Raw genomic sequence first — 57,671 nt, forward strand, 5'->3', positions numbered from 1 at the left:
AACTTCAACGAGTATTTTTGTTAATAATTTTGAAGCTTTAATTCCTATGTTGTGGAGATTCCAATCTTCGTCAGGGAATTCTGATGAGAAGAGATTTAACATTGCAGATTGTTCAGAATCCTCTGCGTCATCTATAAATTCCTTTAAGCTATCTTCGTCTTTATATCTAAGAATTTCTAAGGCCACTTCTTTAGAAATTTCATCTGAACCATATGCATATTTTTTAATTGTAGAATCGGAACGTTTTATATCGGCATTTTTATCTTCATCTACATAAGGCGTATATATTTCAATAATTCTGTTAGTAAAATATTCGATTCGCTCTTTATTTTGTTGAAGAGGGCGAATGCATTTTATAAATCTAGAAAAATCAGTTCGACTCATTAAAATCCTCCTTTCTGTGGTCGGTTAAGTCTCCGAACTTTTCCGACCTATTCTGACCATTAATAAAATCGACTACTACTATAATTGAAGTAGATAAAGATACTTCTTTATCTATATTATATCACAAAAAAATTCGTTTTCTCGAACTCAAGTTTCTCGAAAACAAAAATTTTGATGTGAAGTAAAACAATAATATATTCTCAAGTCTGAGATGCGCATTAGGACGTAGGGGATTTCAAATAAAGCATGATTAATCAATTTTAGATTATTAAAGCTTTTGATCTCTACGTTTATTTCTAATGCGCATTTTTATGTGTCAATAAGCCTAAGGTCATATTTGTTTCCCCTGAGAATTAGCAAAGTCAAGCGGGAGAAAAAATATGGCAAAGAAAAGATATTTAGAAATCAATGGCAAAGAAATCCAAGTAAGTGAAGAAGTATACAAGGCATATATGAAACCGATTTGGAGAGAAAAAAAGAGAATCCAAAGAGCCTACAAAAATTTAGAAGAGCTACAGGATAAAGAAAGAATTAAAACAGCGACTGAGAAAAATGGAAACTACGTCCAAGCAAGAAGCTTAGAAACAGGCTTTGTCGAAACAAAAGAATATGGTCTTCCCTTATCTCTTGATGTTGCTGAAGAAGAATACGACTTTGAAGTAACTAGCGTTCAAAACATAGAGGACATAGTGACGTACAAACTTCTTGAAGAAGCATTCTTAGAAGTCATTAGTGAATTTTCTGAAAGAGATAAAAGCGTCCTTAAGCTTATTTTCCTCTACGAAATGAAAGAAAGAGAAGTTGCAGAAGTAGTTGGAATATCTCAAAAAACTGTTAATAACATCAAAAACAAGCATTTACCAAAGATTCAAGAAAAATTAAGACCATGGAAAAATAATTACTCAAAAACTAATTAGATGTCCTAAAGAATATGAGGGAAAGATTTCTTTTCAAAATCTTACTCAAAATCGAAATGATTGTCCTAAGGAATATGAGAGAAGAAATCTTACTCAAAAATTTAATGTATGTCCCAAGGAGTATGAAAGGAGGAACAAAGTGGACTTAGTAAAAAACCAACAGATGGCAGAAAGTTTAATAGCCATCTCAATTGTTGCCAAGAAGATAGCTAAGGAATTAATGCAACCAGAGAAAGGAGAAAAAGATGTCAAGAATAAAGCTACTGATGGAAATCAAAGAAGATGCAGAGAATCTTGCATCTAGTATAGGTGTCCTTCTCACAGCACTAGAAAGTGATGAGGGACTGCCTAAAGAAGAAAAGGTAAAACAAGAAGAAAAGATATACGAGATTGAAGATGTTAGAAAGATACTAGCTGATAAATCAAGATTAGGCCATACGGCTAAGATAAGAGAACTATTAGAAAAGTATGGGGCTAAAAAACTATCTGAGATTGATCCAGGTAACTATAAAGACTTGGTAGCAGATGTGGAGAAACTCTGATGGCTGATCACGCAATATTATCGGCGTCTTCATCAAGTAGGTGGTTGAATTGCCAAAAGTCAGTACGATTATGCGAAAAATATGAGGATGAAGTAAGCCCTTATGCACTTGAAGGCACGTGTGCCCACTCACTCGCAGAATTTAAAATCAAATCTTTGTTAGGTTTAGATACTCAAAATCCTACTGAAGACTTAGATTACTACAACGAAGAAATGGAAGAGTTAACTGAAGGCTATGCATCCTATGTAATGGAGATTGTAAGTAAGTATCATAGCCCAGCTGTGTTTGTAGAAGAAAGACTTGACCTATCAGACTATGTTAAAGAGTCATTTGGAACAGCGGACTGTGTAGTTGTTGGAGGAAAAGACCTTCATGTAATTGACTTAAAGTATGGTCAGGGAGTTTTAGTAGATGCTAAAGAGAATTCACAACTCATGTTATATGGACTTGGTGCTCTGACTCTCTTTGACGGAATTTATGATATCGAGAAAGTTATTCTTCACATTTATCAACCAAGAAGATGCAATATCTCAACTTATGAAATTAAAAAGATAGAACTATATAAGTGGGGAGAGTCTGTACGAGAGATTGCTGAGAAAGCATATAGAGGCGAGGGAGAATTCTCATGTGGAGAATGGTGTATCTTCTGCAAAGCTAAAAATAAATGCAGAAAAAGAGCAGAAGAGAATCTAAAACTAGCACAAGATGAATTTACCCTACCCCCAGAACTATCTGACGAAGAAATTGAAGAGATTTTACCAAAACTAGACGAACTGGAACAATGGGTCAAAGATATAAAGACCTATGCTTTGGAAAGAGCGATGAAAGGTCATAAGTGGAAAGACCTAAAACTTGTCGAAGGTAGGTCTAATAGGAAATACCGAGATGAAGATGAAGTTATAAACAAAGTAAAAGAACTGGGATTCAATCCCTTTGAAGAAAAGTTACTTGGCATCACAGCTATGACTAAGTTATTAGGTAAGAAAGTCTTTGATGAAAATATCGTAGACTTATTAGAAAAACCAAAAGGAAAGTTAACCTTAGTAAGCATTGATGACAAGCGAGAAGAAGTAAAAATTGACAATGTTAAAGAAGAATTCGGAGGTAAATAATATGTCAAATATGAATAAAACAAAAGTAATTACAGGTGAAGTTAGATTATCTTATGCAAATGTGTGGGAACCAAAGTCAATCAATGGTGGTAAAGAAAGGTACTCAGTATCTGTCATTATCCCAAAGAGCGACCAAAAGACAATCGAGAAGATTGAAAAAGCAGTAGATGCTGCTATTGATGAAGGACTTTCTAAATTCAATGGAAAGAAACCTAATAAGAAAGCTATCAAACTTCCATTAAGAGATGGCGACACAGAGAAAGATGATGAGGCTTATGCTGATGCATACTTCTTAAATGCCAACTCTATGACAGCACCTCAAATTGTGGACAGAAATGTAGAACCAATTCTTGATAGAAGTGAAGTTTACTCAGGAGTATATGCAAGAGTATCACTTAACTTCTATGCCTACAATGTAAATGGCAATAAAGGCGTGGCCGTTGGCCTAGGAAATATTCAAAAACTAAGAGATGGTCAACCTTTAGGAAATAGATCTAATGCATCAGATGACTTTGATGCTATGGACGAAGATGAAGAAGATTTCTTAGCATAGGAGGATTTTATATGAAAGAAACAATTTTAGCTATTTTGATGGGATTATGGTCTTACTACTGGTATAAGTTAGGCTATGTTCAGGCTCAAATTAATGAAACACAAAAGAGAATCAGGGAAATTTATAGAGATATAGAGAAACGATTGGATGAAACGCAAAGAACTGTTGATAAATGCATCCAATCATTGGACGAAATTAAATATAAATGAAAAAGATATCAATAGATCTTGAGACCTATTCTTCAGTTGATTTAGGCAAAAGTGGTGTATACAAATATGCCGAGAGTGAGGATTTTGAAATCCTCCTCTTTGCCTATTCTATTGATGATGGAGAAGTTAAGGTAATAGATTTGGCAAGTGGAGAGATTATTCCTGAAGAAATATTATCAGCACTTAGTGATGAAAGTATAGAAAAGTGGGCTTTTAATGCAAACTTTGAAAGGGTGTGTCTGTCAAGATTTCTTGAAGAGAGATTAAAACCTCAAGGTTGGTACTGTACTATGATTTGGTCAGCTTATCTTGGTCTACCTTTATCGCTTGAAAAAGTAGGAGAGGTTTTAAAACTCGACAAGCAAAAGATGAATGAAGGCAAGGCTCTTATAAGATATTTTTCTATTCCATGTAAACCAACTAAGACCAATGGTATGAGGACAAGAAATTTACCACATCACGATTTGGGGAAATGGTATATTTTTAAGGAATATAACCAAAGAGATGTGGAAACAGAAATGGAAATAAAGAAAAAACTATCAGTATTTCCTATGCCTCAATCAGAATGGGAAAACTACTGGGTAGACCAAAACATAAATGACAGAGGAATTTTAATAGATGAAATTTTAGTTGATTCGGCTATTAAATTTGATGAAATCTTACGAGAAGAAAATATGGATAGAGCCATAGAATTAACTGGTCTTGAGAATCCAAATTCTCCCTTACAGCTAAAAGAATGGCTTAATAAAAAAGGCTTAGAGATAGATTCCTTAGCTAAAAAAGATGTAGAGTCTGCTATTAAAAATGCCGAAGGAGATATTAAAGAAGTCTTGGAACTTCGACAAGAACTATCTAAGTCTTCAGTTAGAAAATATGATGCTATGAAAAATGTAAAAGGAAAAGAAAATCGAGCAAGGGGCCTGATCCAATTTTATGGTGCAAATAGAACTGGAAGGTATTCAGGAAGGCTTATTCAAGTTCAAAACTTAAGAAGAAACAATCTAAAAGATTTAGACCTAGCTAGAAGTCTTGTAAAAAATAGAGATTATGAAACTATGGAATTTCTATATGAATCACCGTCTGATATTTTATCCCAATTAATAAGGACAGCCTTCATACCAAAAGAAGGCACCAGATTTATTATTTCAGATTTTTCAGCAATTGAGGCTCGTGTCCTTGCATGGATTGCAGAAGAACAATGGGTGCTGGATGCCTTTGAAAATGGAGAAGATATCTATTGTAGAACGGCATCGAGGATGTTTGGAGTGCCAGTTGAAAAGCACGGAATAAACGGTCACCTTAGACAAAAAGGAAAGATAGCGACTTTAGCTTGTGGTTATCAAGGGGCCTTAGGTGCTCTTAAGGCAATGGGTGGAATTGAGATGGGTTTATCTGAAGATGAACTTCAATCAATAGTCGATTCTTGGAGAGAGGCTAATCCTAACATCGTAAGCTTGTGGTGGGATATAGATTCTGTCGTAAAAAGAGTTGTAAAGACTAGAAGTAAAGAAGAATATAAGAACCTAGTTATTAGCTATGAAAAGGGGATTCTCTTTATAGAACTGCCTTCAAAAAGAAGACTTGCTTATCCAAAAGCAAAAATCGGGATGAATCGATTTGGTGGAGAGTCAGTAGTCTATGAAGGAATCGTAGTAGGTAATAAGTGGGACAAGATAGAATCCTACGGCGGTAAATTTGTAGAAAATATAGTTCAAGCCATCGCAAGAGATATTTTAGCTGAGGCTATGATGAGACTTGAGAAAAAAGGATTTAATATCGTCATGCATATTCATGACGAGGTTGTTATAGAAAGCGATTCATCTAGTATCGAGGAAGTAAATCAAATTATGTCCATAGTTCCAGGTTGGGCATCTGGACTTATCTTAGATGCAGATGGATTTGAAAGTGAATTTTATAAGAAAGACTAAGGAGGTCTTTATGAACATAGAAATTTTTAGAAATAGCGAATTTAAAGATATAAGAACAATGGTAATGAATGGAGAGCCATGGTTTGTTGGAAAAGATATAGCTGAAAATCTTGGTTACAGTAACTCAAGCAAAGCAGTTATAAATCATGTTGAGACAGAGGATAAACAATTTATAATGTTAGACTTAGCAGATTCCCAAAATGGGAATGTGCCTAAAGGTCAAACTAAAACAGCTGTTATAAATGAATCTGGTCTATATAGCCTAATTCTATCTAGCAAATTACCTCAAGCAAAAAAATTTAAAAGATGGGTTACAAGCGAAGTTTTGCCAAGTATTAGAAGACATGGGATGTATGCTACAGATGAACTTTTAGACAACCCAGATCTATTCATCTTAGTACTTGAAGAATTAAAAAGAGAAAGACAAGAAAAGCTAATTCTAAAGCAACAGAATTTAGAGATGAAACCAAAGGCGTCCTATTACGATATTGTCTTATCCTGTAAAGAGGCTGTAGCAATAACAGTAATTTCCAAAGACTATGGTTGGTCTGCCAGAAAAATGAATAAGAAACTTCATGAGTTGGGGGTTCAGTTCAAGCAAGGCAATATATGGCTTTTATATCAAGATTATGCTGAAGAAGGATATACTTGTACAAAAACTTATTCATTCAATAAAGGAAATGGAGAGGTTGGTACAAAAATTCACACTTACTGGACTCAAAAAGGCAGACTGTTTATTTACAATCTTTTAAAATCCGAAGGCTATGTTCCTTTAATTGAAATTAAGGAGGCAGCCTAATGAATAAAGAACTATACAACAGGAGTGGGTGCAAGGATCTCACTCCTTATCAAGCAATTAAAAATGCAGAGAAGAGATACTATCCCTTGGTATATATCTGCAGTCCATTTTCTGGAGATGTTGAAAATAATGTCATCATGGCACAGAAGTATTCTCGATATGCCTTAGATAAAGGAAATATTCCCTTAGCACCACATCTTTTATTTCCTCAGTTTATGAGTGATGAAAGTGAGAGAAGACTTGCTATGCATTTTAATTATGTCCTTCTTGGAAAATGTGAAGAAGTCTGGGTCTTTGGTGACAACATAAGTCCTGGAATGGCAGAAGAAATAAAGGTTGCTGAGAAGAGAAAAATGAAGATTCGATATATAAAGGAGGTAGCCTAATTGAAAATATACATCTCAAATTTAATAGGAGTGGAGTCAAACTGTGTTTATCCAAATGAGGTTAATGCAGTAGATGTTAGGTCATTTGAGAAAGCCGCGAGTTTTGACCATGTAATGGCTAAGTATAAAAACTCCTACAGGTCCAATGATAATTTTATAGAGTCAGAATGTATTCCCATGGATATAGATAACGACCATTCAGAAAATCCAGATGATTGGATTTCAGCTAATGATTTAAAGAGAATATTTGACGGAGTTAAGTTTGCCATTGTTTATAGCAGAAACCATAGAAAAGAAAAAAATGGAAAAGCTGCAAGACCAAGAATGCATATTTATTTTCCAATTCCTAAGATTACAAATTTAGCCGAATATGTAGGAATAAAAGCAAGTTTGGCACAGATTTATACTTTCTTTGATGGAAATGCCTTAGATGGAGCGAGGTTTTTCTTTGGAGTTAAGAATCCTGCTGTTGAAATAGTTAGGGGGAAAAAATATGTAACAGAAATCCTAAAAGATGACTTTGAAGATTTCGATAACTCTCAAGACTTGATTCAGCAAGGCTCTAGAAATTCAACCATGAACCATTTTGCTGGTAGGGTTTTAATTCGATATGGAAAGACAGATGAGGCGAGGGAATTATTCGATAAAAAAGCCAGCCTTTGTTCTCCACCACTAGAAGATGAGGAGTTAGAACAAATATGGAAGTCAGCTTGTAAGTTTTATAAAAAAGTAGCAGCAAGTGAAGATTATGTACCACCTGAAGAATATACTGAAGGCATAAATTTGAGACCCTCTGAATTTTCAGACATAGGTCAAGCGGAAGTTTTTGTTAGAGAATACCAAGACAGGATTCGTTTTTCTCCTTCTACAGGTTTTCTTGTTTACAACGATTCCTATTGGGAGGAATCTGAATTAAAAGCACAAGGATGTTCTCAAGAATTGGTTCTAAAGCAACTAGAAGAAATAGACAACGGGTTTGTAAAAATGGAAGAAGATATAAAGAAATCTGGTGTTAGAGAAACAATCTCTTCTATGAGTGAGAAGAAAGCCTTGGCATCTTTTAATGACAATCAGAAATCTCTATACTATAAACTTATTTCTTTAGAGGCATATAAGAAATATGCTGTAAAACGAGGTGACACTAGAGCCATTCATGCAACTTTAAAGGAATCGAAACCAATGTTAGAAATAGACCAAAGAGAACTTGATACGGATGAGTTCTTATTAAATACTCCTTCTTATACAGTTGACTTAAAAACTGGAGAGTGTAGAGACCATAAGGCAGAAGACTATCTAACCAAAGAAACATCTGTAGATCCAAGTGATGAAAATATAGATATATGGATTGATGCCTTGAATACATTTTTTGTAAAAGACAGTGAACTTATAGAATACGTTCAGAAAGTAGCAGGGATATCTTTAATCGGAAAGGTCTATATTGAGGCTCTCATTATAGCTTATGGTGATGGAAGAAATGGAAAGTCCACATTTTGGAATACTATCTCAAGAGTGCTAAACCTATATAGTGGGTCAATCTCGGCAGATATTCTTACAGTTAATTCTAAGAGAAATGCCAAGCCAGAACTTGCTGAAACAAGAGGTAAAAGGCTTTTAATTGCAGCTGAACTTCAAGAAGGATTAAGGTTAAATACTTCAAATGTTAAACAGCTTTGTTCTACAGATGAGATTGTAGCAGAGAAAAAATATCGAGATCCATTCAAGTTCATACCTTCTCATACCCTTGTCCTATATACTAACCACCTACCAAAGGTGGGTGCCTTAGATGAAGGAACCTGGAGAAGACTCATTGTAATTCCATTTGAGGCAAAGATAGAGGGCAGTAGTGATATTAAAAACTACACTGATTATTTAGTAGATAAGGCTGGGGGAGCAGTTCTCAAGTGGTTAATCGAGGGTGCTAAAAAGGCTATTGATGAAGATTTTAAATTCAGCTTACCTAAAAAAGTAGCAGATGCCATCAATGAATATAAAGAATCAAATAACTGGTTCAAGCATTTCTTAAATGAGTGCTGTGAGATTGATTCATCCTATGAAGAAAAGTCTGGAGAAGTCTATCAAGAATATAGGGCCTACTGCCTAAGGATTGGTGACTATGTAAGGTCCACTACTGATTTTTACTCTGCATTATCATCCAATGGATTTAATAGGGTGAAACTCCGTGATGGAATTAAGATTCAAGGACTAAAACTAAAAAGTGACTTTGTGTAATTTTAGCTATTGTGCAAGTCTCGAAGGTCATATATATAACTTTTATATAGTAATTAAATTAATTTAGTCTATATATAAAGGTTATAGAAGAGACCTTCGAGACCTTCACACAATCAATAGAAAGGTTGAAATATCAATGCTAGAAAACGAAATAGAAAAAGCCTTAGTCGACAAGGTAAAACTCCATGGTGGTCTTTGTCTTAAATTTACATCTCTATCAATGACGGGAATACCAGATAGGATAATACTTTTACCTAAAGGAAAGGTTGGATTTGTAGAAACAAAAAGACCTGGAGGAGAGCCAAGACCAATTCAGAAAAAGAGAATAAGGCAATTTAAAAACTTAGGTTTTAAGGTTTATGTTCTTGACTCAAAAGAAAACATTGATGAAATAATAAAGAGGATTGGAGGTGACTAATTGGAATACACTCCACATAAATATCAAAACTATGCTACTGAATTTATAAAAGAAAACAAAGAATCAGCACTTCTACTGGACATGGGTCTCGGTAAGACGGTTATAAGCCTAACAGCTATAAAAGATTTACTATTTGATTCCTTTGAGATTTCTAAGGTTTTAATAATAGCACCACTAAGGGTTGCCAGGGACACTTGGAAGGAAGAGATAGAAAAGTGGTCTCACCTTGATATCTTAAAATATTCAGTAGCCATAGGAAGTGAAAAAGAAAGAATAAAAGCATTAAATGAGCAGGCAGATATTTATTTAATCAATAGGGAAAATGTAGACTGGCTAATAAATAAAAGCAAACAACCATTTAACTATGATATGATCGTAATTGATGAACTATCATCTTTTAAATCTCATAGGTCAAAGAGATTTAAAGCCTTGATGAAAGTTAGACCAAAGGTAAAAAGAATAGTTGGTCTTACTGGAACTCCATCATCTAACGGACTAATGGATTTATGGGCTGAGTTTAGACTCCTTGATATGGGTCAAAGGCTTGGAAGATTTATTGGTCAGTACAGGGAAATCTACTTCAAACCAGATAAGAGAAATGGACCAATCATTTATTCCTATAAGCCACTGCCTTTTGCTGAAGATGCAATCTATAAAAAGATATCAGATATAACAGTTTCTATGAAAGCTGAAGATTACCTAAAAATGCCAGAGAAGATAAACAATGAAGTCTTTGTAAATCTATCAGATAAAGAAAGAGGAATCTACGAAACCTTAAAAAAAGACTTAGTCGTTAATATTAAAGATAAAGATATAGATGCAGTTAATGCTGCTGCACTTTCTAATAAGTTACTGCAAATGGCATCAGGTTCTGTTTATGATGAATATAAAAATATGATCCATATCCACAATAGAAAACTTGATGCCTTAGAAGATTTAATAGAAGGAGCAAATGGAAAACCTGTTCTGATAGCCTATTGGTATAAGTCCGACTTGAAAAGAATAAAAGATAGGTTTGATGTAAGAGAACTTAAAACAAGTGAGGACTTTAAAGAATGGAATCAAAGTAAGATTCCTGTAGCTGTTATTCATCCAGCATCTGCTGGACATGGACTTAACTTACAAGCAGGAGGATCAACACTTATTTGGTTTTCTCTTACTTGGTCCTTAGAACTTTATGAGCAAACCAATGCCAGACTTTATAGGCAAGGTCAGAAAGAAACAGTTGTAATCCATCACATCCTAGCTAAAGGAACTATTGATGAAGATGTGATGAAAGCATTAGAAAATAAGAATAAAACACAAGCTGCACTTATAGAGGCAGTAAAAGCAAATCTGGAGAGTTAATGTCATAGAATGTCACTAAGAACATTTTATAAGCTTAATATACGAGCAGGAGTTCTATGGAGAACTTACCTCAAAAAATTATGGAGGTAAGAAATGAACGCAAAAGAATATTTAAAACAAGCTTTTTATTTAGACAAAAGAATTAACAGTAAGCTGGAGCAAGTTGAAAGTTTAAATGCACTAGCAACAAAAGCTACATCGACCTTATCGGATATGCCTAAGAGTCCTAATCAAGGCTCATCTAAACTTGAAGATACTATCGTAAAGATTGTAGATCTCCAAGAAGAGATTAATAGAGATATAGATAAACTTGTAGATTTGAAAGCAGAGATGGTTGGAACAATCAAACAGATTCAAAATAAAGAACTTCAAGTTATCCTTGAAAAAAGATATCTTTGCTTTGAGACTTGGGAGAAGATAGCAGTTGATATGAATTACGATATTAGACATATTCATAGACTTCACAATCTGGGGTTAAAAGAAACTTCAAAGCTAATCAAACCTTGTCATGAAATGTCATAGAATGTCACTATGGAGTTGTAGTATTATTAAAATAGCAAAAGAATAATTAAAAGAGCCTTGGAGATTTAATCTTCGAGGCTTTCTTTATGGAGTGATAAAGTGCCAAGAAAACCTAAGAGACCATGTTCTTATCCAGGTTGTCCAGAGTTAGTTGATGGACGATTCTGCAAAGAACATGAGAAAGAATACAACAGAAACTATGAAAAATATAAACGAGATCCTAAAACTCATAAGCGATATGGAAAAGCATGGAGAGTTATTAGAAAAAGATATGTAGCAGAGCACCCACTCTGTGAGATGTGTTTAAAAGAAAATAAAATGACGAAGGTAGAGGAAGTACATCACATACTTCCTCTTTCTCGTGGTGGAACTAATGATGAAGACAATCTTATGAGTCTTTGTAAGTCTTGTCACTCAAAGATTCATGCAAAGAGTGGAGATAGATTCAATAATAAAAACGAGAGATAGGATTTTCTATCTCTCGTTTAATGGAATTAATAGCTAAGAGTACCACAGTCATGGTTACCCCATCCCTCCTTGATAGCTTTTCCAATAAGAAAATTAATATCAGCAATGGATGGAATTCTAGCTTGACCCCTTGCAGCTTGAAGAGTACCATCTGGGCGTTTCCAAATAAACCTGTATCCGTTTTCTTCGTTTCCATCCCCATATTCATATCGAACATATTGGAAACAAAGATTCCAACTGTCAGCTTCACCAATTTGTGTCTCATTTAAAACAACCACTCTTGTTTGACTCATAATGACCTCCTTATAAGTATCTAATTAGTATCTGATAAGAATAGTATAATATATTTTTATAAAGAGTCAATAAAAATTTTATATTTTTTTTCGTGGGGAGGGGGAGTCTTATTCTCTACGACTGAATCCCATACCAACGGTGCCGCCCTCTCACGCACAAAAAAACGGGTTCAAAGGACCTATTAAAGAAAATAATAAACTAGGAGGTGATACTATCGCTAAGGACGGAACATATAGAGGTGGAAGAAGAGTAAAAGCAGGAGGGAAACCACAGCCTGCTGCTGAAAAAATAGAAAAAGGTAAAAAAGTAGAAATACTAATGAATGATATTCCAACATTCACTCCAGAAGAAATAGATGCAGTTGACTTGCCAGACGGTGCAGTTCTTGATGGGACAGATATGCCAGCACCTAGTGACTATCTATCTGCAAAGCAAAAGAATGGAATACCACTTGGTGCTGATGAAATATATAAAGAGACTTGGGGTTGGTTAAAACAAAGAAACTGTGAAAATTTAGTAAATCCAAGACTATTAGAGTCTTACTCCCAGGCTTTTGCAAGATATATTCAATGTGAAGAGGCAATCAGTCAATTTGGACTACTGGGAAAGCATCCTACTACAGGAGGAGTTATTGCATCTCCTTTTGTACAGATGTCTAGTCAGTTTCAAAAGACAGCCAACCTTTTATGGTATGAGATTTATGACATAGTTAAAGAAAACTGCACAGAAGTTTATGAAGACTATGGGGAAGATATGATGGAAAAATTACTAAGGCAAAGGAGGTAATTGTATTGTTTGAAAAAGTAAATCCAAGGCATCCAGATAAAATAGCAGATTGTATCGCTGGTGCAATTGTAGATTTAGCATATAAAGAAAATGAAAATCCTAAAATAGCAGTTGAAGTTTTGCTGGGGCATGGAAATTGTCATGTAATTATTGAAACAGATTGTAATCTAAATAAAAAAGAAATTGCAACATCAATAAAGAGGATAGCTGGAGATGTCATAGCAGATATTAAAATAGTAGAACAGGATATTCACCTATCAAATAATCAAAAAGAAAAGATAAGATGTGGTGACAATGGAATCTTTAAGGGAGTACCTACTTCAGATGAAGAAAAGAAACTATCTTTAATTGCTCGTGAAATCTATTCTAATTATCCTTACGATGGAAAATACATTCTTGATGGAGATAAACTCATAATCTGCCAGTCAAATATATCTACAGAAATCTTAAAAGCAATTTATCCAAAAGCTATCGTAAATCCACTTGGAGATTGGACTGGAGGATTTAATGTTGATACTGGAGCGACAAATAGAAAACTCGGCTCAGACATGGGAAGAGCAGTAACGGGTGGAGGTCTTCATGGTAAAGACCTATCCAAAGCTGATGTATCAGTTAATATTTATGCCCACCTAAAGGCACAAGAGGAAAATAGAGAGATTGAATTATCCTGTGCAATCGGAGATGAAACTGTTGATGGTAGACCATATTCTGAAATTGTAGAAATTGCTAGAAACTATATTAACTCTATTGGTGGTTTTGAAGAATTTGCAAAGTGGGGCTAATATGATTACAACCAAAGAAATGAAATTAGTTGATATTGAAAAACTTGTACCCTATGTAAATAATGCAAGGACTCATTCAGCAGACCAGATTAACAAACTACGATCATCAATTCGAGAATTTGGCTTCATCAATCCTGTGATTATTGATAAAGACTATGGAGTTATTGCAGGCCATGGAAGAATTATGGCGGCAAAGGAAGAAGGGATAAAAGAAGTACCTTGTGTCTTTGCAGACCACCTAAACGAGGCACAAAAGAAAGCCTATATCTTAGCTGATAACAGAATGGCTCTTGATGCTGGTTGGGATGAAGAACTATTAAGGGTAGAAATTGAATCCCTAGAAGATTATGGTTTTAATGTAGAACTTACTGGGTTTTCACCAGATGAACTATCTAATATTTTTGACCTTGGAAATGATACAGAAGATGACGGTTTTGATGTAGACAAGGAATTAGAAAAACCTACTTTTTCAAAAGCTGGAGATATATGGACATTAGGCAAGCACAAACTTATTTGTGGAGATTCTACAGATGAGATTACTTACGAAAAATTGATGGGAGAATCAAAAGCAAATCTTATCATCACAGACCCTCCATACAATGTAAACTATGAAGGATCAGCTGGAAAAATTAAAAATGACAATATGGAGCAAGGTAAATTTTACGAATTTTTACTAAGCTCCTTTTTAAATATGGAAAAGTTTCTCGCAGATGATGGTTCGATATATGTTTTTCATGCTGATACAGAAGGACTTAATTTCAGAAAAGCATTTCAAGATGCTGGATTTTATTTATCTGGTACTTGTATTTGGAAGAAACAATCTCTTGTACTTGGAAGAAGTCCCTATCAATGGCAACATGAACCAATCCTTTATGGTTGGAAGAAAAAAGGAAAACACAACTGGTATACAGGAAGAAAAGAGTCTACCATTTGGGAATTTGATAAACCAAGAAAAAATGGTGACCACCCTACTATGAAACCTATCCCACTTTTATCTTATCCAATTAAAAATTCATCAATGACAAACTCCATTGTACTTGATCCATTTGGTGGAAGTGGAAGTACATTAATAGCTTGTGAGCAAACTGATAGGATTTGTAGGATGATAGAACTTGATGAAAAATTTGTAGATGTCATTGTAAATAGGTTTATTGAATTAGTTGGTAGTGATAAAGATGTAAGCCTATTAAGAGACGGAAAAGAGTATAAGTATGAAGATGTTATTAATCTGACTTGATATAAATCAGTATTTGAGTGATATATGTATGTGAGGTGATTAGATGATTTCAAGGGAAATTATACAAAAATTAAAAGAGACGTATCCAGTAGGTACAAGAGTAAAACTAATCCAAATGGAAGATGACGGGGCACCTTCAGTTGGAACCTTAGGTACAGTTTATGGAGTGGATGCCATTGGATCAATCCTAGTAAAATGGGATAATGGTTCGATGTTAAATGTAATTTTTAGGGAGGATATTATTGAAAAATCTAATTAAATAACCATACATTGCTTGACTATTCCTCTATTGTACGGGAATATGTGTACAACAAAAGAGGAGGAACGAAAAATGAAAAAGATTGAATTGTTAGAAAACATTAAAGAAAAAGAAGATTTCGAAGAAAATAAAATTAGCTACAGATTTTACTGGGCATACAGAGAATCCAGAAGAATAGGTAGAGACATCTTAAACTTTGATGATGTTGGATTTGAAGAAAACCACCAAGAAATCATAGAGAATCTTGAAAGATTTGAGATACAAGAATTTACAATTTCAGACCAGTCAACAGGTCTTATGAAAGGGTTAAAAAGTTTTAAAAGAAAAGGGTACTTTCCTATAGACTTAATTGAAATAGATACAGGAAGGACTAATTGGAATTTCAAAGAAAACAAAGAAGAAAAAGAATATACACCAGCCCTCCTTTTCAAGAGAAACTAAGAGAAAAAATAGAGAGTTAAGCAAGATATTTGCTTGACTTATCTCTCGTTGTACGGGAATATGTGTACAACAAAAGTAAAGGAGAGTAAAACCATGAAAAAAGACCTTTTAGAAAGATTAGAAACAGAAGTCAAAGCCTGCAAAAGATACGCAGGAAGCTCAATAAAAAAATCAAAAGAGGGCAAGATTGGAGCAGCCATTAACCTTCTAGACATAGCGGGAACTGCAAAGAAATGTGCAGACCAAATTCATGAAGAACTTTGGGAGGTATCAAAAGGAAATTTAACAGATGAAGAATTTCAACTTTTTGCAGACTCAGAAACACTAGATAGAGAACTTAAGAAAGCTTACAAAGAATTAAATATAGCAAGAAAAAGATAAAAATAAAGAAAAATTAGCCAAGGCTCTTTTTCTCGTAGTGAACTAGCTAAGGCTAGTATTTTTATGCTCATTTTTAGAGGAAGGAGGTCAAATGAAATATAAACCAACAAAATTTATGCTACCTACATCTCACTATGATAAAAACAAAGCAGACTATGCCGTCACCTTTATAGAATGCCTAAAACACACAAAAGGTAGATGGGCAGGTAAAGATTTCAAGCTTATTGACTGGCAAGAAGAAATTATTAGAGACTTGTTCGGCATTGTAAAAGATACGGGATACCGACAATTTAACACTGCCTATATTGAGATTCCAAAGAAGATGGGAAAATCTGAACTTGCAGCTGCTGTAGCACTTCTCCTTACTTGTGGTGATGGAGAAGAAAGAGCAGAAGTTTATGGATGTGCTGCCGATAGACAACAAGCAACTATAGTTTTTGATGTTGCAGCTGATATGGTAAGAATGTCTCCAGCCTTATCTAAAAGAGTAAAGATTCTAGCATCTCAAAAGAGGATGATATATAAGCCGACCAATTCTTTTTACCAAGTTTTATCTGCAGAAGCCTATTCTAAACACGGATTTAATATTCATGGTGTGGTCTTTGATGAACTTCATACCCAGCCTAATAGAAAACTTTTTGATGTCATGACAAAAGGTTCTGGAGATGCAAGAACTCAACCATTATATTTCCTTATAACAACTGCAGGAACTGATACCAAATCAATCTGCTACGAAACTCACCAAAAGGCAGTCGACATACTTGAAGGCAGAAAAACTGATCCAACTTTCTATCCTGTGATTTATGGAGCAGATAGAGAAGATGATTGGACAGATGAAAAAGTATGGCATAAGGCAAATCCGTCTCTTGGAATTACAGTTCCAATAGAAAAAGTAAGACAAGCTTGTGAATCGGCTAAGCAAAATCCAACTGAAGAAAATGCCTTTAGACAACTAAGACTTAATCAGTGGGTCAAACAAGCAATTAGATGGATGCCTATGGAAAAATGGGATTTATGTAACTTTGCTGTTAATGAAGAAGAACTAAAGGGCAGAGTTTGTTATGGTGGACTTGATCTATCATCAACAACAGATATTACAGCCTTTGTTTTAGTCTTTCCTTCAATAGATGAAGATGATAAATATCAAATATTACCCTACTTCTGGTTGCCAGAAGATAATCTCGACCTAAGAGTAAAAAGAGACCATGTGAACTACGACCTATGGAAAAAACAAGGCTACATTCAAACTACAGAAGGTAATGTAGTCCATTATGGTTTTATTGAAAAATTTATAGAAGACTTAGGTGAGATTTATAACATTAGAGAAATTGCATTCGACAGGTGGGGAGCAGTGCAGATGGTTCAAAACTTAGAAGGCATGGGTTTTACAGTAGTTCCCTTTGGCCAAGGATTTAAAGATATGTCTCCACCAACAAAAGAATTAATGAAACTAACTCTCGAAAGAAAAATAGCCCATGGAGGTCATCCTGTTCTAAGGTGGATGATGGACAATATCTTTATACGAACAGACCCTGCTGGAAACATTAAGGCAGATAAAGAAAAATCTACAGAAAAGATAGATGGAGTTATTGCTACAATAATGGCACTTGATAGGGCTATAAGATGTGGTAATGACACAAGTGAATCTGTTTATGATGATAGGGGGTTAATTGTATTTTAGGAGGTGGTAGTATAAACATCTTAAATTTAATATTCAAGTCGAGAGACAAACCTAAAGACGGGGAGAGAATATCTTCATCGTCTTTTTTATTTGGAAGGACAACAGCAGGAAGAAATGTCAACGAATTTACTGCTATGCAAATGACAGCAGTTTATTCATGCGTGAGGGTTCTTGCTGAAACCTTAGCAGGACTTCCTCTACATTTATATAAAAGAGGGAATTCAAACTCAAAGGAAAAAGCAGAAGACCACACCATATATTTTCTCTTACATGATGAACCAAATAATGAGATGACATCATTTGTATTTAGAGAAACATTAATGACTCATCTTTTATTGTGGGGCAATGCTTACGCTCAGGTAATTCGTAATGGAAGAAATGAGGTCATTGGACTTTACCCTCTAATGCCAAACAAGATGACTGTAATGAGAAGTGAGGAAGGAGAAATTTTCTATAAATACAATCACAAATCAGAAGAGGTTTATCTTTTAAAAGAAGATGTTCTTCACATACCTGGACTTGGTTTTGACGGTCTTATTGGATACTCACCAATTACAATGGCCAAGAATGCTATTGGCATGGCTATGGCTTGTGAAGATTACGGAGCGTCATTCTTCCAAAATGGAGCACAGCCAGGTGGAGTTTTAGAACATCCAGGTATTATTAAAGACCCAGAAAGAGTTAGAGCGTCGTGGAATGCAGCCTTTCAGGGGCCTAAGAACGCCAACAAAGTGGCTGTACTTGAAGAAGGGATGAAATACCAACCGATAGCCATTGCGCCAAGTGAAGCCCAATTTTTGGAAACAAGAAAGTTTCAGTTAAATGAGATAGCAAGAATATTCAGAATACCACCTCATATGATTGGTGACTTGGAGAAGTCATCATTTTCAAATATAGAACAGCAGTCGCTTGAATTTGTTAAATACACTCTTGACCCTTGGATTGTTCGTTGGGAGCAATCCTTGGAAAGAGCACTACTAACAAAAAAAGAAAAAGAATCCTACTTTATTAAATTTAACCTTGATGGACTTCTAAGGGGAGACTATGAATCAAGAATGAATGGATATGCTGTAGGAAGACAAAATGGCTGGATGAGTGCAAATGACATAAGAGAATTAGAAAACCTAGATAGGATATCAGCTGAAGAAGGTGGTGACTTATACCTTGTAAATGGAAATATGCTACCGCTTGATAAAGCAGGTAGTTTTTATCAGCAGAAAGGAGAAGAGATAAGTCCAAATGAAGAACAATAAAATATTTTGGAATTGGAAAAAGGATTCGAATGAACTATATATAGATGGAGTTATTGCGGAAGAGTCTTGGTTTGATAGAGAAAAAACACCAAGGCTCTTTTTTATGACCTAACCCGATGAGTGCAAAGCACGAATCGTAGGTAGGTCAGATGTCACGAAGTCCAATTTTCATCGACCAAAGGGAGATAAGAAAATTGTGACGAAGCTGACTTGAAGAATTGGGGTGAAAATATATTGAATAAAAAAGTATTTTGGAATTGGGCAAGTAATGAAAATGTCCTATACATTGATGGAGTTATAGCTGAAGATTCATGGTTTGATGACGATGTGACTCCTAAGTTATTTGCCAGTGAATTAAAAAATAAAAGTGGAGACATAACTGTATGGATCAACTCCCCTGGTGGAGATTGTATTGCAGCATCAAGAATTTACACCATGCTTTTAGAACACAAGGGAAATGTAACCATTAAGATTGACGGACTTGCAGCATCAGCAGCATCGGTCATTGCTATGGCAGGAACTGAAGTATTGATGAGTCCAACATCATTAATTATGATTCACAACCCTTTAACTGTAGCTATTGGTGACTCAAAAGAAATGCAAAAAGCCATAGATATGTTAAAGGAAGTTAAGGAATCAATCATTAATGCCTATGAGATTAAGACAGGTTTATCCAGGGAAGAGATTTCTAATCTAATGGATGGAGAGACTTGGTTTGATAAGAACAAGGCTATTGAGATGGGGTTTTGTGATGGAACACTAATAGATAAGAGGACAAGTGATGTAGCAACTAACATGGTTTTTTCAAGACGAGCAGTTACAAACTCACTTTTAACAAAGATAAATAAAGAAGTAAAGACTCACTCAATGAGTGAGGTAGAAGAAAGATTAAACAAAATTAAAAACACTTGGAGGTAATTATGAATTTAAAAGAACTTTTAGAAAAGAGAACTAAGGCTTGGGATGAGGCAAAGGCATTTGCTGAATCCAAGAAAGATGAAAAGGGCCTAATGTCTGATGAAGACTTTAAAACATATGAAGAGATGGAGAGAACAATCGAGAATTATACTCGTGAAATTGAAAGAAAGAAGAGGGAAGAAGAAATGGATAAAACTTTAGAAAAACCTACTACTCAAGCATTAACAAATGAACCTGCTACTTTTAATGAAGAAGAAAAATCAATGAGAGCAAGAAATGTCTATAAGAAATCTATGATGAAAGCATTAAGAACAAACTTTAGAGATATCTCCAATGAATTAAAAGTCGGTACAGATGAAAGTGGTGGATATTTAGTTCCAGAAGAAATGGAAACAGATATCGTAAGTGGTCTTGAAGATGAAAATATCGTAAGAAAACTCGCTACAAAAGTTCAAACTTCTGGACTCCATAAAATTAATATTGCAGCTACTAAACCAGCAGCCCTATGGGTTGAAGAAGGTGGCCAACTTACCTTTGGAGATGGCACATTTGATCAAGTATCTCTTGATGCACATAAACTCCATGTTGGTATTAAAGTTACTGAAGAACTTTTGTATGATGCAGCCTTTAATTTAGAAAAATACATCACTGAAGAATTTACTAGAGCGTTAGCAAATGCTGAAGAGGACGCTTTCTTAAATGGCGATGGAGTAAATAAGCCTACAGGAATTTTTGACCCTAAAAAGGGTGGAGAACTTGGGCTAACAACAAAGGCTCAAACAATTACTGCAGATGAACTAATTGATTTAGTTTACTCTCTAGATAGACCATATAGAAAGAAAGCAGCCTTTATTTTAAATGATGCAACAGTTGCTCAGATTAGAAAACTTAAGGATGTTAATGGTGCATATATTTGGCAACCTTCACTTAAAGATGGAGAACCAGATAGACTTTTAGGATATCCTGCTTACACATCTGCCTTTGCTCCAAAAGCTGAAAAAGGGAAACTTGCAATAGCCTTTGGCGATTTTTCTTATTACAAGATTGGAGATAGAGGAAATAGATCTTTCCAAGACTTAAAGGAACTATTTGCTGGCAATGGCATGGTTGGTTTCTTAGGTAAAGAAAGAGTTGATGGAATTTTAGTTTTAAGGGAAGCAGTTAAACTTTTAAAAATTGGTGCTACTGCCTAAGGAGTAAATTATGATTACTCTTGAAGAGGCAAAGTCCTATTTAAGGGTGGATTTTGATGATGAGGATGAGATGATTGAATCTCTCATCCAATCATCAATAAAGCACTCCATGGATGTAGCCAGGGTTAATAGTGAAGAAGAACTTTCTAAAAATCCAAATGGAAAGATAGCTGTCTTATATATGACTGCTTATCTTTATGAACATAGAGAAGAGGCAGATTACTCTGAATTAAACTTAACTCTAAGGGCTTTATTATTTGGAATGAGAAAGGCTGAGTTTTAATGAAGGTATCCGATTTAAATAGAAAAATAACCTTTCAAAATAAAAATGTTAAGGTAGATGACATTGGTAACCATAAATCAGTATGGACAGATTATCTAGAAACGTCAGCCTATATTTCCTTTCAAGGTAAAGGCGAAGAAGTTTTTCTAGGAATGGAAGTGGATAGGTCAGATATTTCTTTTACTGTAAGATTTCAAAATAGTCTGAAGAACATTAATACTTCAGATTACAGAATTCTATTTGAAGATGAAAAGTACAATATCATCTCAATTGACTTTATGAACTACAAAAACAGATTTATAAAGTTTAGATGTAGGAAGGTGAGTAGATGAATGTAAAAATTGAAAACCTAGCCAGTGAAATAATGAAAGGCTTAGAAGAATACTCTGATATGGCAACAGATGAAGTAAAAAAAGAAGTCAAAAAAGCTGGTAGCAATATTAGAAAAGACATACAAGAAAATGCACCTGTAGGAGAAACAAAGAAATATTCTAAATCTTGGTCAGTAAAAACTATGAAAGAAACTTCAAACTCAATAGAACTTGTAGTCCATTCAAGAAATAGATACCAGCTGGCTCATCTACTTGAGAAAGGCCATGTTCTTAGGCAAGGAGGAAGAGTGTCTGCTAAGCCTCATATTGGACCAGCTGAGGAGAAAGGAATCAGAGAATTGGAAGAAAATATAATGAGGAAATTACAAGATGGATAGGCTATTAAAAATAATTGAAGATATAGGACTTCCATTTGCATACTCCCACTTTGCTGAAGGAGAAAGTCCAGATCCACCATTTATGGTCTATCTATTTCCAAAGAATAAACACTTTGGTGCAGATGGAGTAGTTTTCTATAAAAATACTCAGATAGACTTAGAACTTTATACCGATAAGAAAGATTTAAAATTAGAGGAAAAAATAGAAGAGATACTTGATAGAGAAAAAATCTATTATGAAAAATCTGAAGTTTGGATTGAATCAGAAAGACTCTATGAAGTTCTCTATGAATTTACGATGGAGGTAAAAAATGGCTAATAAAGTTAAATTTAATATTTGTAACGTACATTACGCTCTCTTTGATAAAACCGAAGAGGGCGTTATTAAATATAAGACACCAGTGCCAATGCCTGGTGCTGTTTCAATTTCATTAGATCCAAATGGAGAGCCTGAAAGCTTTTATGCAGATGGGATTGAATACTACACAATTTCAAACAATATGGGCTATGACGGAGATTTAGAAATCGCCCTTATTCCAGAATCCTTTAGGACTGATGTTTTGATGGAAAAATCAGATTCTAATAAAGTATTAATTGAGTCGTCAAATTCTGAAACTGCAAACTTTGCACTTCTATTTGAGTTTGATGGTGACCAAAAGAAAATCCGTCATGTCATGTATAACTGCTCAGCAGCAAGACCTACTCTTGAAGGAGAAACCAATGAAGAATCAAGAGAAGTTCAACCAGAAACCTTATCTATCCAAGCAAGACCACTTCCAAATGGAAATGTAAAGGCTAGAACAGGTGAAGAGACTACAAAGGAAACTTATGATGGTTGGTACAAGTCAGTCTATATGCCAACAGAAACTACAGTAACACCTTCAAGAGCAAGTGTTGGAGGTAAATAAATATGGCACTAACAAAGAAAATTCAAATTGACGGACAAGATGTTGTTTTTCGTGCCTCAGCTGCAATTCCACGAATTTATAGATTGAAATTTGGAAGGGACATCTTTAAAGACTTGATGGAATTAGAAAAGTCCATGAAGAAAAATGATGAAGATAAATCTAATCTTGACATAGGCTCATTAGAACTATTTGAAAATATAGCCTATGTAATGGCAAAGCATGGAGATAAATCTGTGCCAGATAGTCCAGAGGAATGGTTAGATAATTTCTCAACCTTTTCAATTTACCAAATTCTACCTCAGCTAATTGAGTTGTGGGGACTTAATATAAAATCGGAAGAAGTTCCTAAAAAAAAGTAAGACCAACAGAAAGACCAATGACCACACCCTTGTTTTTACTAAGGGCAGTGGAACTTGGTCTTTCTGTTTCTGATTTATCTCTACTAACAATTGGACTTGTAAATGATATGTTTACAGAAAAGAATAACGATGAATATAAATACAAAGAAGTAGCTACACAAGATGACTTTGATAAATTTTAGATGCTATAATATTTGTATTAGCATTATCGGGTATAATTTAATAAATCCTTGTACAATTTAAATGAAAGGTGGTGGGAATATGGATATAATGAGATCTTTTAACTTAGCAATAGACTATATTGAAGAAAACTTAACTGATGAACTTGATGAAAAGGAAATAACACGGATAACAGGATATTCATTTCCAATGTTTTCAAGAATATTTTCAATCATATCAGGATATTCATTATCTGAATATATAAGGTTAAGAAAGATGACAAATGCTGCAATTGATTTAAAAAATTCAGATAAAAGAATTATAGATATCGCAATAAAATATGGCTATAATTCTCAAGATTCTTTTGCCTTAGCTTTTAAAAATTTTCATAAGCTAACTCCAGGACAAGTAAAAAGAGGACAAAAGTATCAATATTTCCCAAGAATCTACTTTTCAATTTCAGTTCAAGGAGGAAATCAAATGGATATTAAGATTGAGAAAAAGAAAGCGTTTAAAGTAGCTGGCATTAAATCAGATGTAACTAAAAGTTCAAATTTCCAAAAAGTTTGGGATAGACTGGTTGAAAAAGTACCAAGAGAAAAATTTGAAGAGTTTGGTAATGGTCAAATCTTTGGCGTAGGATATGACTATATAATGGATGAAGAAGATTCATTTATATACTTAGCTGGTTTTGATTTAACGGATGAAGTAAAAGCCGAGGAGTTAGGTTTAGATATACTCAGCATTCCTGAAAAAGAGTATGCTATTGTAAGCTTACAAGGACCTATACCTAAGTGCATTCACGAAGGATGGAAGTATATTATTTCATATTTCTTCCCAAAAGAAGGATATAGACATGATGAAAGTCCTGATTTTGAAGTATATGGAGATGGAGACCCTAATTCAGCAGATTATCAAATGGAATTATGGGTTCCTATAGTAAAAGAATAATTTAAATTTGTTTAACGGCATCTATCAAATGGTAGGTGCTTTTTTGATGTCTAAAATTAAGGAGGTGAGATATTGGCAAATAGAATAAAAGGGATAACTGTTGAGATTGATGGGGACACTACCAAATTACAGACTGCACTAAAACAAGTTAATACGGAGATAAAACATACCCAATCAGAACTTCGTGATGTCAACAAACTTCTTAAACTTGATCCTGGCAACACTGAACTCATCTCACAAAAGCATAAACTGTTAGGACAGACCTTAGAAGAAACAAAGAACAAATTAACATCATTAAAAGAGGCACAGAAACAAGCTGAACAGGCTCTTGCAGAAGGTAAGATTTCCCAAGAACAATATGATGCCCTTAAACGTGAAATTATTGAAACAGAACAAGCCTTAAAGTCTCTAGAAAGACAAGGTGCAACAACAAATCAAACCCTTCAAAACATAGCTATTACTGGAGAAAAATGGCAAAACACAGGGCAAAACATAGAAAATGTAGGAAGAAAAATGATGCCAGTATCTCTTGCAGTAGCAGGTCTTGGGGTAGCAGCTGTAAAGACTGCATCAGATTTTGACTCAGGTATGTCAAAGGTAAAAGCAGTATCAGGTGCAACAGGGTCCGACTTTGATGCTCTGAGGGAAAAGGCTCGTGAAATGGGGGCCAAGACAAAGTTCTCAGCATCTGAAGCGGCAGAGGCTATGAACTACATGGCCATGGCTGGTTGGAAAAGTAAAGACATGATTGGTGGTATTGAAGGAGTCATGAACCTTGCTGCAGCTAGTGGTGAGGACTTAGCCACTACTTCAGATATCGTAACAGATGCCCTTACAGCCTTTGGTTTAAAAGCTGAAGACTCTTCTCACTTTGCTGATGTTCTTGCTGCTGCATCATCTAATGCCAATACCAATGTTTCATTAATGGGTGAAACTTTTAAATATGCTGCACCTATTGCTGGTACACTTGGATATTCAGTTGAAGATACAGCTGTAGCTATAGGTTTAATGGCTAACGCAGGAATAAAGGGCTCACAAGCAGGTACAGCTTTAAGGTCTGGACTAACTAGACTCGCATCACCAACTAAAGAAGTTATTAATGGAATGTCCATGTTGGGCTTATCTATTGAAGATGTACAGGGGCTTTCACTTGATGAGACTCTAAGCACCTTTAGAGTTGCCTTTGCTAATTTAGATGGAACTCAAAAAGCACAAGCAGCATCCATGATATTTGGTAAAAATGCCATGTCTGGAATGCTGGCAATTATAAATGCCAGTGAAAAAGACTATAACAGTTTAAGTGATGCCATATATAACGCAGATGGAACAGCTGAAAAGATGGCTGCTACTATGCAGGACAACCTAGCTGGTCAATTAAAGATATTACAATCTGCCTTAGAAGAATTAGCCATATCTTTTGGAGACCTTTTGATGCCTGCTGTTAGAAAAGCAGTAGATATATTAACAAAACTGGTAAATGGACTTAATGCACTTCCAGGACCAGTAAAAGGTATTATTGCAGGTATCGGTCTTTTTATAGCTGCTCTTGGACCTGTACTTATGATAGTAGGAAAACTTATCTGGTCAATAGGAACTATTATGACTAAAGGACCTCTAATAGTAGGAGGAATAACTAAGATAGTTGGAATATTTACAGGTACACTTATACCAGCAATCACTGCAGTAGTATCAGCCATTGGTATTGTTCCTATTGCTATTGGTGCAATAATAGCGGGTCTAGTTCTTTTATGGAAGAAGTGCGACTGGTTTAGAGAAGGTGTCATCTCTATTTGGGATACTATCAAAGAATCAACTGTTGCTATTTGGAATGGAATAAAAGAATTCTTTGTAAACCTATGGCAAGGGATATCTGATTCATGGACAAGTACATGGACTGAAATAACAAGTTTTCTATCAGAATTTTGGTCTGGATTTATTGAAGGGGTTAAGACTACTTGGAAAGGAATCAAGGATTTCTTCGCCAACTTATGGAATGGACTTTCTGAAGGCTGGAATAGTATCTGGACATCTATAACAACTTTTCTAACTGAATCTTGGAATACCTTTATTGAAGGGGCCAAGAGTTTGTGGCAAAGTTTAGGAGAATTTTTTACAAGCCTCTGGACGGGAATTCAAACTACTTTTACCAATATATGGACAGCTATTTCAACTACAACTACAGAAGTATTTACAGCAGTTGGAGAATTTATTAAGACGACATGGGAAGGGATTAAGACTTTAATTTCAACAGTTCTTGATGCAATTAAAGTAAAAGTAGAGACTATTTGGAATGGACTAAAAGAGTTCTTAACAACAGTCATCACTGCCATTGGAGAATTTATTTCTACCTCCTGGACCAATATAAAAACGACTATTGAGACAATCTTGACTTCTATTAAGACAGTTCTTGAATCAGTCTGGAATGGGATAAAGACCTTTATCTCATCAACAATGAATAATATTAAGACCTTTGTTTCATCTGCTTGGAACTCCATAAAGTCGACTATTTCCTCTGCAGTGAATAGTGCAAAGTCAGCAGTATCATCTGCATTTAATTCCATGAGATCAAGTATTTCATCTACTATGTCGAATATTCAGTTCACTATTAGAAATGGATTTAATAATGCAGTTAATCACATTAAGAATTTGGCATCTCAAGCTTATACATGGGGAGCCGATATGATTAACGGAATTGCTAGAGGGATTAGAAGTGCGATTAGCAATGTGACATCGGCTGTATCCAATGTAGCATCAACTATTAGGTCTTACCTGCACTTTTCTGTTCCAGATGTTGGCCCACTTACCGACTATGAATCTTGGATGCCTGATTTTATGGAAGGCTTGTCTAAGGGTATAGAAAAGAGTAGAAGATTAGTACAATCTTCAATGAAAAATGTCGCAAGTGACATGGTTTTAAGCCCAAGCATATCAGCTGTTGGCATAGGTGGACATGATAAAGAATCAGCTATAAATGGAATTGATATAGGAAGACAAATATCCGATGCACTTGCAAACATCAATTTAAAATCTGAAAATACTGGAGATATAGTCATACCAGTTTATCTTGGAGGCACACTCCTTGATGAAGTTATTGTCAATGCATCCATGCGTAAGAATTTAAGAAGTGGAGGTAGATAATGACCTAACCCAAAATCTATGATTTTGTTGGTAGGTCAGATGCAGTCTCACCCCATGAACAAGGAGCAAAGCGACGCAGTGAATGGAGGTGTAGTCGTATAATGAAATATCAATCATATTTAATTATTGAAGGAGTAGACCTACCTCTACCAAATTCTTATGATTTGGAGTTTAGAGACATAGAGGCAGATACTGGAGGAGAGACAGAGGCAGGTACAATTCAGAGGGATATTGTTAGAAATAAAGTAGCGAGTATTTCTGTAAGTTTTTCTTGTAGTCCTAAACTTGTAAAGAGATTGAGTAGTCTTACTAACAAGTCTAACCTTAAAGTTAAATTCTTAGATACAGAAACATTGGAACTTAAAGAGACACAAATGTATATAGATAAATTTCAAGTCAAACTAATAAAAGATACTTCTTATAAAGGATTGTGGGAAGTATCTTTTTCATTGGAGGAGTACTGATGTATCCAACAAGCAATGAATATAAAACAGCAATTAAAAAGAATTCTCGTAAATTTTACTGGACGGGAAATCTCATCTTAAAAGATGAAACGACTATTCCCTTTACAAATAAGGATATTTTAAAAGGGTCTGGATATATCCATCGTTCTTGCTCTGGGTCTTCTGAACTTGAAATAGGGACAGTCTATGCTGGAGAATTTGGAATTAGTCTTTTTTCAAATATAGATAGGTATTCTCTAGAAGATTCTAAGCTAGAGCTTTTTTACCATCAAGAATTAGAAAATAAAAAGATAGAAACCATACCAATGGGAATCTTTGATGTTACTGAGGCAAATAGGTCAAAGAAGATTTTAGAGCTAAAAGGCTATGATTATATGCTTAGGTTTGATAAGAACTTCCCAGTAACAGATACCTTTGGCACAGCCTTTGAACTACTAAGTCTTTCATGTGAGAAGTGCAAGGTAGAACTAGGTATGACAGAAGATGAGGTAAAAGCTTTTGTAAATGGTGAGGAAGTTTTGGCAATTTATCAAGACCACGATATAGAAACTTACAGGGACTTTATTCACTATATAGCATCAACCCTTGGTGCTTTTGCACAGGTCTCTCGTGATGGGAAATTGGTTTTTAAAAAGTATGCAGAAAGCATATCAACTGAAATTAAAACGAGAGAAAGATTTTCTTCATCAATATCAGATTTCAAGACAAGATATACGGCTATCAACTCAACAAATGCAAAGACTAAAATAGCTGAATACTACTCTTTAGAAAATGATGATGGTCTAACTATGAATCTTGGAATAAATCCGCTGATGCAGTTAGGACTTCCAGAAAAAAGAAAAAGAATGTGTGTGGCACTTCTTACTGAAATTTGTAAGATTCATCACACACCTTTTGACATGGTGACTATAGGAGACCCAAGCCTTGATGTTGGAGATAGGATAGCTATCTCTTACGAAGAAGAAAAAATTGAAGGGCTTATTACTGACATTGAATACAAGATAAATGGTAAGCACAGAATTTTAGGAGTTGGGAAGAATCCATATTTATCAAAGGCGAAAAGTAAGAATGATAAAAATATAGTCGGACTTTTAAATCAGATTGAATCTGAAAAATTAGTTGTTCATGCCTATTCTAATTACTCTGCCTTTAATCTTTCTACCACAGATACACCAATAATTCGTATAGAATTTGCCTCCAACAAAGAAACGGAGGCAATTTTTAATGCCACTATCTTGTTAAATATAATTTGTGATACTGAAGAAAAAACTAGAAAGATATCAAGAAAGGTCAAGAAACAAGTAGAGGTTTTAAATAATGATGGAAAATCCTATGATCCTCCAAAATTTGAAGAAAAAGAAGAAGTAGAGGAGTTGGACTTTATTGAAAATATAGAAATACCAACAAGGCTTGTTATTACTTACATTTTTAATGATACAAAAATAGAACATCACATTCCAAAAGAAACCTACCTAAGTGGTGACCATATTCTAAATCTTTTTTATCCATTAACTAAACTACAAGAAAAGACGATGAACAACTTCTCAGTATTAATTAGGCTTGAATCAGGGCAAGCTATGATAGGTAAAGATAATGCTATTGCAGCTATATCTGGTCAATCCCTAGGTTCTACAGAGACTTGGGATGGAAAGCTTAAAATTGATGAATCTTGGAAGAAGATAGAACTTAGCCATTCATTTCTTTTTAGGAAACTTAAAGCAGACTACAAAGTAGAAAGACAAATACCAACACCGATTATATTAAATGAAAAGGTAGGAAGATTTAAATATCAAGGATTAATGATTGGGAAATATAAAGAAGAAATTACTACAGAATTTAAAGATAAGGAGGAAGGAAATGCTCAAGGGTAAATCAGTCATCGAACTAACTGATGTGAGGACAAATACAAAGGAGATTTATGAAGATGAAAACCTAATAACTAATGCAGTCCCAGATTTATTAAGGCTCAATCCATCAGGACTTATGTATCCATTAGATAATGGAACAGTTCAGTTTAAAGATGAAATATTTCCCATAGCTAATAAATGTTATGGTGGAATATTATTATTTGAAAATCCCTTGGAGGAGGATCCAAATAAAATAATTGCACCTTCAGACAATCCAATTATTGGTTATGCATCAAATGATGTTAATGATACTGACAATTCCAAAAGAGGATCTGCTAACTTGACGGAATCCAAACCAATAGATAGAGGATATAAGTTTGTATGGGACTTTTCAACCTCACAAGGAAATGGAAGGATTTCGTCCTTAGCTTTAACTCATTATAGAGGAGGCAAAAGCTTTTATGGAAACTCTTATGACAGGGAATCAGGAATTCTTATGTTAAACAAGGTTAGTACAAAAACAGACAAAGCTGTTCTATCTTATTATGCAGGTCTTGTTGAAGTAAACTTAAAAGACCAAAGTTTTTATTCTATTTGGCCTATGCCTGATAGACAAATTCAAATAGCTAGAATTAAGGAGTCATTTTTCAATATCGGACTTAATGATACGATTTTAGGTATGCCTACACAAGATGTTGAAGTAAATTACATTAAACCTGAAAAATTTTTCCCTAGTAGATATAGCATTAACTGTTCCTTCCATGATGGGGAAGATGGATATTGGTATGGATTTTCAACGGAGGGGGAAACGAACAGCAGGGGAAATGCTGAAATATACACGATAAAAATAAAGAAAGATGATTTTTCATTTACGGAGGATAAATGGACTTTGGAAAATGTACAACTAATGTATATAGGACGGTATCCTAGTTCAGAAAATGAAAGCCACTATCGAACGATAGCTAGCGTTGTTAGAGGCAAATATTTGTATTGTTTAAATTACAAAAAAAATGGTGTTTATAAAATAAATATTAATAATCCAGTTGATATTACATTAATTAATCTGGAAAGCGAAGTCGATATTTTAAGAGGAGAGTATACAAATCAGTATTTTTACAAATATGGAGATTATGTAGCAACCAGGCAGTTTTTAATTGATAAAAATGACAATGTTATTTATACAGCTAATGTTGATATGAAGTTTTTAACTACGCCTTTAATTAATATTGGTCCATTTATGATTGGTTTTGATACCGATGCAGGTTATGGAAATTATACTCTTTATAAACTTCTATTCCTTCACACGCAATATCTTGGAACAATTAACAACCTATCAAGTCCAATATTAAAAACGGCAGATAAGACAATGAAAATAACTTATACATTAACTGAGGAGGAATGAAATGAACAAATTCTTTGAAATACTAAAAGTATGTTTTACAGCTATCGGAGGATGGTTGGGATTTTATCTTGGAAGTGTAGATGCTTTTATCTACACACTACTTGCTTTTGTAATAGCTGACTATTTGACAGGAGTTTTAAGAGCAGGGGTCGAAAGAAAACTATCCTCATCCATAGGGTTTAAAGGGATAGCTAAAAAGATTATGATTTTTATAGTTGTGGGAATCGCAAATCTATGTGACGTAAATTTAATTAAAGGTGATGGAACAATGATAAGAACAGCCATCATCTTTTTTTATATAGCTAATGAAGGGCTTTCTATTTTGGAAAATTCTGTGGCTCTAGGTTTGCCAGTACCAGAAAAGTTAAAGACGTTATTAGAACAATTTAAGGAGGAAAAATAAATGAGTAATAGTCCATTAGCACAAGCAACAATTCTCTCGCCTAACCATAGTGGAAGAAGAAATCAAAAGATAACAAAAATTGCGATACACCATGCTGCTGGAGTTATAAATGGTAGAAATCTTGCTGGAATATTTGTGCCAAGGTCAAGACGAGCATCAGCTAACTATAATTTAGGATCTGATGGAGTAATTGTTTTAGGAGTTGATGAATCTAACAGAGCGTGGACAACCTCATCTTCCTGGTGTGACAATAGAGCAGTAACAATTGAAGTAGGAAACTCTACTAGAGGACCTCAGTGGTTGGTGTCTGATTATGTTTTAAATAGACTGATTGATTTAGTGACAGACATCTGCAGAAGAAATGGAATCTATCCTTGTACCTATACTGGAGGCAAAGATGGCGTCCTTCAAAAACACGAGTGGTATAAAAACACAAATTGTCCTGGTCCATATCTAGGCAGCAAGTTTCCATATATTGCAAGCGAGGTTAATAAAAAGCTTAGAGGCGATAAGACAGTTAGTAAACCAGTAGGTGGACTATATAGAGTTAGAAAATCCTGGTCTGATCCTAAAAGTCAGAAAGGGGCATTTAAGAATTTAGAAAATGCCAAAAGATGTGCCGATAGATTTGGATTAAAGATATTTGATGCAAATGGCAAAATAGTTTATCCAGTTGGCAAGACAATCGACCAATTAGCAAGGGAAGTTATAAGTGGAAAATGGGGTAATGGAGAAGAGAGAAAAAGAAGGTTAACTAATGCTGGATATGATTATTATGTTATCCAGAGAAGAGTGAATCAATTAGTTTAATACAATAATTAAAGCCTGATAGATTTCTAATTTAGAAGTTTATCAGGCTTTTGTTTTTTTAAAACTATAATACTCTATTTTTAGGACGAGGCATTGAAATTAATTATCAAATGAGTTAAAATAAAACTGACGGTAGCGTCGGAATTATTTATTGACGGGAGATAAAGTTTTGAATGATAAAAAATTGAAAGTAGGAGAAAAAAGGAAGTTAGAAATTCTGGAAGCGGCAAAGAAATGTTTCTTAGATAAGGGTTTCCAAAATACAACTATGGAAGATGTTATAGAAAAAGTAAGTTTAAGTAAAGGTGGTGTTTACTATCATTATGGATCAACCTATGAAATGATTTATGATTTTATGAAATCAGGTATCAAATATAGAGGAGAAAAAAACAAAACTATCGACACATCTAAGTTAACGAGTTTAGACGCAATTACTGAGATGATGATGGAAAGAATTTATGATGAAAATGAATTTAAAAGCATCTATGCAATTTTTTTGAAACTACAAAATGAAGATAAAAGATTGTGTGAAATGTTTAAAAATTTAAAAGAAACAAACACAGAAATTTTATCGGCTGCATTTCCTCCAAACGATAAACTCTCATCTATTTTTGAAGATGAGTTTTTAGTGACCTTTGTAAATACTTTGATTTTAGGATATGAAAGTTTAAATCAAAAAGAAATATTTATTGAAAATAAAGAAACAATCAAAAAGATGTTAGAAGAATATTTGAAAAATAAATTTCCTGAATTATTAGGCTGATTTTAAATTATGGTATAAAAATGAATATTAAAAAGACATTTTTAAAAAAATTTTATGAGCTAATAATGACATTATTAATTGTTAGCGTATTGTCATTTGTTTTAATGAAATTATCTCCCGTAGATCCAGCTACTGCATATGCTAAAAGACATATCGGAAGTCCATCACCTGAGCAAATTGAAGAAGTAAGAATAAGATTTGGTTTTGACAAACCTGTATATAAGCAATATTTTAACTGGATTAAAAATCTTTTTTCTTTAGACTTAGGACAGTCTTTAAGCAATGGCAAACCAGTCTGGGATAATATAATGTTGGCTTTGCCAAAAACTTTATCTGTTGTTTTCTTTTCCGCAATATTGCAGGTAATTTTAGTATTATCTTTGGGATGTATTACTTTCTTATGGAAGAGCAAGATAATCAATAAGCTTATAAATCTTTTATGCCTTATTGGTGTTTCAATTCCTAGCTTTTATATTGCTATTATCTTACTTGATATATTTGCAGTAAAGTGGAATTTGCTATCAGTAGCAGGTAATATTGGCATTACAAACTATCTACTTCCTGCAATAACTTTAGGGATATTTGGGGCATCTTTTTATTATCCACTATTTAAAGATGCTTTAGACAAAGAGAATGGTGAATATTATATTATGTTTTTTAGAGCAAATGGTCTAAAGGAATTTACTTTGTTCGTGAAACATATATTGCCAAACTCGATAGTAAAGTTAATCCCAAATTTCTTTCAGAGTATTGGACTTATGATTGCAAATGTTGCAATAGTTGAGGGAGTTTTTTCTATTCCAGGATTTGGATATTTGATTGTAAATTCTGTAATAAATCGTGATGCAACGATGATTCATGGGTTGGTTTTCTTTTTAGCATTATTTATTGCACTTGCTAATATAATATCAGATTTGATAAACGATCTTTTGATAAAGGAAAGGGGAGATTAATGAAAATAAACAAAAGGACATTATTTCCTTTCCTAGTGATTTTATTTATATTTTTTGGAAGTTTTTTTGCCCCTAATGATCCCTTAGAAGTTAATCTTCCCCTTAGATTTGCAAATCCAAGTTCTAAGTATCTTTTGGGAAATGATAGCATGGGCAGGTGCGTTTTATCGAGAATACTTTACGGGGGGAAAACTACATTATTTATGGTTATGACGGCATCAATTATTGTTTTTACTTTAGGTTTGCTTTTAGGTACACTAACGTCAAAAGTTACCATGAAAAAGAATGTAATAGTAGATTCGATTATTAATGCTGTAACGGCTATACCACCAATTGCTTATTTAATCATATTTATAGCATCTTGGGGAAATGGAATAAAAACTACATTAATCGCTTTGGTTGTTTCATATATATTGAGATTTTTAAGACTTGTTAGAACTCAAATAAATATTGAATATGATAAAGCTTATTGCACTTGTATGATTTCACTTGGTGCTTCAAAGACTAGGTTGGTTCTAGTTCATATACTACCAAATATATTATTAGATTTAGTTCATTATATTTGTTTGTCCTGTGCGGATATGATTTTAGCAATTACTGGTTTTTCATTTATAGGAATTGGACTTGGAGAAAATGTTGTGGAGTGGGGTTCTATGATTTTAGAAGCGAGAGATTCAATATTTATTAAGCCAGAACTCATAATTTACCCGATTTTTGCAGTTTTTATTACTACAATGTCTTTTAATATTATTGCAAAAGAAGCGAATAGAAGGTGAAGATATGATTTTGGTTAATCAATTACAAGTTACAGATAAAAAAGGAAACAATCTTTTAAATAATATTTCTCTTAGAATCCCTATGGGAAAAATTATTGGTCTCACTGGACCCAGTGGTGCTGGGAAGACTACATTAGTAAACACAATACTTGGGATTTTATCAGAGGATTTAAAAGTAAGTTCTGGGAATATTACTATAGATGATTTCGATATATTTGAAAAAGATAGTATCAATATCAAAAATAGAAATATCGCATTTATTCCTCAACTTCCCATGATTTCTTTTGACAAAAGGAAAAAAATAAAAAGTCAAATGATTGAAATTTATATTGCTAATCTTAATATAAATAAATCAGAAGCATTAAGTATAGCAAAAGATAAGCTCAAAAGCGTAAATCTTGAATATGAAAGAGTTTTAGATTCATATCCAACTGAACTTTCAGGAGGCATGATTCAGCGTGTGATATTAGCAATTTCTATGGGACTAAATACTGATTATATAATTGCTGATGAACCAACATCAGCATTAGATAATTATAACTCATCATTATTTTTTGAATTGATTAAAGCAAATTTCAAAGGCAAAGGAATTTTATTGATAACACACGATGCCGAAATTCTTAAAAAATATAGCGACTGCATCTATGTGATAGAAAATGGGTGTGTTATAGAAAAGGGGAGTAGTGAAGATATATTTGAAAATCCTAAAGAGGAATGGACAAGAAAATTTGTTAAATGTAGTCAGAAGATATTAGATTCTGGAGGTGAATGGGAGTGGACGAAATAGCTATGAGTAATGTTAGTCTTTCTTTTGAAACAGTAAAGGGGACATTTAAAGCTCTAGATCAAATTTCCTTTTCACTTAAAAGGGGAGATAACTTAAGTTTAATTGGTGAAAGCGGATCTGGTAAAAGCACCATTGCAAAAGCATTAATAGGATTAGAAAGAATAGATGAAGGATCTATACTCTATGATTCTGTAGATATCTCAAAATTAAAATTAAAAAAAATAAGAAAATATAGAAAAAATATCCAATCTGTTTTCCAGGATACATCTGGTACTTTAAATCCTGGTATAAGCACTTTTAAAAATTTGGAAGAAGGGCTTATCAATTTAACAAACTTGTCGAAAAAGGAAAGAAAGGAAAAGGTGTTATTATTTTGCGAGGATTTACATTTAAAAAAGGAAATATTAGATGTGCCCGTTCACCAACTATCTGGAGGTGAGCAAAGAAGATTGTCGCTCATAAGAGCCCTTATGGTTAATCCTGATTTTTTAATACTAGATGAGGTTACGGCTGGGCTTGACTTACTGACGATTGAAAAAGTATTAAACTTACTTTTTTATTATCAATCTAAACATAGTATTTCTTATATTTTTATCACTCATGATATAAATCAAGCAAAACAGATTTCAAATTATATCATAGAGATAAAGAAAGGAAAAATATTGAGAGAAGGAAAATTGCAAAGGAGATAGAAATGATCAAACTTAGAAAAAATATGATGGTTTTATTGGCACTTGTATTTAGTTTTTCAATTTTACTAGGAGGTTGCCAAAAGAATCAAGAAAAAGCACAAGAAAATTCAAATGTAGCAAGTGAAAACACAAAAGATGAAAGCAAGAAGGTTTTAACCTTATGTACTGCTAAAGAACTTACAAACCTTACGACTTTAACAATGAATAAGGAAAATAATATGGCTTGTGGTTTGATTTATGAAACCCTAGTAGCTTATGAAAACGGTGAAATTGTACCAAAACTTGCTGAAAGCTTTGAATATAAAGATGGTGGCAAAACTTTAGTCTTTAAATTAAAGGATGGGGTAAAGTTTTCAGATGGTGAAGATTTTAATGCTGATGCAGTAAAAAAGATATTAGATTTTGATAAGTCTAACCCTAATTTTGCAGGCATTAGGGCTGTTGCAGAGATAAAATCAACAGAAGTTATTGATGATAATACGATTGCTGTTCACTATGAAAATCCGTCTAAATTTTATATAAATGGCTTTTGTTTCCAAAATGTATTGGGGATGCCATCTCCAAAGTCATTTACTGAGGGAAACTTTGAGACATTTAACGAAAATATAGGAACAGGTCCTTATGTATATGAAGAATTTAAATCTGGAGAATATACAAAATTTGTTAGAAATGAAAATTATCATGGGGAAAAACCTTATTATGATGAAGTTATTGTCAAATATATTCCTGATGCTTCCTCAAGACTTCAAGCCTTAAATAAGGGGGAAATAGATTTAATTTATGGAGCAGATTTAATAAATTATGATGACTTCAAAAAAGGTTCTGAAATTAAGGATGTTACTGGAGAAGTCAATAAAAATAGGACTTTGACTAAGAATCTAATTTTGAATCCAAGTAAAAAAGAATTAGAAGATTTAAAAGTTCGCCAAGCAATTAATTATGCAATTAACAAAAAAGACATTGTCGACAGTTTAACATACTCATATGAAGATGTAGCTGAAACTTTATTCCCTAAAGATGTAGCTTATTGTGATGCAAATTATCCAACTATTTATAGTTATGCTCCTGAAAAGGCAAATAGCTTGCTAGATGAAGCGGGTTGGAAACTCAATAAAGATACAGGAATTAGAGAAAAGGACGGAAGTCCATTAAAGCTTCAATATGTTTACTGGTCAGATTTAGTACTTGCTAAGGAAACTGCACTTGCAATAAAGACGCAATTAAAAGAAGTAGGTATAGATGTTGACCTAGTTGAAAAAGATCAAATGTCATGGTGGACAGATGGTATAAAGGGAGAATTCCATTTGACAACCTGGAATACAGAGGGTTCTTATACTGAACCTCATAAGTTCTTACAAGAATCAATCACTGAAATGGATCCACATTTGATGCCGTTAAAAGCACTTTCTGATTCAAACATATATATTGATGCAATAAAGAAGGCTTCCACTTCTACAAACGAAGGGGAGATTAAAGATAATATACAAAAAGCTATAGTATATTCAAACGAAAACGCTATGGATTTGCCTCTTTCTTATTCAAAAGAAATGATTTTGTATAGAAATGACAAAATTGGTGGATATGAATTTACAAGTACACCACAATTTTTCAATATTTATAGTGTAAAAGCTAAATGAGAATAGGTTAATAAATTGAATTTAAGGCAGGTCTATCTATAAAGTAGTGAATGGATAGACCTATCTTATTATTACGAAGTTTTATTAAGGAGGGGATTTGATGGATCTAATAAAACAATATGTAAAAAAGAGAAAAGGCTCATATTTTATGTCAATCTTACTGGCAATAATTGGAGTGGTGGCAGGGGTTTTTTCCTATATATACATGGCGAAAATTATTGTGAATTTGATTAATGGCATAAGGGATATGAGCTTATACACTCCACTTTGCATAAGTATTTTAATAACATTTGTTATTAAAGAAGTGGCAGCTGGAATATCAACAAGTATTTCCCATACCGCAACTTTTAACTCATTAGGAGAAATTAGAAATGATATTTCCAAAAAATTATTTAAGATGCCGCTGGGAGATGTACTATCAAGATCATCTGGAGAATTAAAAAATATTATAGTTGAGCAAGTTGATTCTATGGAAACATCCCTTGCCCACTTAGTCCCAGAATTTACTGCAAATTTAGTAGGACCTGTCTTATTATTTATTTATATGTTTACCTTAGATTGGCGATTGACCTTGCTATCACTAATTCCATTTGTGGTGGGAATGGCTACTATGATGTCTGTTATGAATGCTCATTATAAGGAAATGTTTGGAAAGTCAGTTTCCATTGGTCAACATATGAATAATTCCATTGTTGAGTATATAAATGGGATAGAAGTAATAAAGACATTTAATCAAAGCGAATCATCTTATAAAAAATATGCTGATGCAGTTTATGACAATGCAAGCTTTTATTATAACTGGATGGGTGAATCTATGAATAGGGTTGCCATAGGTAGATTACTTTCTCCTATGGGAATTATTACAATCATACCCTTTGGGATTTTATTTTATATAAATGGAAGTATTGATTTAGGAAATTTAATTACCTTAATCGTCTTATCCTTCGCTACGGTTTCTAGCATTTTAAAGATCATGAACTATATGGACGATATGTCAAGAATATCAACTATAACTTCTGAAATAGGAAAAATTTTAGATTCAAGAGAGTTAGAAAATATTGACAAGGGAGAAAAAATAGAATCCTATAATATAGAACTTCAAGACGTAGACTTTTCCTACGATGGAAAAAATAAGGTTATAGATAATCTTTCTATGGAAATAAAAGAATCTAATGTTTCAGCCCTCGTTGGTCCTTCTGGGTCAGGTAAGTCCACAATAGCAAAACTCATTGCGGGATTTTGGAATGTAGATAAGGGATCTATTAAAATTGGCGGAGTAGAAACAAAAGATGTGTCGCTCGAAAACTTGTCTTCACTTATTTCTTTTGTATCCCAAGACAATTTCCTCTTTGATATGACTATAAAGGAAAATATAAGGCTTGGAAATAAGAATGCCTCTGACGAAGAAATTATAGATGTATGTAAAAAATCTGCCTGCCATGATTTTATTATGAATCTATCTAATGGTTATGATACAAGAGTTGGTGAAGGTGGAGGTCATCTGTCTGGAGGAGAAAGACAAAGAATATCTATTGCTCGTGCCATGCTAAAGAATGCACCAATCGTAATTTTAGATGAAGCAACTTCTTATATAGATCCTGAAAATGAAGCTCTCATACAAAACGCCTTGGCAAATCTAGTTAAGGGTAAAACTTTAATCATAATCGCTCATAGGTTAAAGACAATTGTTGATGCAGATAGGATATTTGTTATTAAAGATGGCAAATTAAATTCTTATGGTACTCATGAAGAACTATTAAAGTCATCAGAACTTTATAAGGAAATGTATGCTGCAAATTTAAGGGGTGATGAAAATGCTTAATGTGTTTAAAAAGATATGGAATTTTTCAAAAGAAGAACAGCTAAATATTAAGAAATCTATTCTCGCTGGATTTTTGCACGCAGTATTTAATGCCCTTGAGTTTGGTGCAATTTACTATATGCTAGTAAATATATTTTCTAAAACTTTAGACTATAAGGCAATCTTTATTTGTCTCGGCATATTAGTCATATCTCTTGTTGGCAAAATTATGACACTAAAAATTTCACAGATGGCACAGACTCATGCAGGATATTTTATGGCAGCTCACAAGAGAATAGAAATAGGAGAAAAGATAAAAAGAGTTCCTATGGGTTTCTTTTCAAGCTTTTCACTAGGAAGATTAACTACTATTGCTACATCTTCACTTTCCCAAGCAGAAATGTGGGTGCCTATGCTTTTGGTTCTTGTACTTGGTGGAGTTTTAAATACTTTAGTCTTTGTCCTTGGAACTTTAATTTTTAACGTAAAGGTAGGACTGGTTGCTGTAGCAGGTGTGGTAGTATTTTTCATCGTTACATCAATGATGGAGAAAAAATCATCAGCTAATGCAGATAAAATGACAGAAACACAAACAAGACTTACAAAAGAAGTATTAGCAACTTTACAAGGTATGCAGGTTATAAAATCCTATAATCTTGGTGGAGAAAATAACAGGGCTTTGAGAAAGTCTATAAAAGACACATCAAGAATACTTTTAGACCTGGAGAAATCTGTAGCACCATACACAGTTATTCAAAGAATTGTAATGGGAATAACAACAGTAGCTATGGTCTATGTATCATTAAAATTAAATTTATCTGGTGAACTTCCACTTGCTGAAACAATTCTTATGATTATGGCATCCTTTATTATCTTTGAAGGCTTAATCGGGGCAGGATCAAACATGGCAATCCTAAGAGCTTGCGAAAATGCCATAGATTCAGTTGGTTTTATAGACTCAATGCCTGATATGAGAGAAGGAAGTATTACAGAGCCTATAAAAAATCATGATATATTCTTTAAAAATGTTTCTTTCTCTTATGATGATAGACCAATTTTAAAAAATGTATCAGCAGAGATAAAAGAAAATACTATGACTGCCATTGTCGGCCCATCTGGATCAGGTAAGACAACATTTTGTAATCTCATAGCGAGATTTTGGGATGTAAATTCTTGCGAAATTTTAATAGGTGGAAAAAATATTAAGGATTATAATATAGAAAATCTTATGAATTCAATTTCCATGGTATTTCAAGACGTCTATCTCTTTGAAGACACTATTGAAAACAATATAAAATTTGGAAAACAAAATGCAAGCCATGAAGAAGTAGTTCAAGCTGCAAAAAAAGCAAGATGTCATGAATTTATAGAAGCTTTACCAGAAGGATATGACACTATCATTGGGGAAGGTGGAGCAAGCCTATCTGGTGGAGAAAAACAAAGAATCTCCATAGCCAGAGCCATGCTAAAAGACGCGGACATCATAATATTTGATGAAGCAACAGCAAATATAGACCCAGAAAATGAAGATAAACTTAAAGAAGCAATAGAATCATTAACAAAAAATAAGACAGTAATAATGATTGCTCATAGGTTAAAGACAATTAGAAATGCTGACCAGATTTTAGTATTAAAAGATGGAGAAATAGTAGAACGTGGAAATCATGAAGAACTGATTAAGAATGATGGACTTTATTCTGACCTTATAAATGCAAAAGCTAAGGCGGAATCTTGGAAATTAAATAATTGATTAAACGATAGATAACGAGACTGGTATTAGGCTAGTCTCTTTTTTTGCCCTATTAACAGGAGTGTGCACTTACATAAAATACTAAGTAAAACTTATATTTATTGGTATTCGTACAGGAATACTGATAGGTCTTTTTTCATCTAAATTTTTTAATTATTTAAATTTTACTCAAAACTACTTCCTTTGTCCTAAGGAATATAGAGGAAAGAAAATTAAGGTTAAAAATAGACCTGATTTCTTTGCCTGTGATATAGGAGGTGGAGTATGAAAGTAAAAAAGCTTGAAGGTGAAAAAGAAGTTGTAAAATCTGAATACACAGAAAGGGATTTAAAGGCAGAGCTTAACTTTTATCTATCGGATAAGTTCATCCAAGATCTATTTTTGTTAGACGAAATCAGCCTTGAAGAATATAGAAAAATCAGGAGAGAAAACATTAAAAAATTCAGACCTATTCTTTCAGAATTACTGCTATAAGACTTGATAAATACTCACTTGTACGGGAATATAGCACTAGCAGAAAGGAGGTTGAATGGATGAAAAAGATAACAAAAATAGAAGCTAATCAAAAAGAAGAATCTACATTAAGAGTTGCTGCCTATGCAAGAGTATCGACTGATGAAGACGCTCAGCTTGTAAGCCTTAAAACGCAAAAGGCACACTACGAAAAGATTATATCTGAGAACAAGTCATACACTTTTGCAGGCCTATACTTTGATGAAGGCATAACTGGAACAAAGAAAGAATGCAGAGACGGTCTTTTAAAAATGCTAAAAGATTGTGAAGACGGAAAAATAGACTTTATCCTAACCAAATCAATTTCAAGGCTTGCAAGAAACACAACAGATTGTTTGGAAATAGTAAGAAGACTCCTTGACCTAAATATTGGCATCTATTTTGAAAAAGAAAATATTGATACCAGAACTATGGAAAGTGAGTTGATGTTATCCATACTTTCATCCCTTGCAGAAAGTGAATCCAGGTCTATTTCTGAAAATAATAAGTGGTCCATAAAGAAAAGATTTCAAAATGGAACTTTCATTATTTCAAGCCCACCTTATGGCTATGAGAACATAGACGGGAAGATGGTAGTGAACGATGAGGAAGGAAAAATAATAAAAGAAATATTTGAAGAGTATCTTTCAGGTAAGGGAACACATAAAATTGCAGAAGACTTAAATAAGAGAAAGATTAAAGGACAAAGAGGAGCAAGCTGGCACGGATCAACTATAAACGGAATCTTAAAAAATGAAAAATATACAGGTGATGTCATCTACCAAAAGACCTATACAGACGATAGTTACAAGAGACACAAGAATGATGGAGAAGAAGACCAGTATAAGATAATAGATAACCATGAAGCCATTGTAAGTAGAGAGGAATTTGAGAAAGTACAAGAATTAATAAGACTTAGAGCCATAGCAAAAGGAAATGGAGAAGACACTAAAAGATATCAAAATAGATATAGCCTATCAGGGAAAATCAAGTGTGGCGAGTGTGGTTCAACCTTTAAAAGAAGACATCACTATAATGGCAAAGATAAATATATAGCCTGGACTTGTAGTGAACACCTAAAAGATATCAATAAGTGCTCCATGAAGTTTATTAAAGACAAGGACATTAGACTAGCTTTTGTAACTTTAGTCAATAAGCTAATCTTTGGAAAAGATAGCATCCTTACACCACTCTTAGAATCCTTAAAGAGAGTGGACAGCACGGAAGAAGTTGAGAAGATAAATAAAATAGAAGAAAGTCTAGAACAACTAAAGGAAAGAAAAGAGGTCCTAAACAAACTAATAACTTCGGGAGTTTTAGATGCAAGTATTTACGCAAAAGAAAGCAGTGAGATTTCAGGCGAAGAAAATTATCTACTCAAAGAAAAGGAAAGAAGTAAAAAAGCTATCCTTGGAAATGATGAAGAAATAAGAGAACTTGAAAAGTTAATAGGAATCTTAGGAAAAAGTGAAATGATAGATCACTTTGAAGATGACTTGCTTGAAGAAATCATTGATCACATACAGGTTGTCAATAGAGAGACTCTTGATTTTCATTTAAAGTGTGGACTTGTACTAAGAGAGGAAGTGAAAGAAGATGTCTAGGTTATGCTATGGCTATACCATAAGAGACGGAAGATTAGAAGTTCAAGAAAAAGAAGCGGAGAATATAAGAAAAATCTTTAAAAATTATCTTGCTGGCAATGCCCTTATAAAGTCGGCAGAACTTGTAGGTCTAAAGAAAAACAGCTCAAGCGTAAAAAGAATCCTAACCAATAAAAAGTATTTAGGAAATGACACCTATCCCAAGATAATAGATAGAGAAAGTTATGAAAAGGCAGGTCAAATGTTAAAAGAAAGGGCAGTGGCCATGGGACGAGTTTGGGAAAAAGAAGAAGAGATTATTAAAGTTCCTTGTAAGTTTAGATATAAGGAAGGAGAGACTTTGCCTCTATATCCTTTTGAGAGAGCAAGTTATAAGTATAGGTTAATCGAGGTGATAGATGATGAATAGCAAGGTTATAGTCATACCAGCGAAGAAGAAAAAAGGAAATTCCATCAAGGAATCAGAAAAGAAGAAGCTTAGAGTCGCAGCCTATGCAAGGGTATCAACAGATAGCGATGAACAAGCAACTTCCTATGACACTCAAGTAGACCACTACACAAATTATATTAAGAAAAAACCAGATTGGGAATTTGTAGGAGTTTTTTCTGACGAGGGAATCAGTGGAACTTATACTAAGAAAAGAGCTGGCTTTAATAAAATGATTGAAGAAGCCATGAAAGGAAACATCGACTACATCATCACAAAGTCCATATCGAGGTTTGCCAGAAATACGCTAGACTGCTTAAAGTACATTCGTAAGCTAAAAGAAAACAACATCCCAGTTTACTTTGAAAAAGAAAACATCAACACTATGGATGCCAAGGGGGAAGTTCTCCTAACTATTATGGCATCTCTTGCTCAACAGGAAAGTCAGTCCTTATCACAAAATGTGAAGTTAGGCTTTCAATATAGATTTCAACAAGGTCAAGTCCAGGTAAACCATAATAGGTTCTTAGGCTACACAAAAGACGAAGACGGAAAACTTGTCATAGTTCCTGAAGAAGCAAAAATAGTAAAAAGGATCTACAGAGAATACTTGGAAGGAGCAAGCCTAAGAGACATAAAGGTAGGACTTGAAAAAGATAAGATAATAAATGGAGCAGGAAATAAGAAGTGGCATGTATCAAACCTCAATCAAATATTAACCAATGAGAAATATATGGGAGATGCTCTCCTGCAGAAAACATACACAGTAGATTTTCTGAATAAGAAAAGAGTAAAAAATGATGGCATTGCGCCTCAGTATTATGTAGAAAATAGCCACGAAGCCATCATTCCAAAAGAAATCTTCATGCGAGTTGGAGAAGAAATGTACAGACGAGCTAATATGGTAAGTGGCAAAGGGAAGAGAAGAATTTATTCAAGCAAATATGCCCTTTCAAGTATTGTCTATTGCTCTAAATGTGGGGATATTTACAGGAGAATTGCTTGGAACAACAGAGGAAAAAAATACATCGTCTGGAGGTGTTGTACAAGAGTAACCCATGGACCAGATGCCTGTCATGCAAGAACTGTAAAAGAAGAAGACCTACAAGAATCAGTTGTAGAAGCCATAAATCAACTTATATCTGAAAGCAGTGAATTAAAAGAAATAATAAAAGAGAATATTGAAAAAGCCATCACAGGTGATGGAAGTAGCAGGATAGAAACAATAGACAAAGAAATGCTGGAGGTTCAAGAAAAACTTTTAAAAGTTGCTAATGCCAAGAAAGACTACACAGACCTTGCAGACAGGGTGGAAGAGTTAAGGAATGAGAAAGAAAAGTTACTCCTAAATATGGCAGAAGAGAAGAATGAACAAAGCAGGCTAAAGGAATTAGAAGAGTTTTTAGAAAATCAAAAATTAGAAATAGAAAGCTATGATGAAGAATTGGTAAGGAGACTGATAGAGAAGATAGTGGTTTATGATGAGAAATTAAAAGTAGTATTTAAATCTGGACTTGAAGTTGAGATTAATTAGTAAACAGCTCATATTATAGGGCTGTTTTTGCTTTGCTTACAAATGGTATAATATAAATAATAAATATTAGTGGAGAAGGTATATGGTTGAACTAGAAGAAATATTAGAATTGATGAATCTTAGGCAGGAAGGTGGGTACTGGGATTTTAAAAAAGAATGGTATAAATCTGATAGTAAAGGGAAGCAAAATTTGCTTCATGATATTATTTGCATGTCTAATAATTTAGATAGTAGAGACGCTTTTATAATAATAGGTGTCGACGAAGAAGATAATTATAATGTTAGAGATATAAGTGAAGACGATGGAAGGAAAAACACTCAAAACATAGTTGATTTTCTAAAAGACAAAAAATTTGCGGGTGGTTTAAGACCAACGGTATATGTAAAAAGCTATCAAATATTAGGTAAAACAATTGATGTAATGGTGATATTGAATGACAATAACACACCATATTATTTGACAGATAACTTTCAGGGAATTAGGGCAAATTATATTTACACGAGAATTCAAGATACTAACACACCTGTAGATAGATCAGCAGATTTAGATAAAGTTGAATATTTGTGGAAAAAACGATTTGGACTAACTCAAACAGTTTTAGAAAGATTTGAGATTTATCTTGAGGATTATGAAAATTGGAATGATGGTCCATATGGTGAAATGCAAAAGTACTACAAGTATTTTCCAGAGTTCACTATTGAATATGAGAGTGCTAGAGACGAAGGAGATGGATACAGATATTATTTTTTTTCTCAAGTAGATTCAAGGCCACATTGGTATGATATAAAATTTAGATATCATCAGACACTATTGAAAGAATTAGGTGGGGTTGCTTTAGATGGAGGCAGGTATTTTACGCCTTGCCCTGAAATAGATGGAATTACATTAGACAAAAACAATAGCTTTAGTTGGGATTTTTCATATAGGTATTTTACGAAAGGAACTTTTCTTTATAAGTTAAATCAGTTTTTCTATTTTCAGGAAAGCTTTAGTGATAAGTTTTCTAGAGACAGATTATTTGAAGTTGTACTATTATTTGAATCAGAAGAAGAACGCATAGAATTTAAAGAATTTATTAGGAATAATTGGTATAATAGAAAAAAATATTTAAAAAATGTACACATGCCCAATATTCCGAATTTTCCACAGTACAAAGAGGGGGCATTTGTTGAAGAATATGAAAATGCATTAGTTCTCAATAAAATGTTAGAAGAATTTAGAAATAGTGCAGAATAAATATGTTCCCGCATACGAGAATTTTGAGAAATTTCAAATTTTATCAATACTGACCACTCAAGCCATGTGGAGACTATCTGTTTGATGTCAAGGGTCGGAGCGTAATAAGCTATAAAGCTCGGTGATACTCCGGTTTTCCGGTAATCGGGCTGATTTATCATTGGGCAGATAAAACGCTCTGTGGAAAATTATTCAAAGGTAAATCAGATCAAAAAGTGTGAGAGTTGAGTTGCCCTGATAGATGTCGCTGTGTTGAGTTGCCGAGTTAGATGTTGGGGAAGTTGTGGCTGTGAGATAGATGTCAGGGCTTAAAAGGCTTGATATATTTATTCGCAAAATTTACGTGTCTATTATAGAACGGTAAAAGGAGGAATTTCGTCAATGGAGTATGTAGTCGTTGGAATATGCATCGTGGCAGTGGTGGCCATTGCTGCATTGTTAATATATAGGAGAAAGAGAATGAATTCTCTCGAAGGTGAGCGTAAATCCGATCAGGATAGTGGTGCGATAATTACACAGCAAACCATTGAATTATCTCAGTCAGACCCGAAGCTTGATGAACTTGTTATTCAGATGGAAATGCTTCCTGCAGAAGTAATAGCAGATGAGAATAAGCTGGTAGAAATAACTGATAGTAAAGTTCTGGCGCGAGTGAACAATCTTGTCCCCGGATTGTCGCAGGTCGGTGTATTAGGTTCAAATGCAGTCCAAGCCGCAAAAGCAGGGAGCGAGGTTTTGTATCGCGCTATAATCCCGGCCGGTGCTAAACTTGCCAATTCTAAGGCTATGGAAGGAGCGGTTCGAGGATTCTATCATGGTGATAATGGAATCAAGGGTTATGCAGACTTTGTAGAAGTTCAAGCTCAAAATGTAACGGCTGTAGCAGCAAATACTGCAGCGGCAGCTATGAGTGTTGCATCAATGGTTGTCGGGCAGTATTACATGACGCAGATAAATGCAGAGCTTGGAGAAATCAGTGATGGAATTTCAAAAATATCTGATTTCCAAGATAACGAATTCCGAAGTCGGTTTTTTTCACTCGTTGCTCATGTTAAGAAAATTGCTGACTTTCAGGTAGAGATCCTTGAGAATGATGAATTGAGACTGTCAAAGATTGCGCAGCTCGATAATCTGGAAGAAGAATGTACTCAGTTACTTGGTCAGGTTAATTTAACTTTGGCGGGTTTTGCAAAGAAAAATGATCTGGATTATGCATCTTATGAAAAGGAATTAAAAGAAGCGCAAAGCTGGTATACATGCCAAAAAGCATTACTTGATGTGCTGTATAAGATTTCCGACTTGAGGTATACGCTTTATATGGGGGCTGTCTCAAGAGAGCAGTGCGCAGCGCTTTTGCCGACATACACAAAGCAGGTGGAAGATACTCAAGCATTATTGACTGGGTGGCATCAGACATCCGTAAATCGCTTAGGCATTGATACAGACGAGATCAAGCGTAAAAGAGTTGGATTCGATGGCGTCATTCATTTTATTCCCGGATTATTCAATGATGACCTTAAATTTAAGGCAATAGATGAAAGAACTGTAGAAATGATAACGGATCAAGCTTCAGTAAAATCTATTGTACATTCGCAGGATACTTCTGATCTTTATGCCGATGATGTGCAACTTATTTCTAAAGACGGCAAAATTTACTACTTACCGATGGATAAGGCGGAGTAAGGAGAGATCTGCATGAGTTTATCAGCGAGAAGGCGCCGGGACAAGAATATGGATTAACAGCTGAAGAAATGAATGTTATTCTTAAAGAAGAAGGGTTTCTTTATGGTAAGCCCGTTCATTAAGCCAAAAAGAAATTTACGTTTTCTTTGAAAAAGAAAATATCAATATGCTCGATTCCAAAGGCGAGGTTTTGATGACCATTATGGCCGCTCTTGCGCAGCAGGAATCGGAATCCATCTCGGCAAATGTAAGGCTCGGCATTCAGTTCAGAAATCAGCAGGGAAAAGTCAGAGTCAATCACAATCGATTCCTCGGCTATACAAAAGATGAAGATGGGAAACTCATCATCGTTCCGGAGGAAGCTGAAATCGTATCGACTGAAACTCTCTGGTTGGGAGAAAGCCGCCCGCATGGACAGTTTGGGCGAAGGATATGGATTGGAAGATTTGAGGGCAGTTCTCTTAGGGAAGAAAGCACATACCCCGCGAAAGAAAACAGTCACACAGGCAGAGCCGCCGAAGGTCAATCTGCTGGTGGACATTCAGGCAAAATTGCAGGCTGGAAAAGGTGCTGGCTATGCGCGATGGGCTAAAGTTTTCAATCTAAAGCAAATGGCGCAGACCATGAATTACCTGTCAGAGAATAACCTGCTGGAGTATGCGGTTTTGGAAGAAAAGGCTGCGGCTGCCACGGCACATCACAATGAACTTTCGGCGCAGATCAAAGCGGCTGAAAAGCGCATGGCAGAGATTGCTGTTCTGCGTACTCACATCGTAAATTATGCCAAGACCCGTGAGGTTTATGTAGCATACCGCAAAGCGGGTTACTCTAAGAAATTCCGGGAGGAACATGAGGAAGAAATTCTGCTCCACCAGGCTGCTAAGAATGCCTTTGATGAGATGGGAGTCAAGAAGCTTCCCAAGGTCAAAGAGTTGCAGACGGAGTACGCGAAATTGCTGGAAGAAAAGAAAAAGACCTATGCCGAGTACCGGCGTTCCCGTGAGGAAATGCGGGAGCTTTTAACGGCAAAGGCAAATGTAGATCGAGTGCTGAAAAATGGAGGTAGAACAGGATGTTGAAAAAGAAAAAGACCACGGCCAGCGGTAAGCTGGTTCTGGTAAAAAGCGTTCGCAGAACGCGCAGCCACAGAATGAAATTCTGTGTTCAAAGGGGCTTGGGGGCGCTGCCCTCAACAAGCAAGCAGAGAGGAAAATCACAAAGGGATTTTCTTCTCTGCTGGCCTGTGTGTATTAACACAGGCATTGCTTGCCAGTATTATTCCCGAATTCAAGATAATTTTGGAATAACCACCTTTCTCGCTATTCCGCATGATGGGGGCGGCAGGCGTCATCGAGGAACTGAAAGCTCGTGTCCCATACACTGGGTGGGCTGATAAATACACTGAAAGCGCAGGTGGAGAAAATTATACAAGTAGAACTGATATCCAAGTAAATCAAAACCACCCGTTGATGAACGGGTGGTTTGAACAGGCACTATAAGGGCCTATCTCCGGTGGTGGCTCTCTAAAGAGGGCATTATTGCCCCCAGTTGAACTGGGGGATTTTATCATTCCTATTCGGTGCCATAAAATGGGCGCCAGAGAAAAATTCCCTGACGCTCGCTTCTTGCCCAACTAAACATGATTGCTATTATGTAGAAAAAAGCAAGGGGATTTTCGAATATGTCGAAATATTTTCCTTCTGCTCTGCTAAGCGAAGATGATATTTCAATAGTTTATAGAGGAACTTCTCTAAACAGAATGATTTATTATATCGTTTTTATTGATTTTTTTGCTGTGCCCACTTCCGATATTCAGAAGGATATAGACCAGTACTTTTTTTGAAGTCTCTTGAAAAACGACCAGCATTACTATATCCAACAGCCAGAGCAATTTGCTCAATTGAAAAATCGGTGGAGCAAAGGAGATTTTCTCCCTGAGATAAACGCCGTTGTTGAATATATTCCGTAATGGTGCAGCAATAGACCTGCTTAAATGTAATTTTCAACTTTGTTGTTCCCATGCAGGCAATGCGCGCTAGTTTATCTAAAAGAATTTCTCTGTTGTAATGATCGTTGATATACGCAGCGACATTTTCAAGAGATTTTATATCCTGTGATGAAATACGGACTTTCCCTCTTTCTGGACTCTTTTTGTTATGTTCGACAATCAAAGCAACTGCCTCGAAAACTTTACTTTGGAAGAATAGTTTTGCGGCCATTCCATCTCCATTATAATTCCAGATTTTGCGTAACAGAGAAACCATTTCAGGGAAATCATTTGCTTGATCAATCTCGCGAAATGCTTCATCTGGATTTATATATTCATCTGGAAATGCTTCTTTTAGATACTTTTCATAGTAAGCAGGCATAATCTCTATACCAATCGTCCGAATTGGTATGTTTTTATGAAAAATTGCCTTGTATGGGTGCTGGCCTCCAAAGAATGTTTTTATACATCCCGCGGTAAGGCGCCGGTAAGGCATGATTTCTTCACCAGATACAGATTCGTAATAGGTGATGCTTAGGCTCTCCGGCCAGTTTAGGCTTTCCTGATCGAAAAATTCATCCTCGTAAAAATAGAAATCATGTATTTTGATATTAAATAGGTTTTTTTCACCGTATATCCAATAAATTCCCTCTCCAAATGATTCAGGCAAACAATAAAAGTTTCCAATAGAGCTAAATTTTCCATTTGGTGGCATTTTCTGAAAACCACTTTTTATCAACATAGTATTGAATTGAGCAGCAATATCGGACATAATCATCTTCCTCAGACACATTAGACATACTTTCAGACACATCGGACGACAATGGGCTGAATGTGTTGCGAAAGCAAATCAGTTCATGTATAATTTTATACAGCGGTTAGCTGGAACTAATCAAAGCTTACCACATTGATTTTAAAAAGTCAAATGTGGAATATATCAAAATGGAGGAACAAAAAATGTCTAACACGAAATCCGGTCTTTCTGTCAAAGAACTTATCGTAACAGGTGTCTTTTCCGCAATTATCTTTATCTGTATCAGCCTTAGCGGTGGTGTGTTTGCGATGATGCCAGCACTCACTTTCTACTATCCTGTCGGTGCTGCTCTTCTTGCTGGTCCAGTGTATTTGCTTATGGTTGCGAAAGTACCAAAGAAAGGCCCCATTTTTATTGCAAGTGCGCTTATGGCAATCTTTTGCTTTGTAACAGGTATGCACATTGGAATGACAATCGGCTATTTAATTGGTGGAGTACTTGCAGAAATTGTCGCACACACTGCAAATTATAAAAGCAAAAAAATGAATATTCTTTCGTATGTATTCTTTTGCTTGGGTGGAACTGGCACATATATTGCATATTTTATTAACCCGCAAACATGGGTAAATACTATGCTGGAAAAAGGAACGACACAGGAATATCTTGATAGTATGCTTGCATCTACCAGTTGGATCGTACTTGTAACAATGTTGATCGGAACAATAGTGATTGCTTTGCTCAGCGGTTTTGTTGGAAGCAAGCTATTAAAGAAACAGTTTGAAAAAGCGGGTATCACAGCGTGAATATACAGTACACAAAAATTCATAGTGGATTGTGTACGTTTGATCCACGTACAAAAATCTTGTTACTTGCAATCACTGTATTTGCCGCAACGATGGCTCCATCGTTGCGGCATGTATGGCTATTAGTGTTATTCATCACACTTTTTGGATGCACATGCGGAAAAGCCAAACGCTCTTTATGCCATCTGATCTTTTTTGCTTTATTTTATTTACTGACCCTTTACGTTCTCTCTCTTGAAACGGGTGTTGTACATACGATGTTTGTCGCATGGATGGGGCTTTTCTACAAAGTGTATCCTTGTGCAATGCTCGCTGGAATCATACTGTCCACAACGAGTGTAAATGAATTTCTGACAGCAATGAATAAAGCACATGTTTCTAAAGGAATATACATTCCGTTGGCAGTTATGTTGCGATATATTCCGACAATTCAAGAAGATTGGCACTATATCAAAGACGGTATGCGTTTAAGAGATGTATCACTTTCGTTTAAGGGTTTTATTCATCACCCTGGGATGACAATTGAGTGTTTGTATGTCCCGCTTTTAATGACTGCGTCCAAGGCAGCTGATGAACTTGCAATTGCATCTGTAACAAGAGGCATTGAAAATCCTCATTCACGGACCTGTCTGATACAAATCAAATTTAGAATACAGGATATTTTGGTAATCATTTGTTTCTTGTTTCTTTTGGCGTTGAACGCAGGTGAGATTGGAGGTGCGGTATGATCCAATTCAAAAATGTTGGCTTTGCCTATGCAGGGACAACCGCTTCCGAAATCGGAGTAAAACATATTGACCTATTTGTAGAAACAGGAGAATGCGTTTTGCTTTGCGGTCGTTCTGGGTGTGGTAAGACAACAATTACAAAATTGATTAATGGACTTATCCCTAATTATTTCCCTGGCGAGTTAAATGGCGATGTACAAGTGGATGACCTGAAGGTTTTTGAAACACCTACATATCAACTTGCTGAAAAAATCGGATCTGTATTTCAAAATCCGAGGACCCAGTTCTTTAATGTAGATGTGGACAGTGAAATCGCATTTGGAATAGAAAACGCGGCTGTCCCACCGGAGGAATTGCATCGTAGACTTGGAAATACTCTTGATGTCTTACATATCCGTCATTTGCAGGGACGAAATATATTTGAATTATCCGGGGGCGAAAAACAAAAAGTTGCCTTTGCGTCTGTGTATGCAATGGACCCGGATATTTACTTGTTGGATGAGCCGTCTTCTAACTTGGATATGGCCTCAATAGCGGACTTAAAAAAATATTTGCAGCTTCTGAAAAAAGCGGGAAAAACAATTTTAATTGCTGAACACCGCCTTTATTATCTTCTTGATATAGCAGATCGCATTGTATATTTGTCAGAAGGGGAAATCCAGGCAATTTGGACGTCAGCAGAACTCAGAAAGCTCTCGGATGTTGAAAGAAAGAATATGGGGCTGCGCGCTGTGGCGTTAGAAACTGTGTATCCCGTTGTTGCCAATGTTCCAATTCAAAAACCTGTACTGGAAATACAAGATGTATCACTATTTTACAAAAAGCAGATGATTATCAGTCACATCTCAATGCAGGCTTCTAAAGGTGAAATCATTGGCGTTGTCGGATGCAATGGAGCTGGGAAAACGACATTCCTTCGTGCTTTATGTGGGTTGCATAAAGGATCCACAGGGAAATTCTTGTGGCAAGGCAATGCACAAAATGAAAAGGAACGCATGAAGCGATCTTTTATGGTTATGCAGGATGTTAACTACGAATTGTTTGCAGATAGTGTAGAAGCTGAATGTACGTTTGGAATCAGATACACTGATCCTGCGCTGGTGAAAAGAGCATTAGATGATTTGGACCTTCTTTCTGTCCGTAAACGGCATCCGAACACACTTTCCGGAGGACAAAAGCAGCGGGTTGCTGTAGCCGTTAGTATGATATGCGGTAAGGAAGTGGTGGTTTTTGATGAACCAACTTCGGGTCTTGATTATGACAGCATGGAGCAAGTTAGCAAATTGATTCAGGACCTTGCAAAAAATAAAGTCATATTTGTTGTCACTCACGATTATGAATTTGTCTGCCAAACATGCTCGCGTCTGATTCGCTTTGATTGTCACGTTTTGGCAGATGATATTCCCGTTTGTATAGAAAACAAGGAAAGAATTTATGCACTTATGGAACAGGGGGAGAAAAAGTGATATGGAGCAGAAACAAGAAAACCCAATAAAACTTCTTTTGTCATGGTCGGGGAAAAGTAAACGGTATCTTTTTGCGTCCGTCGCCTGTGCTTTTGCAAGCGGCTTATTTGTAATAGGGCCGTATATTGGCATTTATAACCTTATGGATGCGATTTTATCCGAAAATATAACACAACGGTTATTGGTGAATAATATCGTACTGATTTCTGCAACAACTATCCTGCGTATGATTACTTTGGCTTGTTCAGGCGTTCTTTCTCATAAAGGAGCTTATGGTGCATTATATCGTGTACGTTGTATGATAGTGGAACATTTGGCAAAAGTTCCGTTAGGCGTACTGGATGATCATAGCACGGGAGAAATCAAAACTGTTTTAAATGAGGATATTGAAAAACTGGAACTATGCCTTGCTCATAATATTCCAGAGTTGGTAAGTTATCTCACTGGTCCGATAGTCATTTTTATTTATTTAATGACAGTAAACATTCCATTAGCGATAATTTCTTTGATTCCCCTTCCGATTGCAGGAATTGTTATGATACATCTTTTTAAGGGTATGTCAAGTATCATGCATGATTCAAACCAATCTCTTATTGCATTTAATTCGATTATGATTGAGTACATTCGCGGAATGCGGTTAATTAAAGCCTATAATATGGGAAGTAAATCGTTCAAAAAATTCTCGGATGCCATTAAAGAGGAAAACAGAGTATGGAATTTGATCTCGCGTAAAATGGGACCTCCCTTTGCAATTTTTATTATTATTCTGGAATGTGGAATGGTTCTTTTGGTTCCTATTGGTGGAATGCTGTTTTTAAGAAATTCTATCACTTCCAGTGTGTTTTTGCTTTTCGCTTATGTTGGTTCTCTATATTTAACTGAGCTACTTCCACTTCAGCAGTTAGGAACAACCTTTGCACAGGCATTGAATGGAGTTACTAAGACAAAGGAAATACTGGAGTTGCCTGTTTATGAAAGTGATGGGGATTTTCCTACACATTGTGATATTGCCGTTAAAAACATTTCCTTTTCATATGATGGGAAAAAGAATGTTCTGGAGAATTGCAGTTTGTATGTAGCTGAAGGAGAGAAAATAGCTCTGATTGGTGTTTCCGGTGCTGGTAAAAGCACAGTCATTGAGCTGATCTCCCGATTTTACGATGTGCAGGAAGGTCAGGTATTAATCGGCGGTATAAATGTAAAAAACATAAACTATGAAAAATTGCTTCAAAACATATCCATTGTATTTCAAAAGACGTTTTTGACCCGCGACAGTGTTTTGGAGAATATCCGTATGGGCAGTAACGCCACTCTGGAAGAAGTGAGGGCAGCCGCAAAAGAGGCACAGATTGACGATTTCATCATGTCTTTGCCAGATGGATATGATACGAAAGTAGGCAGTTTTGGCTCCCGTTTCTCTGGCGGAGAAAAACAAAGGATAGCGATTGCAAGAGCTATTTTAAAAAATGCTCCTATTCTGATATTAGATGAAGCCACAAGTGCAGCCGATCCCGAAAATCAGTTGGAAATAGATCGGGCAATTGAGAATCTTTGCAAAGGGAAAACCGTTTTGATTGTCGCACATCGTTTGGGTGCAGTTAAAATGTGTGATAAAGTGGCAATTGTCGAAAATCACACGATAACCGATGCAGGCACCCATGAAGAAGTCCTTTCCAGAAATAATTATTATAGAAAGGCATGGAGCGATTACAATGCTTCAAGAAAAATCGTCTATGGCGGGAAAGGAGATGAAGCATAATGAAAGAAACAGGGCCATTGCATAAAAATATCCACTTTAATATAGGCGTGATATTCACGGTTATTGAAGGTTTTCTTTCTGGATGCAGTTATATGACGATTTACCTAGTCATTCAGATTCTGCTCGGCAAGAAAACAACTACAACAGACATCTTAACGATCACAGGAATTCTGTGCGTAGTCTATGCTTTGCGAGTGCTTATTTACAGTATAGGTTATACACAGAACCAGATCGGCGGGGCTGCCGTTTCAAAAAATCTTCGCCTTTTCCTTGGAGATAAATTTAAGAGGATTCCTCTCTTTCGCTTCACACATGGGCAGGTGGGGCAATATGTAAATACAATGACATGCGATGTAAATAGTTATGAACAAATATTGACACACAAGGTAAGTAACTTGACCAAAAATATTGCTCTGGCCGTTATGGTTATTGTATTTATCTGTTATTTGTATCTGCCCGCAGGAGGGATCCTTTTGCTTTCTACTTCCATGCTGATTCCTGAAATGTGGCTTTCTTTCCGAACGGTAAAAAAGTATGGAACCAGAAAAAATAAGGTTTCATCTGAAACAGTAAGCAGCATTGTGGAATATATAGAAGGTATCCAGACGTTTCGTGCATACGGCGTGGCTGGCACAAAAAATAAGGCAACCACAGAAGCAATGCAATTGTTCAGTCAGGTCAGCTTTGAATATGAAGCACATGGTATTCCCATAAACTTTGCTTTTAACATTATTAACTGGCTTATGGTTCCTTTTATTATGTTTATTGGGATTTCTCCGTGGATGGCAGGAGAAATTCGGACGATTGATTTTCTGCTTTTATGTATGCTCCCTATGTTGCTGGCAAAGCTAATCGGGGCAATTTCAGTAGATTTGTTTAGCTACAAAAACCTTGTGATTTCAAAAAACAATATTTTAAAAGTAATCCATGAGCCAGAAGAAAACGGCAGTACAGAACCGTTCACAGTTAAGAATTATGAGATTGTTTTTGATAATGTGGACTTCTCCTATATTCCTGGCGAAGCAGTTTTGAAGGAAACTTCCTTTATAGTTCCAAATCAGAAATTGACTGCAATTGTTGGTGATTCCGGTTCCGGTAAATCCACCATCTTGAACCTGATCGCCAAATACTATGAGCCGACTGGCGGCGAAATCCGTATCGGCGGTAAGCCAATCAGTCATATATCCGCTGAGCGTGTGTTGGAACAAATTTCGATGGTAGATCAGGATGTATTTCTCTTTGATGATACCATTCGTGAGAATATCCGGCACGCCCGCCCCAATGCCACGGACGAGGAAATCGAGGCTGCCTGCCGGGAGGCTAATTGTGACGGCTTCATCCGCAAGATGGAAAAGGGATACGATACGCCGACCGGCGAAAACGGAAACCTTCTCTCGGGTGGTGAGCGTCAGCGAATTTCAATCGCCCGCGCTATCCTGAAAAACAGCCCGATCCTGCTTTTGGATGAAGCAACGGCGTCCCTTGACATCGAGAACGAACTGGCAGTAAAGCAGGCCATCGCCAATCTGCTGAAAGAGAAAAAGACTGTGGTAATGATTGCTCATA

The 57,671-nt window shown here is 35.1% G+C and carries 62 protein-coding genes and 1 pseudogene (2 of these 63 only partly in view); 60 read left to right on the forward strand and 3 right to left on the reverse strand.

Annotated elements, in window-relative coordinates:
• A protein-coding gene (locus HMPREF9225_RS02135) for an ABC-three component system protein (RefSeq protein ID WP_008901281.1) crosses the window boundary here: on the reverse strand, nucleotides 1–384 show its 5' end (the start). Its footprint begins 576 nt before the window's first position; the window shows 384 of its 960 coding nt (coding positions 1–384); the start codon lies at nucleotides 382–384; its stop codon lies beyond the left edge, outside the window.
• Nucleotides 385–764: 380 nt separating this feature from the next.
• Here HMPREF9225_RS02135 and HMPREF9225_RS02140 point away from each other — a divergent pair, with 380 nt between their 5' ends.
• The 14 genes from HMPREF9225_RS02140 to HMPREF9225_RS02200 all read left to right on the forward strand — a co-directional run bounded on the left by HMPREF9225_RS02140 (nucleotide 765) and on the right by HMPREF9225_RS02200 (nucleotide 11,814).
• Nucleotides 765–1,301: a sigma-70 family RNA polymerase sigma factor gene (locus HMPREF9225_RS02140; RefSeq protein ID WP_008901282.1), complete on the forward strand. Its 537-nt coding sequence runs from the start codon at nucleotides 765–767 to the stop codon at nucleotides 1,299–1,301.
• A gap of 139 nt (nucleotides 1,302–1,440) precedes the next feature.
• Complete coding sequence (locus HMPREF9225_RS10295) at nucleotides 1,441–1,605, forward strand: hypothetical protein (protein WP_169304145.1); 165 nt, start codon at nucleotides 1,441–1,443, stop codon at nucleotides 1,603–1,605.
• Entirely contained in the window at nucleotides 1,547–1,843 is a 297-nt protein-coding gene (locus HMPREF9225_RS02145) for a hypothetical protein (protein WP_008901284.1), read from the forward strand. Before HMPREF9225_RS10295 ends, HMPREF9225_RS02145 begins: the two co-directional genes overlap by 59 nt.
• A complete protein-coding gene (locus HMPREF9225_RS02150) occupies nucleotides 1,843–2,955 on the forward strand; it encodes a DUF2800 domain-containing protein (RefSeq protein ID WP_008901285.1) in 1,113 nt (370 codons plus the stop codon). The genes HMPREF9225_RS02145 and HMPREF9225_RS02150 overlap by 1 nt, the downstream gene beginning before the upstream one ends.
• Before the next feature lies 1 nt (nucleotide 2,956).
• Entirely contained in the window at nucleotides 2,957–3,508 is a 552-nt protein-coding gene (locus HMPREF9225_RS02155) for a DUF2815 family protein (RefSeq protein WP_141553729.1), read from the forward strand.
• A gap of 11 nt (nucleotides 3,509–3,519) precedes the next feature.
• Nucleotides 3,520–3,717, forward strand: a complete 198-nt coding sequence (locus tag HMPREF9225_RS02160) for a hypothetical protein (protein ID WP_008901287.1) — start codon at nucleotides 3,520–3,522, stop codon at nucleotides 3,715–3,717.
• Nucleotides 3,714–5,645 (forward strand): DNA polymerase, encoded by a 1,932-nt coding sequence (locus HMPREF9225_RS02165; RefSeq protein WP_008901288.1) that lies wholly within the window; start codon nucleotides 3,714–3,716, stop codon nucleotides 5,643–5,645. Before HMPREF9225_RS02160 ends, HMPREF9225_RS02165 begins: the two co-directional genes overlap by 4 nt.
• A 10-nt stretch (nucleotides 5,646–5,655) precedes the next feature.
• Entirely contained in the window at nucleotides 5,656–6,444 is a 789-nt protein-coding gene (locus HMPREF9225_RS02170) for a phage antirepressor (protein WP_040551269.1), read from the forward strand.
• Nucleotides 6,444–6,830: a DUF7768 domain-containing protein gene (locus tag HMPREF9225_RS02175; RefSeq protein WP_008901290.1), complete on the forward strand. Its 387-nt coding sequence runs from the start codon at nucleotides 6,444–6,446 to the stop codon at nucleotides 6,828–6,830. Before HMPREF9225_RS02170 ends, HMPREF9225_RS02175 begins: the two co-directional genes overlap by 1 nt.
• Entirely contained in the window at nucleotides 6,831–9,059 is a 2,229-nt protein-coding gene (locus tag HMPREF9225_RS02180) for a phage/plasmid primase, P4 family (protein ID WP_008901291.1), read from the forward strand. It begins immediately after the preceding gene.
• Between the two features lie 136 nt (nucleotides 9,060–9,195).
• Nucleotides 9,196–9,477, forward strand: a complete 282-nt coding sequence (locus tag HMPREF9225_RS02185; protein ID WP_008901292.1) for a VRR-NUC domain-containing protein — start codon at nucleotides 9,196–9,198, stop codon at nucleotides 9,475–9,477.
• Nucleotides 9,478–10,824, forward strand: a complete 1,347-nt coding sequence (locus HMPREF9225_RS02190) for a DEAD/DEAH box helicase (protein ID WP_008901293.1) — start codon at nucleotides 9,478–9,480, stop codon at nucleotides 10,822–10,824.
• A 93-nt stretch (nucleotides 10,825–10,917) separates the two neighbouring features.
• Nucleotides 10,918–11,346 (forward strand): hypothetical protein, encoded by a 429-nt coding sequence (locus HMPREF9225_RS02195; protein ID WP_008901294.1) that lies wholly within the window; start codon nucleotides 10,918–10,920, stop codon nucleotides 11,344–11,346.
• Nucleotides 11,347–11,445: 99 nt separating this feature from the next.
• Nucleotides 11,446–11,814, forward strand: coding sequence for an HNH endonuclease (locus HMPREF9225_RS02200; protein ID WP_008901295.1), 369 nt, complete (start codon nucleotides 11,446–11,448; stop codon nucleotides 11,812–11,814).
• A gap of 26 nt (nucleotides 11,815–11,840) precedes the next feature.
• Here HMPREF9225_RS02200 and HMPREF9225_RS02205 read toward each other — a convergent pair whose 3' ends face one another.
• Nucleotides 11,841–12,107: a hypothetical protein gene (locus HMPREF9225_RS02205; protein WP_008901296.1), complete on the reverse strand. Its 267-nt coding sequence runs from the start codon at nucleotides 12,105–12,107 to the stop codon at nucleotides 11,841–11,843.
• Nucleotides 12,108–12,246: 139 nt separating this feature from the next.
• On the opposite strand from HMPREF9225_RS02205, the gene HMPREF9225_RS02210 reads away from it, so the two are divergent.
• The 41 genes and pseudogenes from HMPREF9225_RS02210 (at nucleotide 12,247) to HMPREF9225_RS10460 (ending at nucleotide 49,687) form a co-directional block, all read left to right on the forward strand.
• On the forward strand, nucleotides 12,247–12,894 hold the full coding sequence (locus HMPREF9225_RS02210; RefSeq protein ID WP_008901297.1) for a P27 family phage terminase small subunit: 648 nt from the start codon (nucleotides 12,247–12,249) through the stop codon (nucleotides 12,892–12,894).
• A gap of 5 nt (nucleotides 12,895–12,899) precedes the next feature.
• Nucleotides 12,900–13,676, forward strand: coding sequence for an S-adenosylmethionine synthetase N-terminal domain-containing protein (locus tag HMPREF9225_RS02215; protein ID WP_008901298.1), 777 nt, complete (start codon nucleotides 12,900–12,902; stop codon nucleotides 13,674–13,676).
• 1 nt (nucleotide 13,677) lies between these two features.
• On the forward strand, nucleotides 13,678–14,913 hold the full coding sequence (locus HMPREF9225_RS02220; protein ID WP_008901299.1) for a site-specific DNA-methyltransferase: 1,236 nt from the start codon (nucleotides 13,678–13,680) through the stop codon (nucleotides 14,911–14,913).
• Nucleotides 14,914–14,956: 43 nt separating this feature from the next.
• The gene (locus HMPREF9225_RS02225; protein WP_008901300.1) at nucleotides 14,957–15,172 is read left to right on the forward strand and encodes a DUF4314 domain-containing protein; all 216 of its coding nucleotides are present in this window, start codon (nucleotides 14,957–14,959) and stop codon (nucleotides 15,170–15,172) included.
• 72 nt (nucleotides 15,173–15,244) lie between these two features.
• Entirely contained in the window at nucleotides 15,245–15,613 is a 369-nt protein-coding gene (locus HMPREF9225_RS02230; protein ID WP_040551270.1) for a DUF7698 family protein, read from the forward strand.
• Nucleotides 15,614–15,706: 93 nt separating this feature from the next.
• The gene (locus tag HMPREF9225_RS02235; protein ID WP_040551271.1) at nucleotides 15,707–15,994 is read left to right on the forward strand and encodes a hypothetical protein; all 288 of its coding nucleotides are present in this window, start codon (nucleotides 15,707–15,709) and stop codon (nucleotides 15,992–15,994) included.
• A gap of 91 nt (nucleotides 15,995–16,085) precedes the next feature.
• A complete protein-coding gene (locus HMPREF9225_RS02240) occupies nucleotides 16,086–17,675 on the forward strand; it encodes a terminase large subunit (protein ID WP_008901303.1) in 1,590 nt (529 codons plus the stop codon).
• Nucleotides 17,676–17,809: 134 nt separating this feature from the next.
• The gene (locus HMPREF9225_RS02245; RefSeq protein ID WP_008901304.1) at nucleotides 17,810–18,928 is read left to right on the forward strand and encodes a phage portal protein; all 1,119 of its coding nucleotides are present in this window, start codon (nucleotides 17,810–17,812) and stop codon (nucleotides 18,926–18,928) included.
• Nucleotides 18,915–19,040 (forward strand): hypothetical protein, encoded by a 126-nt coding sequence (locus tag HMPREF9225_RS10530; RefSeq protein WP_008901305.1) that lies wholly within the window; start codon nucleotides 18,915–18,917, stop codon nucleotides 19,038–19,040. Before HMPREF9225_RS02245 ends, HMPREF9225_RS10530 begins: the two co-directional genes overlap by 14 nt.
• 122 nt (nucleotides 19,041–19,162) lie before the next feature.
• Nucleotides 19,163–19,846, forward strand: a complete 684-nt coding sequence (locus HMPREF9225_RS02250) for a head maturation protease, ClpP-related (RefSeq protein WP_425357255.1) — start codon at nucleotides 19,163–19,165, stop codon at nucleotides 19,844–19,846.
• Nucleotides 19,847–19,848: 2 nt separating this feature from the next.
• Nucleotides 19,849–21,039, forward strand: a complete 1,191-nt coding sequence (locus HMPREF9225_RS02255) for a phage major capsid protein (RefSeq protein WP_008901307.1) — start codon at nucleotides 19,849–19,851, stop codon at nucleotides 21,037–21,039.
• 10 nt (nucleotides 21,040–21,049) lie between these two features.
• Nucleotides 21,050–21,322 (forward strand): head-tail connector protein, encoded by a 273-nt coding sequence (locus HMPREF9225_RS02260; RefSeq protein WP_008901308.1) that lies wholly within the window; start codon nucleotides 21,050–21,052, stop codon nucleotides 21,320–21,322.
• Complete coding sequence (locus tag HMPREF9225_RS02265; protein ID WP_008901309.1) at nucleotides 21,322–21,654, forward strand: phage head closure protein; 333 nt, start codon at nucleotides 21,322–21,324, stop codon at nucleotides 21,652–21,654. Before HMPREF9225_RS02260 ends, HMPREF9225_RS02265 begins: the two co-directional genes overlap by 1 nt.
• Nucleotides 21,651–22,031 carry an HK97 gp10 family phage protein gene (locus HMPREF9225_RS02270; protein WP_008901310.1) on the forward strand — a complete coding sequence of 127 codons (381 nt, stop codon included), beginning with the start codon at nucleotides 21,651–21,653 and terminating at the stop codon, nucleotides 22,029–22,031. Before HMPREF9225_RS02265 ends, HMPREF9225_RS02270 begins: the two co-directional genes overlap by 4 nt.
• The gene (locus HMPREF9225_RS02275) at nucleotides 22,024–22,350 is read left to right on the forward strand and encodes a hypothetical protein (RefSeq protein WP_008901311.1); all 327 of its coding nucleotides are present in this window, start codon (nucleotides 22,024–22,026) and stop codon (nucleotides 22,348–22,350) included. The genes HMPREF9225_RS02270 and HMPREF9225_RS02275 overlap by 8 nt, the downstream gene beginning before the upstream one ends.
• The gene (locus HMPREF9225_RS02280; RefSeq protein ID WP_008901312.1) at nucleotides 22,343–22,939 is read left to right on the forward strand and encodes a major tail protein; all 597 of its coding nucleotides are present in this window, start codon (nucleotides 22,343–22,345) and stop codon (nucleotides 22,937–22,939) included. The genes HMPREF9225_RS02275 and HMPREF9225_RS02280 overlap by 8 nt, the downstream gene beginning before the upstream one ends.
• 2 nt (nucleotides 22,940–22,941) lie before the next feature.
• On the forward strand, nucleotides 22,942–23,298 hold the full coding sequence (locus HMPREF9225_RS02285; RefSeq protein ID WP_008901313.1) for a hypothetical protein: 357 nt from the start codon (nucleotides 22,942–22,944) through the stop codon (nucleotides 23,296–23,298).
• Between the two features lie 17 nt (nucleotides 23,299–23,315).
• Nucleotides 23,316–23,480 carry a hypothetical protein gene (locus HMPREF9225_RS10300; protein WP_008901314.1) on the forward strand — a complete coding sequence of 55 codons (165 nt, stop codon included), beginning with the start codon at nucleotides 23,316–23,318 and terminating at the stop codon, nucleotides 23,478–23,480.
• Nucleotides 23,481–23,559: 79 nt separating this feature from the next.
• Nucleotides 23,560–24,408: an AraC family transcriptional regulator gene (locus HMPREF9225_RS02290; RefSeq protein ID WP_040551273.1), complete on the forward strand. Its 849-nt coding sequence runs from the start codon at nucleotides 23,560–23,562 to the stop codon at nucleotides 24,406–24,408.
• A gap of 72 nt (nucleotides 24,409–24,480) precedes the next feature.
• On the forward strand, nucleotides 24,481–27,546 hold the full coding sequence (locus HMPREF9225_RS02295) for a phage tail tape measure protein (protein ID WP_008901316.1): 3,066 nt from the start codon (nucleotides 24,481–24,483) through the stop codon (nucleotides 27,544–27,546).
• Between the two features lie 101 nt (nucleotides 27,547–27,647).
• Nucleotides 27,648–28,010: a hypothetical protein gene (locus tag HMPREF9225_RS02300; RefSeq protein WP_008901317.1), complete on the forward strand. Its 363-nt coding sequence runs from the start codon at nucleotides 27,648–27,650 to the stop codon at nucleotides 28,008–28,010.
• Nucleotides 28,010–29,881 (forward strand): hypothetical protein, encoded by a 1,872-nt coding sequence (locus tag HMPREF9225_RS02305; protein ID WP_008901318.1) that lies wholly within the window; start codon nucleotides 28,010–28,012, stop codon nucleotides 29,879–29,881. Before HMPREF9225_RS02300 ends, HMPREF9225_RS02305 begins: the two co-directional genes overlap by 1 nt.
• Complete coding sequence (locus tag HMPREF9225_RS02310; protein ID WP_040551274.1) at nucleotides 29,868–31,259, forward strand: hypothetical protein; 1,392 nt, start codon at nucleotides 29,868–29,870, stop codon at nucleotides 31,257–31,259. The genes HMPREF9225_RS02305 and HMPREF9225_RS02310 overlap by 14 nt, the downstream gene beginning before the upstream one ends.
• A gap of 1 nt (nucleotide 31,260) precedes the next feature.
• A complete protein-coding gene (locus HMPREF9225_RS02315; RefSeq protein ID WP_008901320.1) occupies nucleotides 31,261–31,662 on the forward strand; it encodes a phage holin family protein in 402 nt (133 codons plus the stop codon).
• Nucleotides 31,663–32,472 carry an N-acetylmuramoyl-L-alanine amidase gene (locus tag HMPREF9225_RS02320; protein ID WP_008901321.1) on the forward strand — a complete coding sequence of 270 codons (810 nt, stop codon included), beginning with the start codon at nucleotides 31,663–31,665 and terminating at the stop codon, nucleotides 32,470–32,472. It begins immediately after the preceding gene.
• Nucleotides 32,473–32,641: 169 nt separating this feature from the next.
• The gene (locus tag HMPREF9225_RS02325; protein ID WP_040551275.1) at nucleotides 32,642–33,235 is read left to right on the forward strand and encodes a TetR/AcrR family transcriptional regulator; all 594 of its coding nucleotides are present in this window, start codon (nucleotides 32,642–32,644) and stop codon (nucleotides 33,233–33,235) included.
• Nucleotides 33,236–33,255: 20 nt separating this feature from the next.
• On the forward strand, nucleotides 33,256–34,188 hold the full coding sequence (locus HMPREF9225_RS02330; RefSeq protein WP_008901323.1) for an ABC transporter permease: 933 nt from the start codon (nucleotides 33,256–33,258) through the stop codon (nucleotides 34,186–34,188).
• Entirely contained in the window at nucleotides 34,188–34,964 is a 777-nt protein-coding gene (locus HMPREF9225_RS02335) for an ABC transporter permease (RefSeq protein ID WP_004816322.1), read from the forward strand. Before HMPREF9225_RS02330 ends, HMPREF9225_RS02335 begins: the two co-directional genes overlap by 1 nt.
• 4 nt (nucleotides 34,965–34,968) lie before the next feature.
• Nucleotides 34,969–35,751, forward strand: coding sequence for an ATP-binding cassette domain-containing protein (locus HMPREF9225_RS02340; protein ID WP_040551276.1), 783 nt, complete (start codon nucleotides 34,969–34,971; stop codon nucleotides 35,749–35,751).
• The gene (locus tag HMPREF9225_RS02345; protein ID WP_008901325.1) at nucleotides 35,733–36,443 is read left to right on the forward strand and encodes an ATP-binding cassette domain-containing protein; all 711 of its coding nucleotides are present in this window, start codon (nucleotides 35,733–35,735) and stop codon (nucleotides 36,441–36,443) included. The genes HMPREF9225_RS02340 and HMPREF9225_RS02345 overlap by 19 nt, the downstream gene beginning before the upstream one ends.
• Nucleotides 36,444–36,445: 2 nt before the next feature.
• Nucleotides 36,446–38,080 (forward strand): ABC transporter substrate-binding protein, encoded by a 1,635-nt coding sequence (locus HMPREF9225_RS02350; RefSeq protein WP_008901326.1) that lies wholly within the window; start codon nucleotides 36,446–36,448, stop codon nucleotides 38,078–38,080.
• 100 nt (nucleotides 38,081–38,180) lie between these two features.
• Nucleotides 38,181–39,902 (forward strand): ABC transporter ATP-binding protein, encoded by a 1,722-nt coding sequence (locus tag HMPREF9225_RS02355; protein WP_008901327.1) that lies wholly within the window; start codon nucleotides 38,181–38,183, stop codon nucleotides 39,900–39,902.
• Complete coding sequence (locus HMPREF9225_RS02360; RefSeq protein ID WP_040551277.1) at nucleotides 39,895–41,631, forward strand: ABC transporter ATP-binding protein; 1,737 nt, start codon at nucleotides 39,895–39,897, stop codon at nucleotides 41,629–41,631. The genes HMPREF9225_RS02355 and HMPREF9225_RS02360 overlap by 8 nt, the downstream gene beginning before the upstream one ends.
• Before the next feature lie 264 nt (nucleotides 41,632–41,895).
• Nucleotides 41,896–42,105 (forward strand): SHOCT domain-containing protein, encoded by a 210-nt coding sequence (locus tag HMPREF9225_RS02365; RefSeq protein ID WP_008901329.1) that lies wholly within the window; start codon nucleotides 41,896–41,898, stop codon nucleotides 42,103–42,105.
• Between the two features lie 59 nt (nucleotides 42,106–42,164).
• A complete protein-coding gene (locus HMPREF9225_RS02370) occupies nucleotides 42,165–43,727 on the forward strand; it encodes a recombinase family protein (RefSeq protein ID WP_008901330.1) in 1,563 nt (520 codons plus the stop codon).
• On the forward strand, nucleotides 43,720–44,136 hold the full coding sequence (locus HMPREF9225_RS02375; RefSeq protein WP_008901331.1) for a recombinase family protein: 417 nt from the start codon (nucleotides 43,720–43,722) through the stop codon (nucleotides 44,134–44,136). Before HMPREF9225_RS02370 ends, HMPREF9225_RS02375 begins: the two co-directional genes overlap by 8 nt.
• Complete coding sequence (locus tag HMPREF9225_RS02380) at nucleotides 44,129–45,688, forward strand: recombinase family protein (protein WP_040551278.1); 1,560 nt, start codon at nucleotides 44,129–44,131, stop codon at nucleotides 45,686–45,688. The genes HMPREF9225_RS02375 and HMPREF9225_RS02380 overlap by 8 nt, the downstream gene beginning before the upstream one ends.
• Before the next feature lie 82 nt (nucleotides 45,689–45,770).
• On the forward strand, nucleotides 45,771–46,925 hold the full coding sequence (locus HMPREF9225_RS02385) for an AlbA family DNA-binding domain-containing protein (RefSeq protein WP_008901333.1): 1,155 nt from the start codon (nucleotides 45,771–45,773) through the stop codon (nucleotides 46,923–46,925).
• Nucleotides 46,926–47,306: 381 nt separating this feature from the next.
• A complete protein-coding gene (locus HMPREF9225_RS02390; RefSeq protein WP_008901334.1) occupies nucleotides 47,307–48,608 on the forward strand; it encodes a hypothetical protein in 1,302 nt (433 codons plus the stop codon).
• A 166-nt stretch (nucleotides 48,609–48,774) separates the two neighbouring features.
• Nucleotides 48,775–48,834 (forward strand): annotated as a pseudogene (locus HMPREF9225_RS10615) (hypothetical protein); the annotation flags it as partial.
• A 184-nt stretch (nucleotides 48,835–49,018) separates the two neighbouring features.
• Entirely contained in the window at nucleotides 49,019–49,687 is a 669-nt protein-coding gene (locus tag HMPREF9225_RS10460; protein WP_425357256.1) for a relaxase/mobilization nuclease, read from the forward strand.
• 699 nt (nucleotides 49,688–50,386) lie between these two features.
• On the opposite strand, the gene HMPREF9225_RS02405 is transcribed toward HMPREF9225_RS10460, so the two are convergent.
• Complete coding sequence (locus HMPREF9225_RS02405; protein ID WP_040551280.1) at nucleotides 50,387–51,367, reverse strand: helix-turn-helix domain-containing protein; 981 nt, start codon at nucleotides 51,365–51,367, stop codon at nucleotides 50,387–50,389.
• Nucleotides 51,368–51,552: 185 nt separating this feature from the next.
• Between HMPREF9225_RS02405 and HMPREF9225_RS02410 the strand changes: the two genes are divergently transcribed.
• The 5 genes in view from HMPREF9225_RS02410 to HMPREF9225_RS02430 are tightly spaced (at most 1 nt apart) and all read left to right on the forward strand, a layout consistent with a single transcriptional unit that may run on beyond the window.
• On the forward strand, nucleotides 51,553–52,152 hold the full coding sequence (locus tag HMPREF9225_RS02410) for an MptD family putative ECF transporter S component (protein WP_023055085.1): 600 nt from the start codon (nucleotides 51,553–51,555) through the stop codon (nucleotides 52,150–52,152).
• Nucleotides 52,149–52,880, forward strand: a complete 732-nt coding sequence (locus tag HMPREF9225_RS02415) for an energy-coupling factor transporter transmembrane component T (RefSeq protein WP_008901339.1) — start codon at nucleotides 52,149–52,151, stop codon at nucleotides 52,878–52,880. The genes HMPREF9225_RS02410 and HMPREF9225_RS02415 overlap by 4 nt, the downstream gene beginning before the upstream one ends.
• The gene (locus HMPREF9225_RS02420; RefSeq protein ID WP_008901340.1) at nucleotides 52,877–54,346 is read left to right on the forward strand and encodes an ABC transporter ATP-binding protein; all 1,470 of its coding nucleotides are present in this window, start codon (nucleotides 52,877–52,879) and stop codon (nucleotides 54,344–54,346) included. Before HMPREF9225_RS02415 ends, HMPREF9225_RS02420 begins: the two co-directional genes overlap by 4 nt.
• 1 nt (nucleotide 54,347) lies before the next feature.
• Nucleotides 54,348–56,105: an ABC transporter ATP-binding protein gene (locus HMPREF9225_RS02425; protein WP_008901341.1), complete on the forward strand. Its 1,758-nt coding sequence runs from the start codon at nucleotides 54,348–54,350 to the stop codon at nucleotides 56,103–56,105.
• Nucleotides 56,105–57,671, forward strand: partial view of an ABC transporter ATP-binding protein gene (locus HMPREF9225_RS02430; RefSeq protein WP_008901342.1) — the 5' portion only. It continues 143 nt past the right edge of the window; the window shows 1,567 of its 1,710 coding nt (coding positions 1–1,567); it begins with the start codon at nucleotides 56,105–56,107; the stop codon falls past the right edge of the window. Before HMPREF9225_RS02425 ends, HMPREF9225_RS02430 begins: the two co-directional genes overlap by 1 nt.

The organism is Peptoniphilus duerdenii ATCC BAA-1640 (assembly GCF_000146345.1).
Classification (GTDB): domain Bacteria; phylum Bacillota; class Clostridia; order Tissierellales; family Peptoniphilaceae; genus Peptoniphilus_B; species Peptoniphilus_B duerdenii.

What these genes read in the sequence shown, in the direction of transcription:
- HMPREF9225_RS02175 (WP_008901290.1), top strand. Translation starts at nt 6,444, where the DNA reads ATGAATAAAGAACTATACAACAGGAGTGGGTGCAAGGATCTCACTCCT.
- HMPREF9225_RS02365 (WP_008901329.1), top strand. Translation starts at nt 41,896, where the DNA reads ATGAAAGTAAAAAAGCTTGAAGGTGAAAAAGAAGTTGTAAAATCTGAA.
- HMPREF9225_RS02335 (WP_004816322.1), top strand. Translation starts at nt 34,188, where the DNA reads ATGAAAATAAACAAAAGGACATTATTTCCTTTCCTAGTGATTTTATTT.
- HMPREF9225_RS02240 (WP_008901303.1), top strand. Translation starts at nt 16,086, where the DNA reads ATGAAATATAAACCAACAAAATTTATGCTACCTACATCTCACTATGAT.
- HMPREF9225_RS02410 (WP_023055085.1), top strand. Translation starts at nt 51,553, where the DNA reads ATGTCTAACACGAAATCCGGTCTTTCTGTCAAAGAACTTATCGTAACA.
- HMPREF9225_RS02245 (WP_008901304.1), top strand. Translation starts at nt 17,810, where the DNA reads ATGCAAATGACAGCAGTTTATTCATGCGTGAGGGTTCTTGCTGAAACC.
- HMPREF9225_RS02270 (WP_008901310.1), top strand. Translation starts at nt 21,651, where the DNA reads ATGAATGTAAAAATTGAAAACCTAGCCAGTGAAATAATGAAAGGCTTA.
- HMPREF9225_RS02290 (WP_040551273.1), top strand. Translation starts at nt 23,560, where the DNA reads ATGGATATAATGAGATCTTTTAACTTAGCAATAGACTATATTGAAGAA.
- HMPREF9225_RS02230 (WP_040551270.1), top strand. Translation starts at nt 15,245, where the DNA reads ATGAAAAAGATTGAATTGTTAGAAAACATTAAAGAAAAAGAAGATTTC.
- HMPREF9225_RS02265 (WP_008901309.1), top strand. Translation starts at nt 21,322, where the DNA reads ATGAAGGTATCCGATTTAAATAGAAAAATAACCTTTCAAAATAAAAAT.
- HMPREF9225_RS02360 (WP_040551277.1), top strand. Translation starts at nt 39,895, where the DNA reads ATGCTTAATGTGTTTAAAAAGATATGGAATTTTTCAAAAGAAGAACAG.
- HMPREF9225_RS02260 (WP_008901308.1), top strand. Translation starts at nt 21,050, where the DNA reads ATGATTACTCTTGAAGAGGCAAAGTCCTATTTAAGGGTGGATTTTGAT.
- HMPREF9225_RS02300 (WP_008901317.1), top strand. Translation starts at nt 27,648, where the DNA reads ATGAAATATCAATCATATTTAATTATTGAAGGAGTAGACCTACCTCTA.
- HMPREF9225_RS02405 (WP_040551280.1), bottom strand. Translation starts at nt 51,367, where the DNA reads ATGTCCGATATTGCTGCTCAATTCAATACTATGTTGATAAAAAGTGGT.
- HMPREF9225_RS10460 (WP_425357256.1), top strand. Translation starts at nt 49,019, where the DNA reads ATGGACAGTTTGGGCGAAGGATATGGATTGGAAGATTTGAGGGCAGTT.
- HMPREF9225_RS02195 (WP_008901294.1), top strand. Translation starts at nt 10,918, where the DNA reads ATGAACGCAAAAGAATATTTAAAACAAGCTTTTTATTTAGACAAAAGA.
- HMPREF9225_RS02170 (WP_040551269.1), top strand. Translation starts at nt 5,656, where the DNA reads ATGAACATAGAAATTTTTAGAAATAGCGAATTTAAAGATATAAGAACA.
- HMPREF9225_RS02350 (WP_008901326.1), top strand. Translation starts at nt 36,446, where the DNA reads ATGATCAAACTTAGAAAAAATATGATGGTTTTATTGGCACTTGTATTT.
- HMPREF9225_RS02280 (WP_008901312.1), top strand. Translation starts at nt 22,343, where the DNA reads ATGGCTAATAAAGTTAAATTTAATATTTGTAACGTACATTACGCTCTC.
- HMPREF9225_RS02150 (WP_008901285.1), top strand. Translation starts at nt 1,843, where the DNA reads ATGGCTGATCACGCAATATTATCGGCGTCTTCATCAAGTAGGTGGTTG.
- HMPREF9225_RS02390 (WP_008901334.1), top strand. Translation starts at nt 47,307, where the DNA reads ATGGAGTATGTAGTCGTTGGAATATGCATCGTGGCAGTGGTGGCCATT.
- HMPREF9225_RS10300 (WP_008901314.1), top strand. Translation starts at nt 23,316, where the DNA reads ATGACCACACCCTTGTTTTTACTAAGGGCAGTGGAACTTGGTCTTTCT.
- HMPREF9225_RS02140 (WP_008901282.1), top strand. Translation starts at nt 765, where the DNA reads ATGGCAAAGAAAAGATATTTAGAAATCAATGGCAAAGAAATCCAAGTA.
- HMPREF9225_RS02370 (WP_008901330.1), top strand. Translation starts at nt 42,165, where the DNA reads ATGAAAAAGATAACAAAAATAGAAGCTAATCAAAAAGAAGAATCTACA.
- HMPREF9225_RS02320 (WP_008901321.1), top strand. Translation starts at nt 31,663, where the DNA reads ATGAGTAATAGTCCATTAGCACAAGCAACAATTCTCTCGCCTAACCAT.
- HMPREF9225_RS02375 (WP_008901331.1), top strand. Translation starts at nt 43,720, where the DNA reads ATGTCTAGGTTATGCTATGGCTATACCATAAGAGACGGAAGATTAGAA.
- HMPREF9225_RS02340 (WP_040551276.1), top strand. Translation starts at nt 34,969, where the DNA reads ATGATTTTGGTTAATCAATTACAAGTTACAGATAAAAAAGGAAACAAT.
- HMPREF9225_RS02275 (WP_008901311.1), top strand. Translation starts at nt 22,024, where the DNA reads ATGGATAGGCTATTAAAAATAATTGAAGATATAGGACTTCCATTTGCA.
- HMPREF9225_RS02305 (WP_008901318.1), top strand. Translation starts at nt 28,010, where the DNA reads ATGTATCCAACAAGCAATGAATATAAAACAGCAATTAAAAAGAATTCT.
- HMPREF9225_RS02330 (WP_008901323.1), top strand. Translation starts at nt 33,256, where the DNA reads ATGAATATTAAAAAGACATTTTTAAAAAAATTTTATGAGCTAATAATG.
- HMPREF9225_RS02185 (WP_008901292.1), top strand. Translation starts at nt 9,196, where the DNA reads ATGCTAGAAAACGAAATAGAAAAAGCCTTAGTCGACAAGGTAAAACTC.
- HMPREF9225_RS02145 (WP_008901284.1), top strand. Translation starts at nt 1,547, where the DNA reads ATGTCAAGAATAAAGCTACTGATGGAAATCAAAGAAGATGCAGAGAAT.
- HMPREF9225_RS02315 (WP_008901320.1), top strand. Translation starts at nt 31,261, where the DNA reads ATGAACAAATTCTTTGAAATACTAAAAGTATGTTTTACAGCTATCGGA.
- HMPREF9225_RS02345 (WP_008901325.1), top strand. Translation starts at nt 35,733, where the DNA reads ATGGGAGTGGACGAAATAGCTATGAGTAATGTTAGTCTTTCTTTTGAA.
- HMPREF9225_RS02380 (WP_040551278.1), top strand. Translation starts at nt 44,129, where the DNA reads ATGAATAGCAAGGTTATAGTCATACCAGCGAAGAAGAAAAAAGGAAAT.
- HMPREF9225_RS02155 (WP_141553729.1), top strand. Translation starts at nt 2,957, where the DNA reads ATGTCAAATATGAATAAAACAAAAGTAATTACAGGTGAAGTTAGATTA.
- HMPREF9225_RS02420 (WP_008901340.1), top strand. Translation starts at nt 52,877, where the DNA reads ATGATCCAATTCAAAAATGTTGGCTTTGCCTATGCAGGGACAACCGCT.
- HMPREF9225_RS02220 (WP_008901299.1), top strand. Translation starts at nt 13,678, where the DNA reads ATGATTACAACCAAAGAAATGAAATTAGTTGATATTGAAAAACTTGTA.
- HMPREF9225_RS02205 (WP_008901296.1), bottom strand. Translation starts at nt 12,107, where the DNA reads ATGAGTCAAACAAGAGTGGTTGTTTTAAATGAGACACAAATTGGTGAA.
- HMPREF9225_RS02235 (WP_040551271.1), top strand. Translation starts at nt 15,707, where the DNA reads ATGAAAAAAGACCTTTTAGAAAGATTAGAAACAGAAGTCAAAGCCTGC.
- HMPREF9225_RS02355 (WP_008901327.1), top strand. Translation starts at nt 38,181, where the DNA reads ATGGATCTAATAAAACAATATGTAAAAAAGAGAAAAGGCTCATATTTT.
- HMPREF9225_RS02425 (WP_008901341.1), top strand. Translation starts at nt 54,348, where the DNA reads ATGGAGCAGAAACAAGAAAACCCAATAAAACTTCTTTTGTCATGGTCG.
- HMPREF9225_RS02225 (WP_008901300.1), top strand. Translation starts at nt 14,957, where the DNA reads ATGATTTCAAGGGAAATTATACAAAAATTAAAAGAGACGTATCCAGTA.
- HMPREF9225_RS10530 (WP_008901305.1), top strand. Translation starts at nt 18,915, where the DNA reads ATGAAGAACAATAAAATATTTTGGAATTGGAAAAAGGATTCGAATGAA.
- HMPREF9225_RS02385 (WP_008901333.1), top strand. Translation starts at nt 45,771, where the DNA reads ATGGTTGAACTAGAAGAAATATTAGAATTGATGAATCTTAGGCAGGAA.
- HMPREF9225_RS02160 (WP_008901287.1), top strand. Translation starts at nt 3,520, where the DNA reads ATGAAAGAAACAATTTTAGCTATTTTGATGGGATTATGGTCTTACTAC.
- HMPREF9225_RS02255 (WP_008901307.1), top strand. Translation starts at nt 19,849, where the DNA reads ATGAATTTAAAAGAACTTTTAGAAAAGAGAACTAAGGCTTGGGATGAG.
- HMPREF9225_RS02165 (WP_008901288.1), top strand. Translation starts at nt 3,714, where the DNA reads ATGAAAAAGATATCAATAGATCTTGAGACCTATTCTTCAGTTGATTTA.
- HMPREF9225_RS02310 (WP_040551274.1), top strand. Translation starts at nt 29,868, where the DNA reads ATGCTCAAGGGTAAATCAGTCATCGAACTAACTGATGTGAGGACAAAT.
- HMPREF9225_RS02285 (WP_008901313.1), top strand. Translation starts at nt 22,942, where the DNA reads ATGGCACTAACAAAGAAAATTCAAATTGACGGACAAGATGTTGTTTTT.